This window comes from Paraeggerthella sp. (assembly GCF_048427265.1).
GTDB classification, from domain to species: domain Bacteria; phylum Actinomycetota; class Coriobacteriia; order Coriobacteriales; family Eggerthellaceae; genus Paraeggerthella; species Paraeggerthella hominis.
Genome location: NZ_DBFOSR010000057.1, coordinates 1 through 57,054 on the forward strand (window position 1 = coordinate 1; position 57,054 = coordinate 57,054).

The following is a 57,054-nucleotide window of genomic DNA, read 5'->3' on the forward strand; positions in this document are numbered from 1 at the left end:
CCCGTCGAGGACATGGACGCGTTCGCGGCGGCTTCGCGCGTGGGCTACGTTGCCCAAAGCCCCGAGAACCAGATCGTGTGCGACGCCGTGTGGCACGAGCTTGCCTTCGGGCTGGAAAACTTGGGCGTTTCGCAGGACCAGATGCGCCGTCGCGTGGCCGAGGTCGCGCATTTCTTCGGCATCGAGCCGTGGTTCCGGCGTCAGGTGTCCGAGCTTTCGGGAGGCCAGAAGCAGATGCTCACGCTGGCCAGCGTCCTTGCCATGCAGCCCCGGCTGCTGCTGCTCGACGAGCCGACGGCCCAGCTTGACCCGGTGGCGGAGAAGAACTTCCTGCACGCGCTTTTCCGCGTGAACCGCGAGTTGGGAATCACGGTGGTGGTTGCCACGCATGCGCCTGAATCCATGGCCTCGTACGCCACCGATGCCGTGGAGCTACGCGACGGCCGGATAGAGGAGGTTTCGCTCGATCGTTTCGCGGCGCGGCCGCTTCGCCTTCCGGGTGCTGGACGCGCCGTCGAAGCGGGGCGCCCAGCGCGCGCGGCCGATTCTGCCGTGGCGCTGAACGACGTGCGCTGCCGCTACGGGCGCGACGCCGATTGGGTGCTGCGCGGCATGGACTTGAACGTGCGCCCGGGGCGCGTGCATGCGCTGGTGGGGGGGAACGGCAGCGGGAAGTCGACGCTGCTGCGCCTGGTCGCCGGCGTGCTGAAGCCCGAACGGGGCAGCGTGATCAACCGCCTGTCGTCCCGTCAGGCGCTTCTTCCGCAGGATCCGAAATCCCTGTTCGCGTGCGACAGCGTGGACGAAGAGCTGCGGGAGTGGCAAGGTTCGTGCGGATTCTCCGACGGCGACGTGTCCGCCGCGCTCGAGCGGTTCGGGCTGACGTCCTGCGCGGCAAGCCATCCGTACGACCTGTCGGGCGGGCAGCAGCAAAAGCTTGCGCTGGCCAAGCTTTTGCTGACCGATCCCGACTTGCTGCTGCTCGACGAGCCCACGAAGGGCCTTGACGCGCCGTCGAAGGCCGCGGTGGCTGAGGCGCTGCTCGATCGGGTTCGAGTGGGCGCGACGGTGCTTATGGCCACGCACGATCTGACCTTTGCGGCCCTTGTTGCCGACGAGGTCACCATGCTGTTCGACGGCGAGGATGCCTGCACGGAGCCTGCCGGTTCGTTTTTCGAGGGGAACCTATTCTACCGACCTTCCGAGGACGCGTTCGCGCGCCTGTACGAAGGAGGGTCGCGATGAGCGCTTCGAAAGGGAAGGCGCATCGGGTGTTGGCGGCGCTCGAGGTTCCGGCCCTGGTCGCCGTTCCCTGCGCGCTCGCCGCGTGCGCATATTTCGGCATCGAGCAGGGGGCGCTTTTGACGGTTGCGGTCGCCTGCGTTGCGGTCGCGGTGTTCTTCGCGGGGTTCGAGACGTCTCGTCCGCCGCTTCGCCAGGTCATGCCCACGGTAGTGCTGGCTGCGCTGGCGGCTGCGGGCCGCATCCTGTTCGCGCCCGTCCCCGACTTCAAGCCGGTTTCGGCCATTTGCATCCTTGCAGGGGCCGTGTTCGGTCGGCGCAGCGGCTTTCTGGTAGGCGCGCTGGCTGCGCTCGTGTCCAACTTCTTCTTCGGGCAAGGACCGTGGACGCCGTGGCAGATGTACGCGTGGGGCCTGGTCGGGTACGTGGCCGGCGTGCTGGCCGATCGGGGCTGGCTCGATCGGACGGCCGTGCTGTGCGCCTACGGGTTCGTTTCCTCTTTGGCGTACGGGCTCATCCTCAACAGCTGGTACGTTGTGGGCTTCGTCCATCCCGTGACGCTTCCCGCCGTGGCGGTCGCTTTCGCCGCTGCGCTTCCCTTTGACGTCACGCACGGCGTTGCCACGGTTGTGTTTCTGCTGGCGCTCTATGCGCCCTGGCGCAAGAAGCTTGAGCGCATCAAGCGCAAATACGCCCTGGTGGACGCTGGTTTCAGCACATCTCGTCCATCGTGATACAATGCAAGCTTCCCTAAGCGGCGGCTTCACCCTGAACAGCAAGGAAGTGTTTCCATGGCTCGAGGAACTGGCTCTTTCGACGATGCGGTTGCAGCGTTGCGGCGCGCAGACGCGATCGTCTTTCCCACGGACACGGTGTACGGGCTGGGCGTTGCCGTTGATGCGGCGCGCACGCCGGAGGTGCTCTACCGTTTGAAGGAGCGCGATCGCGGCAAGCCCATCGCATGGCTGGTCGGCGGTGCGGACGACCTCGACCGGTACGGCGAAGGCGTTCCCGATCTAGCCCGTACGCTCGCGCGAATGTATTGGCCGGGCCCGCTTACCCTGATCGTGAAGGCGGCCGAGTGCGTCCCCGAAGCGTTCCAATCCGCCGAGGGGACCATCGGCTTGCGCATGCCCGACAACTCGGTTGCGCTCGAACTCATCGCTCAGGTCGGATGCCCTCTTGCCACTACGTCCGCGAATCTGTCGGGTTGCGCGTCGCCGTGCTCGTACGAAGCTATCGACCCTGCCTTGGCCGCGCGCGTGCGCGTGATCGTGGCGGACGAGAGCGACGCCGACAAAAGCGGCCTTGCCTCGACCGTCCTCGACTGCACGCGCGATCTGCCCGTCGTGGTGCGCGAAGGAGCCGTCACCGCCAAGGACGTTCGGAGCCTTCTTTAATCCGGGCATGTCTGCAACCTTGCGCCTCGTGCGCTTCGGTCCTCGTTTCCGCCCGCGCGAAACCCGGTCTTCACCCTTCTTGTTGCAGGATGGGTATAATGGAGGAAACTCCTGGGGAGGGGATACAGCATGGGAATCGAAACGACCGTCACGCCCGTGGGCTTTCTTTCGAACGACGAAACGTCCACCATCAAGGGCCTGGTCTGGAAAGCTTCCGAAACAAGGGGAAGCGCGCGCGTCGTCTCCTCTCCGCGCGGCATCGTGCAGATCGTGCACGGCATGGCCGAGCACGTGGAGCGCTACGACGAGTTCGCGCGCTACCTGGTAAGCCGCGGCTACGTGGTGTGCGCCGCCGACCACATCGGGCACGGCAAAAGCGCTCCCGATGCGGAAAGCCTGGGGCACATGCCCGTCGACGGCAAGGAAATCCTGATCGAGGACGTGCACGAGCTGCGCAAAACCGTCACCGCGCGCTACTCCCGTCAAACGCCCTACATCCTGTTCGGGCATTCCATGGGCAGCTTCATCGCCCGCGCCTACCTGGCGCGCCATGGCGAAGGCGTGGCGGCCGCCGTGCTGTGCGGCACCGGCCAGCAGCCGTACCTTCTCTCGAAAGCCGGCAACGCTTTGGCCCGGCTGATCGCGCGGTCGAAGGGGCCGCAGTATCGCAGCGCGTTTCTCGACGGCATGGGGGCGGGCGGCTTCGCCAAGAAGATCCGCAACCCCCGCACGCCTTACGACTGGCTGTCCACCGATCCCGCCGTCGTCGACGCCTTCCTGGCGGACGAGCTGTGCGGCGCCATGTTCTCGGTCGGCGCCTACGCCACGCTCACCGACCTCACGGGCGAGGTGGTCACCATGGCCTGTGCGTCGAAGGTTCCGAAAGATCTGCCCGTGCTGTTCGTCGCTGGCGCGCAAGACCCGGTGGGCGCGTGCGGCAAGGGCGTGCAGGCGGCCGCCGACCTGCTGCGCCGCGCGGGCGTCGAGGACGTGACGGCGACGTTGTACGAGGGCATGCGCCACGAGATACTGAACGAGCCCGGTCGGGCGCAGGTTTATGCCGAAGTAGCCGATTGGATGGAGGAGCACGCATGCGATCAACCTACGTCGTAGCGCTCGATCAGGGAACCACCTCGTCGCGCGCTATGCTCATCGACGGGCAGGGCGCCGTCGTCGATGCGGTGCAGAACTCGTTTCCCCAGTTGTACCCGCAGCCTGGTTGGGTGGAGCACGATCCGCGGGATATTCTGTCGTCGCAGCTGGGGGCGTTCACCGAACTGCTCGTGTCGAACAACTTGGGTCCAGGCGACATCGCCTGCATCGGGATCACGAACCAGCGAGAAACCACGGTGGTGTGGAATCGCGAAACGGGAGAGCCGGTGTTCAACGCCATCGTGTGGCAATGCCGCCGCACAGCCCCCATCATCGACGAGCTGTGCGCCGACGCCGAGGTTGCGCGCGAGATCACGCGCAAGACCGGCCTGGTTCCCGATGCGTACTTCTCTGCAAGCAAGGTGAAATGGATCTTGGACAACGTGCCCGGCGCCCGCGAGGACGCCCGGGCCGGCAAGCTTGCTTTCGGCACGGTGGACAGCTGGCTTATCTGGGTGCTGACGCAGGGGCGGGTTCACGCCACCGACGTGACGAACGCCAGCCGCACCATGCTCTTCGACATCCACGAGATGCGCTGGGATCCCTGGCTGCTCGACCTGTTCGACGTGCCGGCCTCGATGCTTCCCGAGGTTCGTCCCTCTTCGGGCGACTTCGGCCGCACGGCCAACGCCGGCATTGCTCCGGGCATCCCCATCTGCGGCGTAGCGGGCGACCAGCAGGCGGCGCTCTTCGGCCAGTGCTGCTTCGAGCCCGGCCAGGCGAAGAACACGTACGGCACCGGGTGCTTTCTGCTCATGCACACGGGCGGCGAAGCGTGCGCGTCCTCGCACAACCTGATCACCACGGTTGCAGCGTCCGCGCCCGGAGCGCCGGGCCCCGAGTACGCGCTCGAAGGCAGCGTGTTCATGGCGGGCGCGCTCATGCAGTGGCTGCGCGACGAGCTGGGGCTGATCGAGAGCGTGGGGGAGACCGCGGCTTTGGCGCGCAGCGTCGACAGCACGGGCGGCGTCTACATCGTGCCCGCCTTCACCGGGCTGGGCGCTCCGTACTGGGACGCCGATGCGCGCGGGGCCGTGTACGGGCTTACGCGCGGAACCACGCGGGCCCATTTCGTGCGTGCCGCGCTCGAATCCCTGGCCTATCAGGTGCACGATCTTGCGGTGGCCATGGAGGCCGACGCGGGCGTGCCCCTTTCCGTGCTCAACGTGGACGGCGGGGCCTCTGCGAACGATTTTCTCATGCAATTCCAGTCCGATGTGTTGCGCACGCCGCTGCGTCGACCGCAGAATGCGGAGACGACGGCGTTGGGCGCGGCTTACCTGGCCGGCTTGGCCGTCGGATTCTGGAGCGGAACTGAAGAGCTGCGCGGCTTGCGCGCGTCCGACAAGCGCTACGAGCCGTGCATCGAGGATGCGCGCCATGCGGTTTTGCTGGAGGGCTGGGCCAAGGCCGTCCGCCGCACGATGATGGATTAACGAAAGGGCTTACTACATGAAGATCAGCATCGCAAGCGATCACGCGGGATTCGAGCAGAAGCAGCAGCTCGTGGACTACCTGGCCTCGCAGGGCCATGACGTCGTCGACCGCGGCCCCGACACCGACGACCGCGTCGACTATCCCGATTACGCGGCGCTCGTCGCGCATGACGTCGTCGGCGGCTTGGCCGAGCGCGGCGTGCTCGTATGCGGAACCGGCATCGGCATGGCCGTCGCCGCGAACAAGGTGGCGGGCGTCCGAGCCGCCAACATCGTGTCCCCCGAGTTCGCCGCGCTGTGCCGCGAGCACAACGATGCGAACGTCATCACGCTGTCCGGCCGCTTCGTCGAGCCGGGCGTCAACCAGGCGATCCTCGACGCGTTCCTGTCCACCGCGTTCGGCGGCGGGCGCCATGCGGGTCGCGTGGAAAAGATCGCCGCTCTCGAGATCGGCTAGCTTGGCTGGATCTTACGCACGCCCGTTGTGCTAGCATAGCCCCGAAACAGCCCAGCGAAAGGAATACCATGGCTCTTTCCTACGTATCCCAAACCGATCCCGTCGTTGCGGACGCGCTCCGTCAAGAGCTTGCCCGCGAACGCGATTCCGTGGAGCTCATTGCGTCGGAGAACTTCACGTCTCCTGCCGTTATGGAGGCCGTGGGCAGCGTGCTCACGAACAAGTACGCCGAAGGCTACCCGCGCAAGCGCTACTACGGCGGCTGCGAGAAGGTCGACATCGTCGAGGACCTGGCGCGCGACCGCGCCTGCGAGTTGTTCGGCTGTCGGTTCGCCAACGTCCAGCCCCATTCCGGCGCCAACGCGAACCTTGCCGCGTACTTCTCCATCATCAAGCCGGGCGACACCATCCTGGGCATGAGCTTGGACCAGGGCGGCCACCTTACGCACGGCAGCCCGGTGAACTTCTCGGGTCGCCTGTACCACGTGGAGGCGTACGGCGTCGATTCCGAAACCGAGACCATCGACTATGACGCCCTTGAGGCCAGGGCCAAGGAGTGCCGTCCCCAGGTGATCGTCGGCGGCGCGAGCGCCTACCCGCGCGTCATCGATTTCGAGCGCATGGCCGCCATCGCCCACGAGGTGGGGGCGTATTTCATGGTGGACATGGCCCACATCGCCGGCCTGGTTGCCACGGGCGCGCATCCCAGCCCCGTGCCTCATGCCGACATCGTGACCTCCACCAGCCACAAGACGCTGCGCGGCCCGCGCGGCGGCTTCATCCTGACCAACGACGAAGAGCTGTACAAAAAGATCAACAGCGCCGTGTTCCCCGGTGCGCAGGGCGGTCCGCTCATGCACGTGATCGCCGGCAAGGCCGTGGCCTTCGGCGAGGCGCTGGCCCCTTCGTTCGCCGCGTACATCGACCAGGTGGTGGAGAACGCGCGCGTGCTCGGCCAGGGCATGATGGACGGCGGCTTGCGCCTGGTGTCCGGCGGCACCGACAACCATCTGTGCCTGGTCGATCTGACCGCGGCCGACGTCACGGGCAAGGACGCCGAGAAGCTGCTCGAAGGCGTGGGCTTGACGGTGAACAAGAACTCCATCCCCAACGAGCCGCGCAGCCCCTTCGTCACGAGCGGCATCCGCGTGGGCAGCGCTGCGGCCACCACGCGCGGCTTCACCGCCGACGATTTCTATCAGGTGGGCCAGCTTATCGCCGCAACCGTGTTCAACGCGGGCGACGGGGGCAAGCTCGCCGACATTCGCACGAAGGTGGAGGCCATGCTGGCCGCCCACCCGCTGTACCCGGAACTTACCTACTAGGAGCACGTACCCATGGCGAAAGAATACGAACGCGTCACCATCGTGGACCATCCGATGGTGCAGCATAAGCTGTCCATCCTGCGCGACAAGGAAACGTCGTCCAAGCAGTTCCGCGAACTGGTCAAGGAGCTGGCCCTGTTCGAGGGGTACGAAGCTACGCGCGACCTCCCGCTTTCGGAGGTGGAGGTGGAGACGCCCATCTGCACGGCCACCTGCCATGCTATCAGCGGCAAGAAGCTTGCGATCGTTCCCATCCTGCGCGCCGGCCTTGGCATGGTCGACGGCGTGCTCGACCTGGTTCCCGCTGCCCGCGTGGGGCATTTGGGCATGTACCGCAACGAGGAGACCCACAAGCCGGTGGCGTATTACGCGAAGCTGCCGGAGGATATCGCCGAGCGCAACGTCATCGTGGTCGATCCCATGCTGGCCACGGGCGGGTCGGCCGCGGCGGCGGTGGAGTACCTGCGCTCCATCGGCGTGACCGGCACCATCAAGGTCATGGTCATCGTGGCCGCGCCGGTCGGCATCGAGTGCCTGCTTGCAGCCGACGACGACGTGCATGTGTTCACGTGCGCCGTCGACGCCGAGCTCAACGAGGCGGCGTACATCGTTCCGGGTCTTGGAGACGCGGGCGACCGCATCTTCGGCACCAAGTAACGTTCCGCCGTCCTGCCGGACGGCGGAACTGCTCGACGCTGCGAAGCGCCGATGCGCCCGACCTCGCCCCTTTTTCGCTTACCCTCACGTGCAAAAGCACGCTCGGCCGCAAAACGGGGCGATCTCGGACACCTCGACGCTTCTCGCTGACTTTGCTGGACCAGGAAGGATGAAAACCATGACCGAGCCGCTCGATCATCGTCCCAGCTGGGACGAGTACTTCATGAAGCTTGCCAACGAGGTGGCAACCCGCACCACGTGCCTGCGTCGCGGGGTGGGGGCCGTCATCGTGAAGGATCGCCGCATCCTGGCCACGGGATACAACGGGGTCCCCACCGGCATGCGCCATTGCGCGGAAACCGGATGCCTGCGCCAGCAGCTCGGCGTTCCCAGCGGGCAGCGCCACGAGATCTGCCGTGGCCTGCATGCCGAGCAGAACGCCATCATCCAGGCTGCTCGCTACGGCATCAACATCACGGGCGCATCCATCTACATCACCACGCAGCCGTGCGTGGTGTGCGCGAAAATGCTCATCAACGCGGGCATCGAAGAGATCGTGTACCAGAATCCGTATCCCGACGAGCTGGCCATGTCCATGCTCGAAGAGGCGGGCATGCAGCTTCGCATTTTCGAAGGCTAAAAGATCCCCGGCGGCTTGAGCTGTCGGGGATCCTCCTCATCTGCGTCTGAAGAATATTCAGTTTCGCCTACCGCTGACGCTTGATTTATGCATTTTTTTAGCCGGTTTATGCTTCCGCTCACCAAAAAATTGTAGGTTTCTGTTACCTTATCGTAAGAGGAGCAGGAAATTCCGTTATCATGCATAGCGGTTTTAATTGGTAGGATGCGCAAGCGTGCGCGTGAGTGGGAAAGCGGGTTATGGTAGGAGCGATTGTTCTGGGGGCGTTGTCGGGAATCGCGGGCTTTTTGCCTTTGATCTTCGGACTTCGTATGACAAAGCGGGTCACCAAAACCAGTAATTTGGGGCACATGGGCATTCTGCTGCTCAGTGTATTCGCTTCGTTCCTCATCTTGTTCGCCACCGTCATGGCCTGCATCGTATTCGCTCGCGAGCTTGTGCTTTCGTTTGCTTTGGCCGAGGTGCTGGCGCTGAGCGTCGCAGCTATCGGCTTCGGTGTGGTGAAGTTGGTCCGGAAGTAGAACGGAAAGGTTAGTTACGTGAATCCACTTGAAATCCTTGCGCAGGATGCTGTCCACCTTCAGCACTCGTTCGACTCGACGTTCGTGTTCGGGGGAGTGACGCAGTACACCCTGTACATGATCCTGTGCTTCATCATCACCCTGGTGGTGGTGCTGACGGTGGGAAGGCGTCTCACGCTGGTTCCCAAGAGCAAGTTCGCCAACATGGTCGAGTACGGCTACGAGTTCGTGAAGAAGGATATGGGCGAGGGCGCTATCGGTCATGGCTACAAGAAGCACCTGCCGTTCCTGGCTACGATGTTCTTCTTCATCTTGATCTGCAACTTCGTGGGCCTTATCCCGGGATCGAAGGCCGCTACCGGATCGATCAGCATCACGTGGGCGCTGGCCGCCATTTCGTTCGTGTACTTCAACTACTGGGGCATCAAGGCTCATGGCGGCTGGGGCTACATCAAGTCCATCGCGCCGTCCGGTCTGCCGAAGGTCATGGTCCCGGTCATCTGGTTCTTCGAGTTCATCTCCCTCGTGCTGCGCGTGCTCACGCTGGCTGTGCGACTCTACGGCAACATGTTCGCCGGTCACATGGTTCTGGGCATCTTCGCGCTGGCTACGAGCGTGTTCATCAGCGCCGGCTTGCAGGGCGACTTCCTGTTCTTCTTGCCGCCGGTCGGCTGGATGGCGCTGCTCATCGCTATGTACGCGCTCGAGGTTCTGGTTGCGTTTCTGCAGGCGTACGTGTTCACCACGCTGTCGGCCGTGTACATCAGCCTGGCAACGAGCGAGCACTAGGCCCGCAAGCCGCCCGTTCGCGCGGCGTTCTCATTCGGTTACTTGGTCGGCCCGGATGGCCGGCTAGGGAATAAAGCAGGAGGTTTCGGGGAGGTCTCGAAACCGTGTAAAAGGAGGAACCAAGTGGAAATCGCTCTCGTACTCTCGGCTCTTAAAGTCGTCGGCTACGGCCTTGGCGCCATCGGCCCTGGCATCGGTATCGGCATCGCCTGCTACGGCTGCTGCGTTGCGACCGCTCGCCAGCCCGAACTGCAGGGTCGTATGTTTACGAACTTCATCATCGGTGCAGCTCTCGCCGAGGCTCTTGCCCTCATCGGCCTTGTTGTCGCCTTCATCATGTAACCAGGCCTTATTCGGAACCAATAGCCGGATACGGGCTCAAAGGAGGTTACGTAGTGAAAGTTAGAGCGAAAAAAGCAACGGCCCTTTCGGGTTCTGCCGTGCTCGCCGCGGGCAGCATGACGTTTGCTTTCCCTGCGCTCGCGTTCGCCAGCGAAGGGGAGAGCGCTGCGGGTATCAGCGCGATTCTGCCGAACATGGTGGAATTCGTCCCGATGCTCATCGCCTTCCTGGTGCTGTGGTTCGTGCTTGCCAAGTTCGGCTGGCCGAAGTTCAACGACATGCTCGAGAAGCGCGAGCAGACCATCAAGGAGTCCCTTGAGAAGTCTGAGCAGGCGCGCATCGAGAGCGAACGCGTGCTGGAAGAGTACAAGTCCCAGCTGGAAGATGCGAAGAGCCAGGCTGCTCAGATCGTTGCCGACGCGAAGAAGACCGGCGAGGCTGTGAAGGCGGACATCACCGCCAAGGCGCAGTCCGAGGCCACCGTCATGATCGAGAAGGCGCATGCCGCCATCGAGGCTGACAAGAAGGCCGCTATCTCCGAGCTTCAGGGTTCGGTCGCCGATCTGTCCGTTGCCGTTGCGTCCCGCCTGATCGGCGAGGATCTGGGCGACGACGAGCATCGTAAGATCATCGAGCGCTACGTGAACGAGGCGGGCAGTTTCAATGCCAACTAACCGCCATGTTCAAAGGGAAAAGGTCGCGACGTATGCGTCGGTCCTCTTGGAGGGCGCGTACGTTGCAGGCGGCCAAGACGCCGTCCTGGAAGTTCGCGACCAAGCTGAGCGCATTGTTCGTATCGTGCGTTCGAACATGGATCTCTCCGATGCCTTGGAGGACAGCTCCTATACGCCCGAGCAGAGGAATGAGCTTGCGCGCAGGGTGTTTGCGCAGGCGAATCCCGTCCTCGTCGATGTTCTGGCCGTTATGGCAGAGCGCGGGGACTTCGCGTTGCTGTCGCGCGTATGGGTTAGCTATGGAGAGGCGCTCGAACGCAAGTTGAACGTCTCCGTCGTCGACGTCACGACCGTCGTCGAACTGGACGATCATCTGCGCGAGGTCATTGTAAAGAAAACGCAAGCCGACCTGGGGACGAACGTGGTGCTGCGAGAGCACATCGACCCGTCTCTGCTCGGCGGCATATTGATGAGTGCAAACGGCAAGCGAATCGACGCCAGCGTCAAGTCGCAGTTGGAAAGCGCTCGCAACGTGCTCAAACTATCAACAGATGGAGGTGAATGCTAGTGACTGAAATCACCGCACAGTCTATTGACGATGCACTGCGCAAGCAGCTTGATGCGTTGAACACGAGCGTCGAATCTCGCGAGGTGGGTACCGTCATCCAGGTGGGCGACGGCATCGCGCGCGTCGACGGCCTGAAAGACGCCATGGCGGGCGAGCTCCTCGAATTCGTGGGTTCCAACGGCCAGACCGTGTACGGTATGGCTCAGAACCTCGAAGAGGACGAAGTCGGCGCCGTGCTGCTTGGTGACGTCACCGCAATCAAGGAAAACGACCAGGTCAAGACCACCGGTCGTATCGTGGAGATCCCGTCGGGCAAGGGTATGCTCGGCCGCGTGGTGAACCCGCTCGGCATGCCTATCGACGGCAAGGGCCCCATCAAGGCCGACGGCATGCGCCCGGTCGAGTTCAAGGCCCCCGGCGTTATTCAGCGCCAGCCCGTTGAGGAGCCGATGCAGACCGGTATCCTGGCTATCGACTCGATGATCCCCGTTGGCCGCGGCCAGCGCGAGCTGATCATCGGCGACCGCCAGACCGGCAAGACGGCCATTGCGGTTGATGCCATCATCAACCAAAAGGGCAAGGACATGATCTGCATCTACGTCGCTATCGGCCAGAAGGCGTCCACGGTCGCCGGCCTGGTGGAGACGCTGGAGCGCCACGGCGCCATGGAGTACACGATCATCGTGAACGCCTCGGCTTCCGACTCCGCTCCGCTGCAGTACATCGCCCCCATGGCGGGTGCCGCCATCGGCGAGTACTTCATGTACAACGGCGAGGACGGCAAGCCGGCTTCCGCCGACAACCCGGGCCGTCACGTGCTGTGCATCTACGACGACCTGTCCAAGCAGGCTGTGGCTTATCGTCAGATGTCGCTGACGCTGCGCCGCCCGCCGGGACGCGAGGCGTACCCGGGCGACATCTTCTACCTGCACTCTCGCTTGCTCGAGCGCGCGGTCAAGATGTCCGACGAGTACGGCGCGGGCTCCCTCACGGCTCTGCCCGTGATCGAGACGCAGGCTGGCGACGTGTCCGCCTACATCCCGACCAACGTCATCTCCATCACCGACGGTCAGATCTTCCTGTCCACCGACCTGTTCTTCCAGGGCCAGCGCCCCGCTGTCAACGTCGGCATTTCCGTGTCGCGCGTTGGTGGCTCCGCGCAGGTCAAGGCTATGAAGCAGGTTGCCGGTACGCTGCGTCTCGACCTGGCCGCCTATCGCGAGCTTCAGGCGTTCACGCAGTTCGGCAGCGACCTGGACAAGGCCACGCTGGACCAGCTGAACCGCGGTGCTCACATGACCGAGCTCTTGAAGCAGGGTCGTTACGTGCCGATGCCCGTCATGGACCAGGCCATCGCCATCTACTCGGGTGCGCGCGGCTACCTTGACGACATCCCGGTGTGCGACGTCGTCCGCTTCCGCGGCGAGCTGCTCGACTACATCCACGCCTCCAAGGCGGAGATCGTCACGGCTCTCGAGAAGGAGCAGAAGTTCACCGATGCCATCGAAACCGACCTGAACGCTGCGATCGAGGCTTTCAAGCTGCAGTTCGCACCCACGGCTTCCTAAGGCAGGTAGACTATGCCCAACCTTCACGACATAGAACGGCGTATCAGCTCCGTCTCCTCGACGAAGCAGATCACGCGCACCATGGAGATGGTGGCGGCTGCGAAGATCCGTCGCGCCGGAGAGCGCGTCGCGGCTTCCACGCCTTACGCTGACTCCATGGTCGAAATGTTGGCCAACGTTGCCAAGCGTGTAGGTGGCTCTGAAAACGCGCTGCTGCGCAAGCACGACGAGGTCAAGAACGTGCTCGTAGTGGTCGTCGTGTCCGACCGCGGTCTGGCCGGCGGCTTCAACAGCAATGTGCTGCGGCACGTCGATCGCCTCATGAAGGACAAGCAGGCGGCGGGCGCGACCGTCGAGGTCGTCGCCTGCGGCAAGAAGGCCGTCGGGTACTACACCTACCGCAAGGTGCAGCCGGTGCTTTCGTTCGCGGATCTGTCCGCCGATCCTACGGTGGAAGAGGCTGCTTCGGTTGCCACTTTCGCCATCGACGGCTACGTGAACGGTGACATCGACGAGGTTATCGTCGTGTACAACCACGCGAAGAACGCTGCCGAGCAGCAGCTTCGCCAGGAGCTCGTGCTGCCCGTCGACACGGAGAAGCTCAAGGCCGAACTGGCTGACGACGGCGTAGCGGCCGACAGTGAAGCGAAGCCCGAGGGCGACGTGATCTTCGAGCCGAGCGCCGAGGCCGTTCTCGACCAGCTTCTGCCGGCTTACGTGCGCACGACGCTCTACCATGCGCTTATCGACTCGGCTGCTGCCGAGCAGGGCGCGCGTCGCAACGCCATGATGTCGGCGACGGAAAACGCTACCGAAATGGTCGAAACGTTGACCAGACTGTATAACCGCGTACGCCAGGGCGCTATCACGACCGAGATTTCGGAAATCGTCGGTGGCGCAGCGGCTTTGGAGGATTAAATGGCTGAACACATGTTTACTAAGGAGGAGATCGAAGCCAGCAAAGGCGCTACCGGACGCATCGTGCGTATCGTCGGCCCTGTTGTTGACGTCGAATTTCCTCCCGATCAGCTGCCGGCGATTTACAACGCGCTGACGGTTGATGCGAAGACCCCGGCGGGCGAGATCCATCTCGTCCTCGAGGTCGAAACCCACCTGCCGGGCAACCTTGTCCGTTCGGTGGCTATGAGCTCGACGGACGGTCTCGTCCGCGGCGTCGAGGTGACCGATACGGGCCATCCGATCATGATGCCCGTCGGCCCCGAAACGCTTGGTCGCATTTGGAACGTCATGGGCGAGCCCGTCGACGAGAAGCCGATGCCCGAGGTGTCCGGCTACATGCCGATTCACCGTCCGGCTCCGGACTACGACGAGCTTTCCACGACGACCGAGATCTTCGAGACCGGCATCAAGGCCATCGACCTGGTCGAGCCCTTCGTCAAGGGCGGCAAGACGGGTCTGTTCGGCGGCGCTGGCGTCGGCAAGACCGTTATCATCCAGGAGCTCATCAACAACCTGGCCCAGGAGCACGGCGGCACGTCGGTCTTCACGGGCGTAGGCGAGCGTACTCGCGAGGGTACCGACCTGTACCTCGAGATGAGCGACTCGGGCGTTATCAACAAGACCTGCCTGGTGTACGGTCAGATGAACGAGCCCCCGGGAGCGCGTCTGCGCGTCGGTCTGGCCGGCCTGACCGAGGCCGAGTACTTCCGCGACCAGGGCCAGGACGTTCTGCTGTTCGTGGACAACATCTTCCGCTTTACGCAGGCCGGTTCCGAAGTGTCCGCACTTCTGGGCCGCATGCCGTCCGCCGTTGGTTACCAGCCCACGCTGGCTACCGAGATGGGCGACCTGCAGGAGCGCATCACGTCCACGTCCACCGGCTCCATCACGTCGGTGCAGGCCGTGTACGTGCCCGCTGACGACTTGACCGACCCCGCGCCGGCCACGACGTTCACGCACCTCGATGCCAAGACGGTTCTGTCCCGTTCGATCTCCGAGCTGGGCATCTACCCGGCTGTCGACCCGCTGGAGTCCACCTCCCGCGCGCTCGACCCGCAGATCGTCGGCGACGAGCACTACCGCGTAGCCGTCGGCATCCAGGAGCTGCTGCAGAACTACAAGGACCTGCAGGACATCATCGCCATCCTTGGTATGGACGAGCTGTCCGAGGACCAGAAGAAGATCGTGAACCGCGCTCGTAAGGCGCAGCAGTTCTTCGGTCAGTGCTTCCACGTGGCCGAGCAGTTCACGGGCCTGCCGGGCAAGTACGTCAAGCTTGAGGACACCATCCGCTCCTTCGCCGCCATTCTCGACGGCGAGTGCGACGAGATCCCCGAGCAGTGCTTCCGCATGAAGGGCTCCATCGAGGACGTGTACGCTGCGTACGAAGCGATGAAGAAGGACGCGTAAATGGCTGGATTCATGTGCGACATCGTGACGCCGGTGGCGAAGCTGGTCTCTGAAGAGGCCGAGTTCGTCGTCGTGCCCGGCGTCGAAGGCGAGATGGGCTTTCTGCGCGGACATGCGCCGCTCGTGTCGGTGCTCGCCGACGGCGTGGCGCGCGTGACGGGAGCCTCTGACAAAGAGGTTAGGCACTACGCGCTGCAGGGCGGCTACGTGGAGGTTACGGACGATAAGGTTATCGTCTTGGCTGACCGTGCGCTTCCTGTTGCCGAGATCGATGCCGCGCAGGTGCGCGAGCAGCTGGCAGCCATCGAGGCCGAGCTTGCGGGCTTGGCCGAGGGGGATGCCGCCAAAACGACGCTTCATGCCGACAAGGCGTGGTGCGACGTGCAGCTGAAAGCTGTCAGCTAGGTCGCTCAAGGCGAACCTGCGACGTGCGGCTTGAGGTCGCTTGGCAACGCAACGGCTGAAAGCCGCCATCGAAGCAAGACGCAAGCCCCCGATCCGTTAGGGTCGGGGGCTTTTGCATGCGGGGCGGGCCGTGCCCGTGCGATGCGAGGGCGCTCTTCGGCTTGCCCCTTGCGAAAATCCATGGTTTGTTCGAACATCTTTTCGCGCAATGCTGGTATCATGGCTACCAATAAATCCAGCGCATCCCTATCTGATTTGAGGCATAAGCTATGGCATTCGTCCACTTGCACAACCACACCGAATACTCGCTGCTTGACGGCGCGACGCATGTGAAGGACATGGTCAAACGCGCAGCTGAGCTGGGCATGCCTGCCGTGGCGATCTCCGACCACGGCGTGATGTCCGGCGTGCCCGAGCTGTGCGACGCGTGCGACGCGGTCGAGAAGGAAACGGGCATCCGCGTCAAGCCCATCTATGGCTGCGAGGTGTACTTCACAACCGACGAAGAGCTGCGCAAAGACGTCAAGCCGAAGCTCTACCACCTGCTGCTGCTGTCCAAGACCAACGAGGGCTACCATAACCTGCTTCGTCTGGTCAGCGAGTCGCACGTCGACAACTTCTACTACAAGCCGCGCACGACCTTCAGCATGTTGCAGAAGTACGGCAAGGGTATCATCGGCTCGTCCGCCTGTATCGCGGGCATCATCCCCAAGCTGCTCGACAACAACCAGTTCGACGAGGCGCTGGAGTGGGCGCACAAGCTGGCCAGCTGCTTCGATCCGGGCGACTTCTACATCGAGCTGCAGAACCAGGGCATCATGACCGACGCCGGCCTTACGCAGACGCAGCTCAACCATCAGCTGACGAAGCTGGCTCAGGCCGCGGGCCTCAAGACCATCGCCACGAACGACTTCCACTACTTGACGCGCGAGGACGCCCGCGCGCAGGACATCATGCTGTGCATCGGTACGGGCAGCGCCATGAACGATGCGAACCGCATGCGCTTCGAGAACGATCAGTTCTACATGAAGACCGAAGAGGAAATGCGCGAAGCGCTCAAGGACTTCCCCGAGGCGTGCGACAACACGGTGGAGCTGGCGGCCAAGTGCGACGTGGTGCTCGAGCGCGATTCGGTTCTGCCGCGCTTCCCGCTGCCCGAAGGGGAAACCGAGGACAGCTGGTTTCGCACGCGCGTCCAGGAAGGCCTGATCAAGCGCTACGGGGATCCGGTGCCGCAGGAGGCGCAAGAGCGCGCCGACTACGAGATGGGCATCATCATCCAGCAGGGATTCCCGGCGTACTTCCTGATCGTGCAGGAGTACATCGAGTGGGCTCGTAGCCAGGGCATCGGCGTTGGCCCGGGCCGTGGATCGGCCGCAGGCGCCATCGTGGCGTATGCCATGGGCATCACCGACTTGGACCCGCTTTCCAACGGCCTGCTGTTCGAGCGATTCCTTTCGCCCGAACGCGTGGAGATGCCCGATATCGACGTCGACTTCGAGGATGAACGTCGCCAAGAGGTCATCGAGCACATCAAGGAAGTGTACGGCGAGGATCACGTAGCCGGCGTTATCACCTTCGGCAAGCTGCAGGCGAAAAACGCCGTGCGCGACGCCGCGCGCGTGCTGGACTACCCGTACAGCACGGGCGACAAGATCACGAAGATGATCGGCGACGAGCTGGGCATCACCATCGACAAGGCGCTCGAGACGAACCCCGACCTCAAGAAGGCGTACGAGACTGAAGAGGACGTGAAGGCCGTTATCGACGCGGCCAAGTCCATCGAAGGCCACGTGCGCGGCGAGGGCGTGCACGCGTGCGCCACCATCATCTGCCGCGACCCCATGAGCGAGCACGTGCCCATGAAGCGCGATACCAAGGGCGGCGGCATCATCACGCAGTACGACGGTCATTACACGCCTGACCTGGGCTTGCTGAAGATGGACTTCTTGGGCTTGCGCACCCTGGGCGTGCTGTCGCGCGCGTGCCGCAACATCGAGGCGCGCTTCGGCACCAAGGTGATCCCCGAGGAGATCCCCATCGACGACGAGCGCGCGTTCGTGCTCATGCAGTCGGGCAACATGGACGGCTTGTTCCAGGTGGAGGGCGCGCTGTACGTGGGCTTGTTCGCGCGGCTCCCACCGAAGCGCTTCTCGGACATCGTCGCCTCGATCGCGCTCAACCGTCCGGGCCCGTTGGAATCCGGCATGGTGGACGACTACGTGAAGGTGGCAAGCGGCAAGACGCAGATTCACTACTACGACGAGCGTTTGCGCCCCATCTTGGAGGAAACGTACGGCACCATGGTCTACCAAGAGCAGATCATGCAGATCTCCATGGCCATGAGCGGCTTTTCCGCCGGTAAAGCCGACAAGCTGCGCAAGGCAATGGGCAAGAAGAAGCTCGACGTCATGCGCGGGTTGCAGGAAGACTGGAACAACGGCGCGGTGGAGAACGGCTACTCGCTTGAGATCGCCAAGCAGATCTGGGAAGACGCCGAGAAGTTCGCTAAGTACGCGTTCAACAAATCGCACTCGGCCGCATACGCTATCTTGGTTATGCGCACCGCGTATTTGAAGGCGCACTATCCGAACGACTTCATGGCGGCCGTTCTGTCCAGCTACATGGGCAACACCGATCGCTTGATTCGCTATATCTCCAGCTGCAACCACAACGGCACGCCGGTGCTGCCTCCCGACATCAACTCGTCGAACGCCGAGTTCACGCCGGTTGAAGAGGGCATTCGCTTCGGCCTGGTCGGCGTGCGCGGCGTGGGGCGCAACGTTGCCGACGAGATCATCGCCGAGCGCGAGGCGAACGGCCCGTACACGTCGCTGCACGACTTCGTGAACCGTTTGGACGCGAAGTGCTACAACCGAAAGACGCTCGAAGCGCTCATCAAGGGCGGGGCGTTCGATTCGACGGGCTACACGCGCAAGCAGCTCATGTACTTCGTGGACGAGACGCCGCTTCTGGAAAGCGCGTCGAAGCGTCAGAAGGACCGCGAGCGCGGGCAGGTGTCGATGTTCGACCTGTTCGGCGACGACCCCGATTCGGGCTTCGAGGAAGAGGTTCCCGCTCCGGACGGAGTGGAGTGGCCGAAGCGCCAGCTGTTGACGTTCGAGAAGGAGATCATGAAGATCTACGTCTCGGACCATCCGCTGCGTCCGTACGAGAACTACATCGCCCGCATGACGAAGTTCCAACTGGGCGATCTGGCCGAGCGCACGAAGGAGATCAAATCGGCCGTGTTCATCGGCATGATCTCGTCCGTGGTGACGAAGCTGACGAAGCGCGGAACGAAGATGGCCACGTTCTCGTTGGAGGATACGACGGGCCATGTGGAGTGCATCTGCTTCAAGTACGACGAGAATGCCGAGGCGATTCAGGAAGACGCTATCGTCAAGGTGAAGGGCAAGTTCGAGCACAGCGACCGCGGCAACCAGATCATGGCGTTCGAGGTGGAGGCGCTGGAGCTGAGCGAGGACGACGCGCGTCCCTCGCACCTGGAACTGCGCGTGCCGATGGCCGACTTCGACCAGTCGAAGTCCTTGCGGTTAAACCGCATTTTGAAGTCGTATCCCGGTCGCGACGGCGTGGTGCTGTTCGTTCAGCAAAACGACGGGCACAAGTTCCGCGCCGAACTGCCCATAACCGTGGACTCGAACAGCCCCATCATGAAATCGGAGCTGCAAGAGCTGTTCGGCGCGCAGGTGTGGAGGGCGTCGTAAGGCCGCAGAGCGCGTTGCCCAGTCGCTCGGCGGCCTTGGGTTCGCACGGACAGCCCGCTGGCCGTCCGGCTCGTGCGGAACTCGCTTGACGTGCAGCGTGCCCTGTGGGCCGACTGCGCGGCGGTGATTGACGATTTGGCAAGGGAGGGCGGTTGCGCTTGGTCGCGCGGCCGCCTTCGTTTATGATGGGTGCTATGAATACGACTACTTCTTTCCAACAATCTTGTTCTTCAGAGACCTGCGGTGTGCCCGGTGCGTTCGTGAAGCCCCAGCTCGACCATACGCTGGCGCTGACGCTGTCGTACAACGGCGCTCCGTTTTGCGGGTTTGCCCGCCAGCCGGGCAAGCTGACGGTGCAGGGCAATCTGGAGGAGGCGTTGTGTCTGCTGTTCAGGCGCGACGTGGAAACCACCTGCGCGGGGCGCACCGACTCGGGCGTGCATGCGCTGGGCCAGGTGGTGAGCTTCGACGTGAGCGACGAGGATTTGAACGGGCGGTCGCTCTTCTCGCTGCGCCGGTCGCTGAACGCGCTTACGCACGACGGCATCACCGTGCGCGAGGTAGAGCCCAAAAAGCCTGGGTTCTCGGCTCGATTCGACGCGCGAGCGCGCGAGTACCATTACCATCTGTGCGTGGACAGCACGGCCCCTATCTTCATGAAGGATTTCTCGTGGTTCGTGCCCGGCGGGTTGGACATGTCCGCCATGGAGGCGGGCGCTCGTCATTTGCTGGGGGAGCACGACTTCAAGAGCTTCTGCATGACGGCTTCCGCGGTGGACAAGCCGACGCATCGCAATGTTCGCGAAATCTCGTTTCATCCCGAAACGTTCATGGGCGAGAACATCATCACCATCAAGGTGGTGGGAAACGCGTTTCTCCATTCCATGGTGCGCACGATCGTGGGCACGCTGGTAACCGTGGGGCGCGGCCAGCGCGATGCCGATTGGGTGGGCGAGGTTCTAGCGGCGTGCGATCGACGTGCGGCGGGGGAGAATGCCCCTGCTCAGGGCCTCGTGTTCTGGCGCGTTATCTACTAAGGAAGTACGGGAACCTTTCAGTCGCAAGGCGGTGCAGCATGTTCGAGAACAAGAAGCCTTCGCCCGCATCGCGCGCTGCCGACGAGGGAAAGGCGCACCGGGCGGTCGATCCCGCTGCGCGGCACGATGCGTTCGCGCGGTTTCGCCGTCTGTACGAAAGCCGCGATGGCGGCCTGTGCGTGTTCGAGGACGAGCACGGCCATCTGGTGGCCGTCGATGCGTCCAAGCTGGTGTAAAACGTAAGGCCCGCCGGTTGTGCTCGGCGGGCCTTACGTTTTTTCGATTCGCTAGGCGGCGGGCTTGTCCGGGATGCTCCGATCCACGAAGTAGATCTTGTACCACATGAGGAACATGTAGACGATCCAGATCTTGCGGGAGCGGTCGGCTCCGGCCTTGTGCTCGTCGAGCAGCTTCACCAGTTCGTCGGTGTTGAAGAACGTGCTTGCAAGCTCGCCGGTGAACCATTCCTTGATCTGGTTGTAGTAGCGCTCCTGGCGCAGCCAGTTCACCACGGGCACGGGGAAGCCCAGCTTCTCCTTCTGCGCCCAGTCCTTCGGGATAGCGCGCTCGGACGCTTCGCGCAGCGTGAGCTTCGTTTGCTCGCCGTTTGCTTTCAGGCGCGTGGGAATGGTGCGCGATACGTCGAACACCTGCGTGTCCAGGAAGGGCACGCGGCTTTCCAGCGAATGCGCCATCGACATCTTGTCCGTTTTCAGCAAGATGTCGCCTACCAGCCAAAAGTGCAGGTCAACGTATTGCATACGCGTAGTCTCGTCAAGGTTTTCGACCTCGGCGTACACCGGGGCGGTCAACTTCTGCGGCGAGCACGCTTGCACGGGCCGGCGCAGAAGGCGCTCGCGCTCCTCGGGGCTGAAGGCCACACCGTTCGCGTTGGTGTAGTACCAGTCCTCGACGGTCTCGCTTGCGCGCTCCAGGTAGTTCGCGCCGCGGACGCCCAGCGCCCGTGCAGCTTTCGACGCGCCGCGCAGCAGGCCCTTCGGCGCCCAGGACAGCTTCGCGTTGGCGAACGGGGTCTGGTAGATGCGGTACCCGCCGAAGAACTCGTCGGCTCCTTCGCCCGACAGCACGGCCTTCACCTTTTTAGCGGCCTCTTGATCGACGAAGTAGAGCGCCACGGCGCTCGGATCGGCCGAAGGCTCGTCCATGTGCCATTGCACGCGCGGAAGGCTTGCCCAGTACTCCTCCTCGGAGATGTGCTTCGAGTTGTTCTCGATCTTGAGCTCGTCGGCCAGCTCGCGAGCCCAGGTGATCTCGTCGCGCTCGCCCTCGTATTCGGCGAAGCCCACGGTGAACGTTTTGATGTCCGGGTTTTCCTTGGCCAGGCACGCGGCCATGTAGCTGGAATCGATGCCGGAGGACAGGAACGATCCCACCTCCACGTCCGCCACGTTGTGGTAGCGCACCGACTCGCGCATGGCGGCGTCGATGGCGTCCACGGTGTCCTGTCGGCTGCGGCTTTCGTCGAATTCGTAGGTGGGCCGCCAGTAGCGACGCATGGCGATGGAGCCGTCCGCGCGCACGGTCATGCAGTGCGCGGGCGGAAGCTTGAAGATTCCCTTGAAGAACGTCTCGTCCAGAGCCGAGAACTGGAAGCACAGGTACTGCTCAAGCGCCTCCTCGTTGAGCTCGCGCTGGTAAGCGGGATGCTCGAGGATACATTTGATCTCGGACGCGAAGACGAACCGGCCTTCTTGTACGGTGTAGTAAAGCGGCTTGATGCCGAAGAAATCGCGCGCGCAGAACAGCTCGCGCGTCGTGCGGTTCCAAATGGCGAACGCGAACATGCCGCGCAGGCGGTCGAGCACGCTTTCGCCCCAGGCGAGGTAGCCGGTGAGCAGCACCTCGGTGTCGGAGTTCGTCTTGAACGTCCAGCCTTCGGATTCCAGCTCGGCTCGCAGGTCGCGGTAGTTGTAGATTTCGCCGTTGAACACGATGGCGAAGTCGCCCTTCGCCGCGGCGGCTTCGGGCCCGGCGATGGGGGATCCGTCGCTTGCAAGGGCGGGGGACGTGACGGCGGCGTCATGCTCGGCGGTGGCGCGCACCATGGGCTGGTTGCCCCCCGCAAGGTCGATGAGGGACAAGCGCCGATGCCCGAGCGCGATGCCCTGGTCGAGGTACTGGCCCTCGCCGTCGGGACCGCGATGCGCCATGACGTTGCACATGGCTTTCAGGATGGGCGCGTCAGCCTCGTTCGCCCCGGTGAACCCGCAGATTCCGCACATAGTGAATGCTCCTTCGTTTCGGTACCCGACCATGATAGAGGAAAGCCGGCGTTGTCCCAAGCGCCAGGCGTCCATCACGCCAAAACCGCAGATTTGCCGCGGTGTTCGGGCGCGCCCGGCAAGCAGGCGCTGGCTTGGGAGCGCCGTGGACGGCAGCCGGCTCCGGTCGGGTGCGTTCGGTTCGGATGCGCTATCATGGTGGCCACGTGAAAAGATGGGACGGGCTGCCGATGGTGACGATGGATGGACGGGCAACGGCGAAGGCGACGGAGCATGCCGCACCGCCTGCTCGCGCGCGTATTCTGAACTGCGCGGTGAGGGAGTTTTTGGACAAAGGGTTCGCCGAGGCGTCGCTTCGCTCGATCGCTGCTGCGGCGAGCGTGACCACGGGCGCCATCTACGGGCACTTTTCCAGCAAAGAGGCGTTGTTCGACGCGTTGGTTGGACCTGCGGGAAACGAGCTGTATCGGCGCTACGCAACCATGCAGGAGCAGTTTTACACCTTGCCCGAAGACCGCCAGACCCTTCAAGGCATGCAGGGGTTCGAGCAGGTCCTGATCCATGACATGCTGGACTACGTGTACGATCATCAAGATGAGTTCGTGCTGATTCTGACAAAAGCGGCGGGTACGGCATGGGAGGGATATCTTGACAGGTTCGTCGAGCTTGAGCGGGAGAGCACCCATCGCTACGTTCGCATGATGCGCGCACGCGGGAAGACCATCGCGGACATCGAGCCTGCTACGGCGCGCATTCTGGCAAGCATGTTCTTCCGGGGCTATTTCGAACCGCTTGTCGGCGGCATGAAGCGCGACGAAGCGCATGCCTTCATCGCGTCGCTCGAGCGGTTCTTCCACGCGGGCTACGTCGAGCTCATTGCGACGCGCGAACTTGGGTAGAGGGTTGGTTCCAGATCCGGAAAAGACGAAAGCCCGCAAGAGGGGGGACCTTGCGGGCTTCGCTGCGATGGCTGGCCAGACGAGAGAAAACCACCATCGCTCGGTAAAGCAAAGAGGAGAAGTCGTCAAAGGGAGCGTCGATGCTTTTTCGGGAATCAGGAAAGGCATCACCTTCATTTGACATTTGTTAGTTTAGGCTAACTTTTAGGAAAAGTCGAGCGGCGGCTTTCAATAGGCGAGGGATTCACCGTTTCTTCACAAGTGCGCTGCGCGCGAAAGGAAGCGGGGATGGACGGCGGGCTTTCTGCTGCGGCGTGCATGCTGGCTGGGGCGCCCGCAAAACGAGCGAGGGTCGAAGATCGGACGGAACGAAGAGGCTCAAATTCTAGTAGCGTTGCCATATAACAGTGTTATACTCCTGAAAGTAAACCATAGATAACTTTCAGGAAAGGGGCTGTGTATGGACGTTGGGAACGAGGCCGCAGCGGGCGGTGCGGTTTCGACCGAGCATCATGCCTCGAAGGCGTCGAGCGAGCGCAAGGGCGGCCTGCAGGGGTCGAACCCGATTTCCCTGCTGCTTGACTGGGCTGGCGGCGTGAATCGAGCGCGCTTTGCGCTATCGGTGGTGTTGGCGGTAGTGGGCGTGGCCGGTAGCATCGTGCCGTACTACGCTGCCGGCCAGATGATCGTGGGCGTGCTGGGCGGCGTGCGCGAGTTCGGCTTCTACCTTGGCTGGTGCGGCGTGGCCGCCGCGGGCTATGCGCTGCATATCGTGTTCCACTACGCCTCGACCACGGTGTCGCACGTTTCGGCGTTCTCTACCATCTCGATGATTCGTCGTCGGATAGCCGATAAGCTGACGCGCGTGCCGTTGGGCTACGTGTTGGACACTCCTTCGGGCAAGCTCAAGAACATCATGGTGGAGAAAACCGACAGCATAGAGCCCACGCTTGCCCATCTTGTCCCGGAGATGACGTCGAACCTGCTTGTTCCGTTGGCGGTGGTCGTGTTCATGTTCGTGCTCGATTGGCGCATGGCGCTTGTGGCGCTGATTACGCTGCCGGTCGGGCTTGTGGGATACCTGGGCATGATGAAGGATTATGCCGTGTGGTACAACAAAACGGTCAAGGCGGGGGAGGATATGAACTCGGCATCGGTCGAGTACGTTAACGGCATCGAGGTGATCAAGGCTTTCGGGCAATCGGCCAGCTCGTACGAGAAGTTCTCCCAGGCGGTGGACCGCTACTCTCGCTCGTTCATCGATTGGATGAGCCACGTGCAGGTATTCCAAGACCTGGGCCTTTCCATTTGGCCGGCCACGCTGGTGACGGTTCTGCCGGTGGGTTGCCTGTTCGTTATGCAGGGCACGCTCGATCCGGCGACGTTCGTCGTGCTGGCGGTGCTGTCGCTGTCCATTTTCCCGCCTTTGTACGCGGCCATGAACTTCATCGATACGCTTGCGCAAATCGGCACCGTGGTCGAACAGATTTCCTCGGTTGTCTACCAGCCCGAACAGCGTCGTCGCGACACGCCCGCACGTGTGGAGGGCTCCCGTATCGAGCTTGACGACGTGCGGTTCTCCTACGGTCGCGAAGAGGTGATACGCGGAGCGAGCCTGGTTATCGAACCGGCGCAGGTGACGGCGCTCGTTGGGCCGTCGGGTTCGGGGAAGTCGACGCTCGCGCGCCTGATTGCGGGCTTTTGGGATGCGGGCGAAGGACGGGTTGCAATAGGCGGCGCGCGGATCAACGACATGACGGCTTCCCAGTTGAGCGGGTGCGTTTCGTTTGTCGAGCAGGACAGCTACCTGTTCGACGATACGGTCATGAACAACATTCGCAGGGGACGGCCGGGCGCGACCGATGCGGACGTGGTGGCCGTGGCGAAAGCGAGCGGATGCCACGAGTTCATCGAGGGCCTTGAGAACGGCTACGAAACCGTGGTCGGCGGTGCGGGCGGTCACTTGTCGGGCGGCGAACGCCAGCGCATCGCCATTGCGCGTGCGATGCTCAAGGATGCGCCGGTGGTCATTCTCGATGAAGCGACGGCGTATACAGATCCCGAAAACGAAGCCGTCATCGAGCAAGCGGTAGGCCAGCTTGTGGCGGGCAAGACTCTCGTTGTTGTGGCGCACCGGCTTTCGACTATCGTCGACGCCGACAAAATCGTGGTGGTAAACGATGGGCGCATCGAGGCCGAGGGAACGCATGCCCAGCTCATGGAATCATGTGCGCTGTACGCCGGCATGTACAACGCGCATATCGACGCCAAGGACGCAACGCTTGCCGAGTCGGACAAGGGAGATCAGCATGTTGTCAACTTTTAAGAAGTACTTCGCCTTCGGGGGCAGCTACGTTGCCTACCTGAAGCGCGGAATGGTGTGGTCGGTGCTCAACTCGTTCTTCGAAGCATGGCAGATGATGGCGCTTGCCGTGGTGCTGCTCGCGTTAGCGGACGGAGCCGTGACGGAGTCCACGCTGTGGACGTCGCTGCTCATCATGCTGGGGAGCATCGTCGGATGCTTCGTCACGATGCATTTCAAGAGCAGGAATTTCTGCAAGGGGAACTTCTCCATGACGGGCGAGAAGCGTACGCAGATCGGCGATCGCATGCGCTACCTTCCCATGGGCTACTTCAACGAGAACAGCCTGGGCGACATCGCGTCGACCATGACCAACACGCTCGACGACGTGCAGAACGCGGGCGGCCAGGTGTACATGAACGTCATTTCGGGATTTGTGTTCTCGGCGATCGTCGCGGTGATGCTGGTGTTCTTCGATTGGCGCCTTGGGCTGGTGGTCGTGGCCACGATTGCTGTTTTTCTGCTGGTCAACGCCTGGATGCAGCGCGCGGCGCGCAACGTGTCCGGCCGACGCGTGGCGGCTCAGAGCGCTATCGTGGGCGCTGTTTTGGAATACGTTCAGGGAATGAGCGTGGTGCGCGCGTTTTCGCTGACGGGGGACGCGGAGCGGCGCCTTGACGCGGCTATCTCCGAATGCGAGCGCATGAACGTGGCGATAGAGCTGCGCTTCATGGGGTTCGCCATTTTGCAGGCGCTGGTAACGAAGACGTCAAGCGTGGCGATGTGCCTGGCATCCGCGTGGTTCTGGATTCAGGGGACCATGGATGCAGGCGTGTGCCTAGTGGCCATCGTCGCGTCGTTCATGGTGTACGGGAAGCTGGAAGCCTCGGGCTTGTTCGCCAGCCTGCTGCGCCAGATCGACATTTGCATGGACAAGGTGAACAACATGATAGCCACGCCAGCCATGAGCGAAGGCGCGGGCGTCTCGTGCGCGCGCAACCTTGACATCGAGGTGCAGGACGTTTCGTTCGGGTACGGCGATCGTACGGTGATCGACCGGGTCTCCCTGGCCATTCCTCAGAACACCACGTGCGCCATCGTGGGGCCGTCGGGGTCGGGCAAGACCACGCTCACCCAGTTGATCGCACGATTCTGGGATGTTGACCAGGGGCGCATCACGCTTGGCGGCACCGATGTGCGCGATTGGAAGGTGGACGACCTGCTTGCCAATTTCTCGATGGTGTTTCAGGGCGTGTACCTGTTCGACGATACCGTCGAGAACAATATCAGGTTCGGTCGCCCGAACGCTTCGCGCGCGGAGGTCGAGGAGGCTGCTCGGAAAGCATGCTGCCACGAGTTCATCGAGAGGCTGCCCCAGGGGTACGAGACGCGTTTGGGGGAGGGCGGCGCTACCGTGTCGGGCGGCGAGCGGCAGCGCATCTCCATTGCGCGCGCCATCTTGAAGGACGCTCCCATTGTCATCTTGGACGAGGCTACGGCCAACGTGGACCCGGAGAACGAGCGCGACTTGCAACGGGCGGTGGAAGCGCTCACGCGCAACAGGACCGTTATCATGATCGCCCACCGGTTGAAGACCGTTCGCAATGCCGATCAAATCATCGTGCTTGACCGGGGACGTGTTGCGCAGCGCGGTACGCACGACGAGCTGATTCGCCAGCGGGGCATCTACGCCGACTTCGTGGGCATGCGCGAGAAGGCGATCGGCTGGAAGCTGGGCGGCGCGTCGAGCGGCGTGCCTGCGACTGCTTCGGGCTCGTAGCGCACGGCAGGAGGCGGTCGGCCGTGCTCGCTACCGAATACGGGCTTGTGCGCGAAGACGGCGCAGCGGACGCCCGCGCGAAGACGCTGTCTTCGCAATTTGCTCGAAGCGCGGTGGACGTTGTCGTGCCTTTAGCCCCCGACCTAGGGTCGGGTTACTATCGGCGTCTATCCCCGTGCTCGGGGATAAACGTGTACGTGGGCGATGTGACGTTTCGCGAAGACGTCGCCTTGGTTGAGCGCGCAGTGCGCGAGACGTTCTCGCTCACCTTCTGTCTTTCGGGCGAGCTCGAGTGGCGGAAGGTGGGCGAGCGCGGCGGGGTGCGACTCGAGCGCGGCGATTGCTGCGTGTACCGCAACGGCGCATTCGCGTTCGAGAACCGCTACGAGGCGAGCAGGCGTTCGTTCGGCATGGGGATAGACCTGCATCCCGGTCGATTCGGGTCGGTGATGCGCCGTCTTGCGGACAGAGGCTTCGTCGCCGATTGTCGAGAACCGTCTTCTTGCGTGAAGAAGGTTCGGCCTTCGCGTTCGATCGAGCCTCTCGTGCACGATCTTCTGAGCTGTTCGTACTCCCACGATCTGAAGGCGCTGTATCTTGAGGGGAAGGTGCTCGAGATCGTTTCGGCGCTTCTGAGCGAGGTTGTGCCCGAAGCAGGATCGGACGGCGGTGCGTGCAGGCCGGCGTTGGCCGAGGTCGACGCTTTGGAACGCGTGCGCCGCGCGTTGGACGAGCGGTGCTTCGAGCATGTTTCCGTTGCCGAGTTGGCCAAGCTGTCGCTCATGAGCGAATCACGGCTTCGCAGCGAGTTCAAGTTGCGTTACGGGACGTCCGTCCATCAGTACCTGCTGGACCGGCGCATGGTTCGAGCGTGCGAACTGCTTGAACGCGGTTACCGGGTCAAGGACTCCGCCGCGATGGCGGGATACAGCAACATCAGCCACTTCGGCGACCAGTTCAAGCGAAGGTGCGGCATGACGCCGGGCGAGTACGCTCGGCGCTTCCGGGAATAACCTGTCGTTTCAAGCGTTTCGGAGTACGGAAAAAGCGTTTTCGGGGAGAAACGAGGAGGCCCTTTCGTTATTGTTAGTTTTAGTTAACTAACAAGCGGCACGTCCGCGTATCGACGATAGGAGAATGCGATGGAGAGCGCGACGCAGGAAAAGAAAAAACTTGGAATCAAGGACTTCGCCCTCATGGGCATTTTCGGGGCGGTCATGTTCGCCCTGGCCATGGTTCTTATGATGGTGACCGGCGTGACCCCTGTCGTGTACCTGTTCTACCCGGCCGTGTTCGCGTTCGCAAGCGGCCCGCTTTTCATGCTTGTCGCGGTGAAGGTGCGCACGTTCGGGGCGTTTCTCGTTCCGTCGGCGGTCATGGGGGTTCTCCTGGGACTCATGGGGGCTCAGACGCTGCTGATTACCGTGATCGTATTCGGCCTGATTGCCGAGGCCATAGCCAATTCCGGCTCGTATCGCGACTTCAAGCGCATAGCGATTGCGTACGTCGTGCTCATGCTGGGATTCTACGCAGGGGACATCGCTCCTATCTACGTATTCACCGATTGGTACATCCAGCAGGCGACCGGCGGAGCTGCCGGCGTTGACATGACGTACCTCAACGAACTGATCGGTACCGCGAAAAGCTGGTTGGGAATCGCGTCGGTCATCGCTTGCGTCGTTGGCGCTGCGGCGGGAGTGGTTGTCGGGCGCAAGATACTGAGGAAGCGCTTCGTAAAGGCCGGCTTGGTGTAGCCGCTCGTCCAAAAGGGCGATTGCGGAATCCCGAAGATAGGAGCGTTTGGTGGATCAGTCTTTCGTCTTGGCGAGCCCCGCCTGCATCAGGTACATCGATCCGCGCGTGAAGCTCGTGCACGTTGCGATTGCCGGTGTTTTGCTGTTCGTGGTGCGGTCTACCGGGGGAATCTTGCTCAGCGATGCGTTCATGGTCGTCGCGCTGCTGTTCTTCGGATTGTACGGCTGCGCCGCGAGGCTGATTGCCGTTACGGGCGCGTTGCTGGCGGCTTCGCTTCTGCTTGCGAGCGTTCCCGGTGCGGTTGCGGCTGCGGCGGGCATGTCCGTTTTCATATTCTTCAAGTTCACGCCCCTTGCCGGCGTGTACTTCATGATGACGAAAAGCGTCAGCCCGAGCGAATTGGCGAACGCGCTCGAACGGCTCAGGCTGCCGCGCGCCCTTACCATCACGCTTGCCGTGACGCTTCGCTTCCTTCCCACGATCGGGCAGGAAGTGGGGGCCATGCGCGACTCCATGAGGATACGCAACATTCCCTTGACGGTTCTCAACGTGCTCAAAGCTCCCTTGACCATGATGGAGTTCGTTATGGTTCCTCTTATGATGCGGTTCGTCAAGGTGGCCGAGGAGCTTGCTGCCGCGGCTTGCGTACGCGGTATCGAACGTCCGGGCGTCAGGGGATCCCTGCTTGAGATGCGGCTGCGTTTCAGGGATTTCGCGTACCTTGGTGCGGTGGTGGGTTGCGCTGCGTTTCTAGCATGCTTCGAAAGCAGGATGATTTCATGAACATCGTTGAAATGGAGCACGTGAGCTTTTCCTATCAAGGTGCGCAGGGCGCAGCCTTGCACGATGTTGCCCTATCGGTTCGCGAAGGCGAGTTCGTGCTGGCCACCGGACGCAGCGGATGCGGAAAAACCACGCTTACGCGGCTGATGAACGGCTTGATCCCTCATTTCTTCCCGGGCAACCTGTCGGGCAAGGTGTTGGTGGGGGGAAGGGACGTACGCCAGCTTGCCACGTACGAATTGGCCGCCACGGTAGGGTCGGTGTTCCAGGATCCTCGATCGCAGTTCTTTACGACGAACACGGTGTCCGAGGTGGCGTTTGGCTGCGAGAACCTGGGCTTACCTTCCGACAGGATCGCATCGCAGGTCGAGGGTGCCTTCGCCGATTTCGCCATCGAGCATTTGAGGAACCGGAGCATCTTCGATCTTTCAAGCGGCGAGAAGCAGAAGGTGGCGCTTGCGTCTACGTACGCAATGGAGCCCAACCTGTTCGTCCTTGACGAGCCGTCCGCCAATCTTGACGTTCGGGCTACGCTCATGTTGGCCGACGTTTTGGCGGAACTGAAGAGGCGCGGGCGCACCGTCGTGGTGTCTGAGCATCGCCTGTACTACCTTATGGAGCTTGCCGATCGAGTGGTGTTCATGGAGGATGGGAGGATCGTGGACCAATGGACGCCCTCCCGGGCTCGTTCCCTTTCGCGGGACGAGCTGATGCGTCGTGGGCTTCGATTGTTCGATCTTGACGATGTGGCGCCTGCGCGCGCTGATTCGGCAGCGGCGGACGGCAGGGCGGGGCGTGCGGCGGGCGATGACGGCGCCGCGCCTGCATCTGCGGATCGGCGGGTGCAGGCGGATGTGCCCGTGTCGCCGCTTTTGCACGTGCGCGACGTGCGGCTGTCTTTTGGCGAGCGCGCTGTGTTGTGCGGCGTGGAATTCGATGCAGGAGGGCATGCGGGCGCCCGCTGCGCGCAGCGGGCGGAGGTTATCGGCATAACCGGGCCCAACGGGGCGGGAAAGACCACGCTCGCGCGTTGCCTTTGCGGTCTTTCGCGCCGCTGCCGCGGAACTGTAGAGCTTGACGGGCGCATGCTTCGTCGCCGGGCGCGCTCCCGCTCGATGTACTTCGTCATGCAAGATGCGGATTACCAACTGTTCACCGAAAGCGTCGAGGACGAGTTGCGCCTTGGCAACGAGGACGACGGGACCCTTGACGAACGGGTGCGCGACGTGCTTGAGCAGTTGGGGATGGCGTCGCTGCGAGGCGTTCATCCGATGGCGCTTTCGGGCGGGCAGAAGCAGCGCGTGACCATTGCATCCGCCGCTGTGAGCCCCGCGCGCGTTCTGCTTTTCGACGAACCGACAAGCGGGCTTGACGGCCACAGCATGCGCAGCGTGTGCGATATCGTGCGCGACCTTGCTTCTCGGGGGCGGCTCGTGTTCGTAATCTCCCATGATCTCGAGTTTTTGGCGGGAGCGTGCGATCGGATCATCCACGTGCGCGACGGGGAAGTGACCGACGACTTTCTTCTGGTTGGACAAAACGTCGCTCGGCTTCGGTCGTTGCTGTTTCGCGGCGCCTCTGCTTGATCGGGCGCGGAAGATTCGGCGCGTCGTGCGACGAGCACCGAGTTTTGCTGCGGCCGATAGTGATAGAGATGACTTGCGCGCAAAAACCTGCCCTCGCTGGCAGGTTTTTGCGTTTAGGGGTCGTTGAGTCGGGCGTTGTTTCGGGCGTCGCTTCGCTTGCTTTTCGTTTTGCCTGGTCACGAAGCTGGGCTGCTGCGCCGTGCGTTTGCGAGTGCTCGCTCGGTTGGATCAAACGACCCCAAACCGTCAAAACCTGCCAGCGAGGGCGGTTTTTCGCGCGCAAGTCCTGTTCGCGCGGGGAAGGGGCACCCGTTCGCGCTTCGAACCCCTTGTTGCTCGGCTGCGATTCGGCATGTTTCGAAAATAGTAACCTTTAGCTAACAATTGAGGTATGATGGAGCATGGACATGATGAACGGATGGGGGGGGCGAGGCAAGCTGAACGTGTGGTGAAGGAGGGCGAAAGATGGCGGATCCGATTGACGTGCGACCTTTGAGCGAGTCTCCCGTGTTTGCCGGCATACCGATGGAAGAGCGTGCGTCTTTGATTGCGGATGCGAAGGGCATGCTGCGCCGGTACCCTGGCGGCAGTTTGGTGCGCCGAGCGGGCGACGGGCTTGATTTCTACCCGGTGGTCGTGTCCGGCCGCGTGCAAGCTTCTTTGCCGCAGGGCGGGCTGGACCGCATCGTGTCCCTATTCGGCCCAGGCGATTCGTTCGCCGAGGCCGTCGCCTCGTCTTTGCGGCGCTGTCCCGTTGACATTCGCGCGCTTGAGGACACGGTGCTGCTGTGCATTCCCGCTGCCGGGCTTCGCGCCTGTTCCCATGCGTGGGCATCGACTTTGCATGGAAACCTCATGAGCGAGATGTCGAAGAAGGTGCTGGTCCTCAGTCGCAGCCTTGCGGTCTTGAGCGAGCCGCGCCTGTCCGATCGCGTTCTGGCGTATCTGGACACGCTGCCGCGCAATGCGGACGGGAGCGTGACCGTTCCGTTCGGGCGCAGGGAATGGGCGGCGTGCCTGCGCGTGGCGGACAAGTCGCTGATCCGCGAGCTCAAGGTCATGCAGGATGACGGCGTCATCGAGGTGGACGGTCGCACGGTTCGCGTGCTGCGGCAAGCTCGCTAGAGGGGGTGGCGGCCCCAGCTCGTCGGCTACAAATCGCCTTGTCCATTCTTGGCGGGCGTACCTTCTCAAAAAAAGTTATACAAAGGTAACATAGATCACTGACAAGGGGATTTCGCACTGCGTATACTGCGCTCATGCGGATTGCCGAACGCCTGCCAACAACAGGTGGGCGAGGGTTGACGCGCTGCGCCGAGGGATGGTTCCGGTCGGGCGGTGGTGCGATGGAGCTGCAGGGCGAGACCTTGCAGCTTTTAAAATACCCTGAAGTTAGCCTTGGCTAATTAAATACGGCAACCGCGCATGAAGGTCCCCCGTGGAGCGGGCGGAGCGCATGCCGCCCGCTTGCGAACGCGAAGCGATAGAGCCAGTTCAGTGAAAGGATAGGCAACATGACCGAGATACGCGAAGGCATGCAGGATGCGTCCTTGTCACGCCGCGACTTCCTCAAGGCGGCAGCAGGCGCCGCCGTTGTCGCAGCGGCGGCGGGCGTGGCGCTGCCGGACATCAACGCGAGCAAGGCGTTTGCGGCAAGCGCGGCGCCGCTGTCGGGCGCTTATGCGGCACCGGGCACTTACACGGTGACGGCGAACTTGTACGTGGACAAGCGCGATTCGCCTATCGGCAAGAACGCGTACGTCACGAATCCGGGAAACCCGCCCTTCAACAAGCCCACTTCGCCCGTTGCGAACAATGCGACGCTCGTGGTGGCCGAGGGCGGTGCGAAGCTCTTGACCGTTCCCATTGTGAACAGCTCGTTCGGCGTATTGGAGATCGCCTCGGCCTCGCAAGACGGCCTGGTGCGCATCACCGAGAAGAAGATGGGGAAGTGGGTCATGCCGAACTTCCTGTGGTCTTCTCCTTACGACGAGCGCGTTGTCTCGCTGACGTTCGACGTGACGAACTTCGCCGGCGGCTCGGCGGTCGCGACGTTCGGCCCTTCGGCCGAGTACGCATCGTTTCCCCTGTACAAGGGACGCAAGACTTGGGATCTGCATCTTGTTGCCGATTTGGGCGCTGCGTAACGTTCCCTATGCGCTGAAGCCGGCTGCTGCATCTGCGGCAGCCGGCTTTTCGAGGTTCCGTGACAGGTGCGCTTGGCGCTGGAGGCGCTGCGCGAACGGCCTGCATCGCGGTTGATCGCACGTTGCATGAAACAGAAACGAGGAATGAAACCATGAAGAACAAGGTGAACAGAGCAAGCGATTCGCTTGCGGGCGCCGTTCTTGCCGTGCTCTTGGTCGCTGCGTTGGTTCTGTCGCAGACGCCGGCCGGTTTTGCGTACGCATCTGCGCTCGGGCTGGCGGACGCGCCGGCGCATGCGCAAGGCGCAGAGGCTGCCGACGCTGCCGAAGGCGGCGCCCCTGGCGGCGAGGGCAAAGACGCGGCTGCGGCGCCGCTTGCGGAGCGCAGCGGGGAAGCGGACGATGCGGCGCGCAGGTCGCTCGACCGGGTTGACTCGCCGGACGGGAACGCATCTGCGAAGGATGCTACGTCTTCTTCTGAAGAGCGCGCACCGGACGCCGTCGAAAAGCCGGCATCGACAAACGCGGAAGGCGAATCCCGGGAAGGGGGTGCGGGCCTTGCCGTCGTCGAAGGCAGTGCTTCCGGCGAGCAGGCGGGGCCGCAAGGCGAAGGCTCCGAACCGTCGCGGGCCGCGCTCGGCAGCGCGCAAGGCGAAGGCTACGTTGCCCCTCAGGGCGCGAGCAGCGCCGAGCTTGCCGCAGGAACCTATACGGTTTCCGCCAACGTGTCCATGATGACGCCGATGGGCATTCGCGGGTATGCGACCAATCCCGCGAACCCTGAAGGAATCGGCGGCCAGATGGGCGTTCCTGCTGCGGCCGTGACGAACGGCAGCACGTTGGTCGTGGCGGCCGACGGAACCAGAACGCTCACGTTTACGCTGATCAACCCCGTGTTCACGGTGCAAGCCGCAGGGTCTTCCCCCAGTGCTTCCGTGGTGGAGGCCACGCGGGTTCCCATCGAGCTGAAAAGCGACGACAGCCAGTACAACGACGATCTGGCCAGCGCCGGCATCACGTCGCGCATTTCCACGGTTACGGTGGAGTTGAAGGACTGGAGCGGAACGTACACGCTCCAGGGCTGCACGGAGTACGCCACCACGTTGAGAAAGTCGTTCAACATCGACCTGGACTTGACGGTTGATCTTGCCAACGCCGTGCGCGTTGTCGAGGGAGATTTCTCGAAGACGTTCGTTGACGACGAGGCGCGCGTGTCGGTGACGGTAAACGTGGAGGAGGGTTCGTCGGCGTTCGAATCGATCCAATCCGCCGAGCTTTCGGCGCAGCTCGTCGAAGACGAAGGACGCCGCTCGGCGGTGAAGCCCGCGCTCGGTCGGCAGTATCAGAAGGCTCCCGACTTCAGCTTGCTGGACGTGCGCCTGATTTCGGGCGGCGCGGATATTGCGGTTGACGACAAGGTGAAGTTCTCCGTTTCGCTGCCGGGCGAAAGCGGTTCCGAGGTGTTCTTGCACAAGGGCGCATCCCTGACTGCTCTTCCGGCTGCGCAGGCGGACGGCTCCCTGACGTTCGACAGCGCGCGGCTGGGATCGTTCGTGGTGACTTCGGCTCCAGGAGAGGCGAACGTTCGGTGGCTTCGGTCGTACACGTACGCCGACGGTGCTTCGGGCACGTCGGCAACGTGGGTGACCAACGGCTACAACGAAGCCGTGAACAACGACGCGTTGGATATGGACAAAGAAGAAGTCTTGTCGAATTTGTACGAAAGGTTGTACTTGCCCTTCGTGGGCGCCGTGGGCGCTCGCGCGCATGACGGAGCCGCGGTCGATCAGGCGTTGGAGCTGGTGAAAGAGTCGTCCGGCTTCAGCGATCCCGCCATCGAGGGTCTGTACGCGATGGGACTCCATGTCGACATGACCTCTTCGGGAAGCAACCGAGTGCCCCTGGCGGCCGGGTTCGTGTCGACGGCCGGCAACGGCAACTGCGGCTTGAGCGGCACGCTTCCGGTAAGCGGCAAGAACGTGGCGATCTATCTGGTGGAAGGAACGGCGGACAAGCTGACCAGCGCGACCAAGGTCGACGCGGCTATCGGCGGCGGCACGGCGTTCTTCGACATCCTTCCCGTTGACGGCAACGCCGTTGCGAACCTTGACGGGCTGGACGGCAGGCTGCTCAACGGCGCGTACCTCCTGAACGGGCACAAGGACTGGATGAACTCGGAAAACGTGGCGTACTACGTGGCGGTGGCCGAGGCTCCTGCGAAGATCGAGAAGCCGATCCCTGCCCAGGGCCTGGTGTACAACGGGCAGGAGCAAACAGGCGTCGCTCCGGGCGAAGGCTATCGCGTTTCCCTGACAGGTTCGGCCGTTGATGCCGGCTCCTATACCGCGCTGGTCACGCTCGAGGACGGCTATACGTGGGCGGACGGGTCGAAGGGCGCTGCGACGCTTGCATGGACCATCGGGAAAGCGCAGCTGACTGCCGCGTACCGCAGTGAAACGGTCGCTGCGAACGAGGCTCCGCGACTGTCCGTGGACGTGTCCGGGTTCGTGAACGGGGAGACGGCGGCCTCGGCGAAGGGCTTCGCTGCCCCGACGGTTTCCGCCCCGGCGTCTTTGGAAGCGGGTGCAGCGTACAGCCTGACGCCTGTGGGCGGCGCGGCTGCGAACTACGCGTTTTCCTACCGCAGCGGCGTGCTGACGGTTGCCGAAGCGCAGGCTCCGGCGCTTGCGCCCGGCACGTACGCGGTGACGGCGAACCTGTTCGTTCCCTCGTCTGAAAACGACATTTTGCATCTGACGGCCTACATGACCAATCCCAAGAATCCAATGGAGCCCGAGGGAAGCCCGAACTTCGGGATTCCCACCGACCCGATGTCCGACAACACGAAGCTCGTGGTCAAGGAGGACGGTACGAAGCTACTCGAACTGGAGCTGCCGAATCCGGCGTTCACCCTGATCGATTTCGGAACGCCGGCGAGCGGCGCGCAGGTGCTCGGGATCGAGCGCGACGGCAAGCCGTACGGTGCCAACGCACAGGGCCGCATCGTCAAAGCCGTTGTCAAGCTGGACGGCAACGATCCCGTCTTGACGTTTCCCGGGAGCCACGTGTATGCAGCTCCCTTGCGTCTGGATAAAACGTGGGGCCTGTCGCTGGCCGTGGACTACGCCAGCGCCGTGAAGCTGTCCGACAGCACCGACCTGGCCGTTCCGGGCGACAACGGAGGCTCTGCAGGAGGCGGTTCCGGTGGGGCGGGCTCTGCTGGGGAATCCTCCGGCAATGGCGGCGGATCCGCAAGCGCGGGCGGCTCCGGCAGCGCGAGCAGCGGCTCGGGCAACGCTGCCAGCGGCGAGGACGTTCGGCGCGGCACGCTGGCCGCCGGCACCTACACGGTGTCCGCCAATATCTGGCTGAGCAGGCAAGACACGGGGCTTCCGTTGAATCCGCATCTGACCAGCGGGAATTTCCCGCCCATGAACCCGGTGGCGCGCAACGCCGTCCTGACCGTCGATGCTGCCGGGCGCGCTGCGGTGCAGGTTCCCATCGTCATTCAGTCGAGGATCATGACGGTGAACGCCATCAACGGCTTGCGTATCGTGGACTCCAGCTCGAACGGCGGCGGCCTGTCTTCGATCACGGTCGACCTGGGCGTGCTGGAAGACGCCGCTTCGGTGGTCTCGCGATCGTGCACGGTGGACGTTACCATCGGGGATATGGCCATGGCTATCGGCGGGTCCATCTTCGGCGGCGAGCGCAACCATACGTATCCGGCTACGTTCCAAATGAACCTCTCCGGCGTGCCCGCTTCGGGCGGCGGCTCGATTCCCGCTGCGGCCCTGGCCGTGATGAACGGCTCGGCGTCGGGCGATGCGGCGGCCAATGCTGAAAAGGCCACCGCCGAAGCTCTGGCTGCGGCCGAGGACAAGGCTGCGCGCGCCAAGGCCAAGGGCGTTGCGACGAAGTCGAACCCGGCGCAAGCCGAAGCCGACAGCGCTTCGACCGGCGATCCGGCTCTTGCGATCGGTTTGGGCGCGCTGGCCACGTTGGCCGTGGCCGGAGCGGCGGCGGGCACGTTCGCCTACCGCAGGAAGCGCGTGCCTTCGAAGGCTAAGGCCCGCTTCTAGCGTGCACGACTGAATGCGAGCCCGTCCGCCAGTCGCGTCGTGCGGACGGGCTCGCAGCTCTTTATTTGAAGGAACGACCCGGAAACGAGGTAGGCATGAATCTGACAAGGCGCGCGTTCTGCGCGTTTGCGAGCACGGCCGTAGCAACGGCGGCCGTGGGTTTGGCGGGCTGCTCGTCGAGCGGCCCCGATCAAGGCGATACGGCGCTCGGCACGGTCGACCTGGTTGCGCAGCCCGAAAGCCGCGAGCTCATGGGCAGCCCCGATGCGTGCACTGCGCGCGTCGGCTTGATCATGGGCCCGCCATCCATGGGCCTTTCGCAGTTCATCGTGGCGGCGCGAGCCGGCAAGACGTTCAACGACTTCCAGTTCGAGCTGAGCGGCGTGGACTACGTGGGCCTCTCCGCCGCGTTCAACCAGGGCAGCTACGATGTGTGCACGCTGCCGTCCAACATCGGCCCCATCCTGTACAACAACAAGGAGCTGAAGAACGACTACCAGGTGATAAGCGTCAACAACCTGGGCGTGCTCTACGGCATCACCACCGATCCGTCGGTGGCTGCCGTGGACGACCTTGCGGGTCGCACGGTGTACAGCTACGGCGAAGGCGGCACGCCCGAGTACACGATCGAGGCGTTGCTGGGCAAGATGGGCAAGGCGGGGTCGTTCAACCTTGAGTTCAAGTCGTCGCCGTTCGAAGTGCTGAACCTTTTGCAGGACGAACCGAACTGCGCGGCCATCCTTCCGCAGCCGTTCGTGTCGCTTTCGAAGCTCATGGTGGACCCCCTGTACGCGCCTATCGACATCACCAAGGAATGGGATGCGGCGTTTGCCGACACGGGGAGCCAGGCCGTTACCACGACCACGATCGTGAACCGGAAGTTTCTCGAAGAGCACGAGCAAGCCGTGATCGAGTACCTGCGGATGGCGGGACAATCGGTGGCGTGGTCGCTCGAGAACATGTCGGCCGCGGCCGCCCTGCAAGAGGAGCTGGGGACGTTTCTGAACAACGCCGTGGCGCTGGACGCTATGCCCCAGATCAGCATGGTGAGCTTGACGGGAACCGACATGCGCACGGCGCTTTCGGGCTTTCTCGAGGAGCTGTACCGCTCGAACCCCGACTCGATTGGCGGCAAGGTTCCGGACGACGGGTTCTACTACCTGCCTCCCGTGGGCCAGCTTGACGATGCGGGCAGCGCGGGCGCGTAGGCCATGGGCGAACGGCGAGCGAAAGAGCTGCTGAGGCGGCTGGGCGTGCGCATCGGGCGGGCGCGCGAAACGCGTGATACGGGCGAGGCCCCGCGCATGCAGGTGGCTCAGATAGCGCAGAAGCTGGGTATGCCCGAGGACAAGGTTGCGCAGGTTGTGCAGATGGTCAGGGAAAACGGCATGGACGACTCCCAGATGGGCTTCATGATGAGAACGGCCGTGTCCCGCGGCGTCGGCAGAGATCAGATCATGCAGATGATGACCTCCATGGGCGTTTCTTGCCAGCAGGTGGTGCGCGTCATGCAGGCGCAAAGCCTCATGGACGACGAGGAAGCGCAGCTTGTTTTGGAGGAGGAACGCGCCGGGCGGGAGCGCGTCGTTGCCGCCCGAGGCGCGTCGAAGCGCATCGCAGGGGCGAAAAAGGCGCTGATCGTGCTGTTTTGGCTGGTCGTATGGGAAGTGCTCGATCGGGCGGTGGACAACCGCTTGGTTCTGGCCGGTCCTGTTCGGGTGCTGGAGGCGTTGGCGGAGCAGGTGGCGAAGCCCGACTTCTGGCTGATCTGCGGCGCTTCCACGGCGCGTATCGCCGCGGGGTTTCTCCTGTCGTTTTCCGTAGGGTTGCTGTTGGCTTTATTGGCGTACCGTGTGGCCGTCGTGCGCGACTTCATCGATCCCGTGATGTCGCTTCTGCGCACCATTCCCGTTATCTCGTTCATCATCATGCTGCTTATCTGGGTGGGCAACCAGGCGTTGACCGTGTACCTGGCGTTCTTGATCGTGCTGCCGCTGGTCTACACGTCCACGCTTGCCGGGTTCGAGAGCGTGGACCGGCACCTGCTGGAGATGGCGCGGGTGTTCAAGCTGACCAGATGGCGCACGTTCATGTACGTGTACCGCCCTGCGTTCATGCCGTTTCTGGTGGCAAGTTCCCGCATATCGCTGGGAATGAGCTGGAAAAGCGGCATCATGGCCGAGGTTCTGGCCGTGCCCAAGCCCTCTATCGGCAAAGAGATGAGCCTGGCGCGCACGTACCTGGACACGCCCGATCTGTTCGCGTGGACGGTGATGGTCATGGTGCTGAGCTTGGCGTTCGAGAAGGCGTTCATGGCGCTGCTGAAGCGCGCCGGACGTCCGCTGGGCGGCTTTTTGGGCGTGCGCGACGACGAGCGCGAAAGGCGCGCCCGACGAGGGCGGCGCGACGAGGGCGGCGCGAGCGACGCGGGAAAGGGCGATGCCGCATGGACATCGTGATGGAGCGCGTGGACAAGTCGTTCGGAGACGCGCGCGTGCTGGCGGGCGTGACGTGCACGCTTTCCGAAGGCGGCGTGTACTGCCTGATGGGACCTTCGGGCGCGGGCAAGACCACCTTGCTGCGCGTGCTGCTGGGCCTTGAGCGCGCCGACGCGGGGCGCATCGAGGGCGCGCCTTCCGGCGCGGTTTCGGCGATGTTTCAGGAGGATCGCCTGTGCGAGACGCTGACGGCCGTGGAGAACGTGGCGTTGGTGCTGCCCGCGCGGGCCAGCCGACGCCAGATCCGCTGCATGCTGGAGAAGATCCTTCCCGCGGATTGCCTGAAGCGCCCGGTGATGCAGCTTTCGGGCGGCATGCGCCGACGCGTTTCGCTGGCAAGGGCGGTTGCCTATCCCGGCAGCGCGATCGTGCTGGACGAGCCGTTCACCGGGCTCGATGGGCAAACCAAGCGCGCGGTCATCGAGTTCTTGCTGGCCGAGCGACGCGGACGCACGCTTTTGGCGTCAACGCACAGCGACGAGGACGTGGCGCTTCTGGGCGCCCGAAAAATCATGTTAGCCGATATAACGAAGGGGGCTGCGCGATGATAGACGCGACGAAGACCATGAAGCAGACGGTGCTGGACGAGCCTTTGTTCGGGGAGTTCCTGGTGTCGAAGGGGTTTCCGTTTTCGCTGGACAACCCTATAGCCGACCTGGTGACGTTCGCCGACGTGGTGCAGGTGCGCCAGCTGGACGAGCGCGCGTTTCTGGCCGAGTACGAGCGGTATCGCGTGCGCGCGAAGGGGGAATAGGGGGCGGGCATGTACACCGTTGGCATCGACATCGGCGCATCGTCGGTGAAACTCGTGGCGCTTACGGACGCCGAGGAGCTTGCGTGGCGCGAAAGCCGCCTGCATCGCGGGGCCGCGCTCGCGTGCCTGCGCGATATGCTGGCCGTTTTGGCGTCCAAGCTGCCGGAGGGCGAGTGCGCGGGCTGGGCCGCCGCCGGATCGGGGGCGGCGGCGCTGCGGGGCGTCGATCCCGCTTGCCTTATGCTGGAAGAAGTGCCGGCGGTGTGCCAAGGCGCGCAGCTTCTGGCGCCCGAGGCGCGCTCGGTCATCGAGATAGGCGGGCAGTCGGCGCTGTTCGTTACGGGCGTCGGGTCGGGGCAGGTGCCTCAGTTCGCCATGAACGAAAGCTGCGCGGCGGGCACGGGGTCGTTTTTCGAGGACCAGATGGAGCGATTGGGGCTTGCCCTGGAGGAGTACTCGGATCTGGTGGAGGGCGCGGTTTCGGTGCCGCGCATCTCCGGGCGCTGCGCGGTGTTCGCAAAAACCGACATCATCCATCACCAGCAGGAGGGCGCGTCGGTTCAGGACATTCTGCTGGGTCTGTGCTTCGCCATGGTGAAAAGCTACAAGGCCACCATCGTGCGCGGGCTGCCCGTGGCGCGCCCGGTGGCGCTTTCCGGCGGCGTTCTGGCGAACCGCGGGGTGGTGCGGGCGGTGCGCGAGGTGTTCGAGCTTGGAGAAGGCGAGCTTTTGCACGCGCCCGACCACCTGTTTTTCCAAGCGGCGGGCGCGGCGCGCGAGGCCCGGGCGCAAGGCGGGCGCACGCTTTCCGGCAAAGACGGCTGCCGCCCCCTTGCGATAGGCGACCTTGCCGTGCGGTTGGCTGAGCATACGGTCGTCGACGACCTGCCCCGGCTGCGCGCGCTGCCGTCCGTGCCGGTCGAGGCGAGGCCCGGGTTTCGGCTGCGCCCGCGGCCCTGGTCGGCTTCGACGGGCGAGCCGGTGGACTGCGCGCTGGGAATCGACGTGGGGTCCACGTCGACGAACCTGGTGCTGCTGGACGCACGGGGCGCGTTGCTGGACGCGCAATACCTGCGCACGCGCGGCGACGCGCGACGGGCGGTGCGCGAGGGCTTGGGCTCGCTTGCGAAGCGCCTGGGCTCCGCCGTTCGCGTGACGGCCGTGGGCGTGACGGGTTCGGGGCGCAGCATGATCGGGAAGATGGTTGGCGCCGATGCCGTACGCGACGAGATCACTGCGCAAGCGCGCGCCGCCGTGGCTACCGACGCGCGGGTCGACACCGTGTTCGAGATAGGGGGCCAGGACTCCAAGTACGTCAGCTTGAAGGACGGGCGGGTGGCCGATTTCCAAATGAACAAGATATGCGCGGCGGGCACCGGGTCGTTCGTCGAGGAGCAGGCTGCGCGCCTGGGCATCGAGCTTGCCGACTACGGGCCGCTGGCGCTGTCCTCGAAGGCACCTATTGACCTGGGGGAACGCTGTACGGTGTTCGTGGAAACAGCCATCAACGCGGCTTTGGCGAAAGGTGCGTCGACGGCCGATGTGGCGGCGGGCCTGTGCTTGTCGGTGGTGCGCAACTACCTGCATCGCGTAGTGGGAACCAAGCCGGTGGGCGCCCATGTGGTGCTGCAGGGCGGCGTGGCCTACAACCCCGGCATCGTGGCCGCGTTCAAGGCGCACCTGGGCGACGCCCTTTCGGTGTCGCCGTGGTTCGCCGTGTCGGGCGCGGTGGGCGCGGCCTTGCTCGCGCAGGAGGCCGGGGCGGAGGCCACGGCGTTTCGCGGGTTCGACCTGACGCGCGCGTCGCAGGCTTCGAGGGCCGTCGACCGCGCGTCCGTCGAGGAGAATCGTCGGTTCTTTCGCAAGGTCGACGAGTTGTTCTTGGAGGGGTACGACGCCCGCATCGATCCGTCCAAGCAAACGGTGGGCATTCCGCGCTGCCTTATGCTGCACAAGCTGTTTCCCCTGGCAAACGCGTTCTTCAAGCAGTTGGGCTACAACGTGCTGCTGTCCGATGCGACCGACGAGGAAACGGTGCGCCTCTCCCAGCAGACGGCTCAAGGTGAGACATGCTATCCCGTGAAGCTCGTCCACGGTCATCTGGAGCAGTTGGCGCGGCGCGGCGTGGACTACGTGTTCATGCCGGCGGTGCGCACGATTCGCCACGTCTCTTCCAAGGTCGCGCACAACTACGCGTGCCCCTACATGCAGTCGGCGCCGATGCTGGCGGCCAAGGAGCTTGACTTCGAGGGCCGCGGCATTCGCCTTTTGAGCCCGGTACTGGACATGGATTTCGGGCAGCAGGCCGTTGCCGAAGCGCTGCTGGGCGTGGGCGCGCAGCTGGGAAAGGAGCCGCGTGAAACCGCCCGCGCCATGCTGGCGGGCGGTTTCGCGGTGCAGGAGTTCACGCGTAAGACCGAAGAGCTGGGAGAGCAGCTGCTGGGTTCGCTCGGCCCCGACGAGCGCGTGCTCGTGCTGATCACCCGCAACTACGGCATTGTCGATCCGGCGCTCAACATGGGCATTCCCGATGCGCTCCTGGACCGTGGCCGGAAGGTGATCACGGTAAGCCACCTGCATGCGCATGACGTGGACGTGTCGCAGGATCATCCGGGGCTGTACTGGCCGTTCGGGCAGCATATCGTGTCGGGCGCGAAGCTGGTGCGTCGCGATCCGCGCCTGTTCGCGGTGTACCTGACCAATCACGGGTGCGGCCCGGACACCATGGTGAGCCACCTGTTTCGCGAGGAGATGGGCGACAAGCCCTACCTGCATATCGAGACCGACGAGCATTCTTCGCAGGTGGGGGTCGTGACGCGCATCGAGGCGTTTTTGAACGCGATCGACCACTACGAGCCGCGCGACGAGCGCGCGCTGCCCCTGGCGGGCCGTCCGTACGAGGCGCCGCACGCGACGCTCGATGCGCGGCGGGTTGTGGCGCTGCCGTCGTTCGGGGCGTGGGGGCCCTTGGTGGGCGGATGGCTGGAGGGGCGCGGCCTGCGCGTGGAATTGCTGGAACCCGACGACGCGGCTGTGGCCGCCGGACGTGCGCGCAGCGCTTCGAAGGAGTACCTGTCGTTCACGGCGCTGCTGGGAATGTCGTTGCGGGCGGCTGCGAAAGCCTCGGCGGAACGTGCCGGTGCGAGCGGCTTGCAGCTGCTGCTGCCTTCGACGGAAGGCGCCGAGGCCGACGGGCAGTACGACCGCGTGATCCGCGCCGTCTTGGACGAGGAAGGGGCGGCCGACGCGAAGCTGGTTGCGCCGATCCTCGATCAGCTGCCTTGGTCGATGCCCGATCCCGAGGGCTTCTTCCTGCATCTTTTGGCCGGCGACGTAGCCTACGCGGCCGACCAGGACGATCGTCAAGAGGTGCTGGACGGGTTCCTGCGCGATGGCGTGACGTTCGAGCGCGTATGCGCCGCGGCCCGTCGAGCGGGGGATGCGGCCGAAGGGGGTTCGCGCCGCGCCCGCAAAACGCTTGCGCTGGTGGGCGAGTGGCCCTTGGTGTACGCCGACCAGCTGACGGGCGGACGCTGGGAGGGCCTTGAACGCGCGGGGTATCGCCTGGTGCGCATGCCGCTGTCCGAGTACCTGTGGTTTCTGTGGCGCGATGCGCGTCAGCCCGACGAGCTGCTGGCGGCCTTCGCCGCGCAGATGGCCGAAGTGCACCGTTCGTTGGGCTGCGCCTCGCCGTTTTGCGCCAGCTTGGACGACCTGCGGATTGCGGCTGACGAGGCGCTGGGGGGCTATCGAGGCGCGAACGGAAGGTACCGAGCGGCTAAGGCGCGCTTGGCGGCGCGTGCGGCGGACGGCGTGATAGCGGTGTCGTCGATGTACGAGAACACCGGCATCGTGCTCAAGCTGCTCGACGATGCCGACGACCTTGCGGCTCCCGTGCTGCACGTGTCGTTCGACGGCGCGCTCGACCAGGGCATCGACGAGCGCTTGCGGTCGTTTCTCTACTACGTGTGAGGAGCGGCTGCGAAACGCGCGGCTTCCCGGGCTGACCGCAGTCCTGCGACCGGCGGCGGGATCCAGGCCCCGCCGCCGGTCGGGGCTTACTCCTGCGCTTTGAGCGCCAGGGCAAGCGGGACGCGCTTGATGCGCCTGGTGTGCAGAAACGCCACGACGGCGTACGTGGCAACGCCGATTGCCGCGATAAGCGCCAGGCGGTCGGCGGGCGCGTACGCCTCCATGTTGCCCCCGTATCCCGCGAGGGCAGCTCTGATCAGCGTCGATATACCCAGGACAACCAAGGGCAGGGATGCAAGGAGCGAGGCGATCACCACGGTTGTGATGGAATGCAGGTACAGCTTGTTGATCTCGCGGTTTCGGTAGCCGAACACCTTCATGTACGAAATGCTGCGCGCGCTTCGATCCAGCACCGTTTTCGTGAGCAGGTACATGAGCACCAGGTAGACAAGCGTGGCCGCCGCCGTCATCATGTCCATCACATGGCCCATCGAGTCTTGCATCTGGGCGCTGATCTTGTCCATGTCGGCAGGGGCAAGATCGCTTGCCAGATAGCGTTCGTCCAGGTTGAGGCTTTCGTTCGACATGTATCCGTTGAAATAGCCGGCATCGTTGCCGAACAGCTCGTTGAAGTCCTCGATGCTCAAGAACACCGCCATGCACGAGGAGCTGCCCCAAAGCGAGCTGGGGGTCAGCTCGTAGGCTGCGCCGTCGAACTTGTTCGAGAACGTTTGCGGCTCTCCGGGTTTCAGCCCGCATTTCTGCGCCAATCCGCGTCCTACGGCCACCTTTCCCTCGCCGACGTCGACGTCGTTCCAGTAGCGGGATCCTTCCGCGATGCCGTACACGACGACCTCTTCGTTCCCCTGTGCCAAGCGGGCGGTTTCCAGGCGCCCTGCGGCGAACTTCTCGGCCTGCTCGATGACGCTGCGGTTGTTCGGCTTCACGTTGACGGGGTGGGCTCCTTCCTGCACCGTCGAGGCTTTTTGCGCAAGCGCGGCAAGCTCGATCGGGTCCATGGCTTCAAGTTGGGACTGCTCGGTTGCGGCCAGCGCGGTCGCGGCTGCGAACGCCTCGCGCTCGTCGTCGGTCGCGTCGATTTCGAGCGGCGCCTTGAGCAGGTACTGGTGCTCGGCCACCAGATCGTTGCGCAGGGAATCGGCGTAGTGCTCGATGGTGGGCATCATGCACAGCCCGAACAACAGCAGCATGCTGGCGAACGCGATCCCCACGAACAGCGTGGCGAAGTGCGAAAGGTTGCGCAGGAACACGCGCAGCCTGAACCGCGCCGAAAAGCCAAGGCGCTCGGGAAGCTTCAGGGTTGCGCGCATGCCGGCCTTCGCCGTTTCGCGCCGTAGGAACATGAGCGGCGTGCAGCGCATCTTGCGCGCCAGCCCGACGGACGTGATTGCCATGAGCAGGAAAAACGGGATGACGGTGGTCAATCCGAAGGCGCGCCAGCTCCAGGCGGCAACGTAGGGCGGCAGGCTGTAGCTGTTGTAGTACAGGCCTTTCATAGGGTCGACCATGACGGTGTATCCCAGTACGTTGCCCGCCACGGCCGCCGCCAGGCCTACCAAGCAAGGCAGCGCCAGGTAATGCGCGATCAGCTCGCGTTTGCGGTATCCCGAAGCCAGAAGCGTGCCGATGACGGCGCTCTCTTCGTCGATGGCGGCCGAGGTCAGCACCACGAACACGAACGCCATGATGACGATGAGCAGAAACAGCATGGTCTCCCAGGTGACCTGATCGCCCGCCACGTCTTCGGCGGCGTAGGTGATCCCTTGGTTCGACGCGGCGTCCACCAGATCGGTCAGCAGGGCTCCGTGGCTGGCCAGCGCATCGGCGATGTCCTGCTCGGCGTCGATGCGCTCGGGCAGGGGCAAGGCGCGGTCGTCGAACAGGAAGGAGTAGACGTGGGAAACGCTCGCGCCTTCGAAGGACGCGAACGCGGCTCGGTCCACAACGGCGGTGCCGAACGTGAGCGTGTTCATGACGAAATCGGAGTTCTTTTCGAAAAGAGCCGCGTAGTCGGGAAGCGTCATGATGCCCGACACGGTCAGATCCCGCCCGCCCACGCGCACCGTATCGCCCGTTTCGATGCGGGCATGCTCCGCGAAGGTCCGATCGAGCGCGATCTCGTCGGCTCCCTGCGGGGCTTCGCCCTGCGCGTAGGCGGCCTCGTTGAAGCCGTTGCGGTTGAGGTGCACGCGCACCGTGGCGCCCGGTGCGTCGTCGCGCTCGAGCGGCAGGTCGTAGTTGAAGTTCTCGTGCACGGACGCGCCCAGGTCCTCGACGGCCGCAAGCGCTTCGGCGGGCGCTTTCCGGCTTGTCGTGAAGCGCCCGTCCTCGACGGCGTAGGCGTCGCGCATGCCGTCGGTGATGCGCTCGATGCTGCTGGCTGCTGCAAGGAAGCCGGACACGAGCGTGATGGAGATGGTCATGAGCAGGAAGATGCCCAGGTACCTGCCGAAGTTGTGCCTGAGTTCGCGCGGAAGGCGGCGGACAAGAGGGGTTGCCATGGCGCGCCTACCATTCCAGATCGCGCGCAGCGAGCACCTGCTGGTTGCGCGCGTCTTCGGCCAGGACCCCGTCGCGCAGCCGCAGGACGCGATGGGCCATGTGCCTGATGGCGTCGTTGTGCGTGACGATGACGATGGTGCAGCCGTAGTCGCGGTTGACCCGTTCCATCAACTCAAGTATCTCTTTCGAGGTTTGATAGTCCAACGCGCCCGTCGGCTCGTCGCACAGCAGCAGGCGAGGGTTTTTCACGAGCGCGCGCCCGATCGCGCAACGCTGCTGCTGCCCGCCCGATATCTGGCGCGGGAACTTTCCGCGATGGTCCCATAGCCCCAGCGAATGCAGCAGGTCGTCAAGGGGAAGCGGGTTTGCGCTGAGATGGCGGCACACCTCGATGTTCTCGCGCACGGTCAGGTCGGGGATCAGATTGTAGAACTGGAACACGAATCCCAGCTCGCGTCGGCGGTACTCGCCAAGCTCCTTGTCGGAAAGGCCGGTCAGCTCAACGCCTCCCACGCGGATGGAGCCCGAGTCGGCCGGCTCCAGCCCGCCTACCAGGTTGAGGAACGTGGACTTTCCCGAGCCCGAAGGCCCGAGCAGCGCGCATACGGCGCCCTGTTCGATGGTCGTGGCAATGTTCGAGAGCACGGTGGCGCGCGCTTCGCCTTCTCCGTAGTGCTTGCAAAGGCCGTCGACCGACAGGAAGGCGGGGTCGATCGCCGGGCGTTCGCGGCGTTCGTCGAAGTCGGCGTCTTGCGCCTTGCGGTTTTCGTGGGGGTCGTGCTTCTTCGGGGGGAAGAAGGCTGCTTGGTTGGACATGGGTTCTCGTTTCCCCGCGTGAGCGGCTTATAAGTTTACTAAGGCTAACATTTACCACAACAGAGAGGGAAACACAACGACAAGGGGGAATACGGGCGCGCGCAGCGCCTTGCTCGGCCGAGGAGGGCTCTGCGGCGCGGTGGAGGGCTGCGCGGGTCGGGCGGGTTGCGGGCTGCGCGCTCGGAAGGCGGTGAGGATCGAGCGGGCTTCGTCGCGTGCCGGGGAGGCGGCGCGGGTCGGGCGGGGACCGCGTGCGGCGCGCAGCGGTGAAACCGTGTTTTTGCCTCAACGGAAACGCGAAGGCTGCGTTGTCGCGCAAGCGACGTGGTAGGATTTCCCCTGAACCATGATCGAATTGCCGCATGCGAGGAGCAACCAGTGCCGGAAAACCAGAACAACGTGCCGAACCCGACCAAAACCGTGATCGACGACGAGCAGTTGAAGCGGATGCTCAATCAAAGCGAGCCGTCCTTTTTCGAGCGAAACCGGTTTCGCATGGTCACGCTTATCCTGATCGCCCTCAACGTGATCGTGTTCGCGGTGGAGGCGGTGCTTTCGGGGTTCCGCGTGAACGTGTCGACGTCGGTGCTCGTGCAGATGGGCGCCATGTACGCGCCGTGGATGCAGTCGGCGGCCGACCTGTACCGGTTCGTGACGCCGATGTTCTTGCACATGGACCTCATGCACCTGGGGTTCAACATGGTTGCGCTCTACAGCGTGGGCGAAGTGCTCGAACGCGTGCTGGGCAAGGGGAACTTCCTGGCGCTGTACTTCATCGGCGGCATCACGGGCAACGCGGTGTCCTACGCCGCCGACGTGTTCCTAGGCGGTGGCTCGACGGTGAGCGCCGGCGCTTCTACCAGCGTGTTCGGCCTGTTCGTGGCCGTAGCCCTGCTGGGTTTGCTGCACAAGGGGAATCGCTCGATGTTCGCGCAGTACAGCAAGGGCATGCTGGGCATCATCGCGGTGAACGTCGCGTACACGTTCTTGGTGCCGGGAATCTCCGTGAGCGGACACTTGGGCGGCGCGCTGGGCGGCCTGGTGGCCATGTTCATGGTGCCGGCGAAAAGCCTGCGCGTGCCCACCGTCGCGCGGGTGGCCGTGGGGGTTCTGTGGGTGGCTTCGCTGGTTTGGCTGCTGGCATCGCAGGGGCTGCTTTCCCTGTAGGGCGCGCACTGGCTTTCGGGAGGGTTTGCCCGACGTTCGCCGGCATGCGCCGACGTTCGCCGACGCCCGGAGGCGCGGCTTGCCGCCGCGCTATGCCAGGAACAGCTTGCGAACCTCGTCCATCAGCTGCTTTCGCATGAACACGAGCAGTCCCAGCAAGAACACGCTTGCTGCGAGTGCGCTCGAAAGCGCGGGGATCTCCCAGGTGGTAAGCCCCAGCGCGATGAGCGCAAGGGGAACCAGCCCCAGCACCACGTCGAAGAGCAGGTACTTCGCGTACCCGGCCACGAACGTGTCTTTGAACACGGCCACGAGCACCGTGTCGAACACCAGCGCCACCAGGCATATTCCCGGTATGACGAACGTGGTGACCAGCGTGTTTCCCGTGACCAGAAACCATGCTGCTGCAATGCCCAGCAAAATGAGGAAGTAGCGCACCACCACGCGCAAAAAGTCCGGCGAATGCGCAAGGATGTTGCGTACGAACAGGTAGTTCACCACCAACGCCACGCACACCGAAACCACGATGTCGCCCGGAAGCGACAGCATTCGTCCCAGAAAGGCCATCACCAAAAGGCACGCTCCGCTCACGAAGGCCAAGACGCCAAGGGCCATGGCTCCCGACTTGCGCACTTCGTTTCGCGGAAACGCCGACGGCGTTGCCGTTCCGGCAAGCTCGGCTTGGCACAAGGGACAGCGATCGAGGTCGCCGGTGAATTCGACGCGGCACTTCTCGCAACGTCTCACGGTCGTTCCCTTTCTCCTTCGGGTGCGCCGTCGTCGGCGCCTTCTTCATGTGCGGGAACCTGGCCGCCCCATCGTTTGACCGAAGTCTCCAGTTTGGTTTCCAGGCGGTCCTCGGCTACTTCTTCGCTTGTTTTGTTGATGTTGACGTACCCTTCGATGCCCTGGTCCGAGAAGTACCGGCAGAAGTTCTTGATCACGTCGGGGTTCGAGTACGTGGTGGATATGCCGATGCTCAGATCGTCTCCGAACGAGCACACCATGAAGTTGAGCCCGACGGTGGAGGTCAGCACGTTGACGTTGCGGATGAACGGGGCCAGGCGCTCGTCGACGCCGATAGCTCCCAGGCTTGATACGGTCGTCGTGGTTTCGCGCTCAACCATGCGGTCTGCCAGTTCGAGCGCGATGTCCTTCACGAACAGCGGGGCGAAGCGCAGGGCCGGGTGCTTTTCGAGCGCGATCATGCGGTTCATCCGCGGTTTGAGGTTTTCTGCCTCGGTCGCCACCTTCAGCTGGTCCTGCACGCGGGCGGCTACGACTTCCACGGGTTCGTCCTGATCGCCGGGCGTGTAGGACACGAAAGCCAAGCCGAAGAAGTTCTTGGTGGTGGCCGATTCGAAGATTCTCCGAAGGTCCACGGGCACGTCGATGCGAATGGCGCGATGGCGGTCGCGACGCGGCATCTCCGCACGAATGGCGCACATCACCGCTGCGATCGCAAGCGACGTCAGGCTCACTCCGTGCGAGCGCGCCAGGTCGAGCACGCGCTGCATGGGCAGGTGGTATTCCATGAACGTGGGGTCGGCCTTGTCGCGCCAGCCGGACAGCCGGTAGATCTTCGGCGCGCGCGTGCCCGCGGCCTTGTCCCGCTCAAAGTACTTGTCGAAGCTGTCCTCGTGCTTTTGGTGGTCAGATCCGTCGTATTCGAACGGCACCCCCTCCACGCCGTAGCGCTTTTGAATGTAGACGTGCAGCAGCATCTTGAAGAAGCTCAAGGAGCCGCGCCCGTCGGAGACGATGTGGGAAACCTCCAAGTTGATGCGGTTTCGATAATAGCTGACGCGGAACAGGACGCTTTTCGCGTCGACGTGCAGGCCGAAGCAAATCGGAAGGTTCTCGCGGCTGATTTCGGGCGGCTTCGGCGCTTGCTCCAGGTAGTGCCAGAACATGCCGCTGCGTAGGCACACGTTGAACCCGGGGAACGTGTCGACCGTCTTGTCGAGCGCGCGCTGCAGCGCCTGCGGGTCGACGTCGTCGACCAGCTCGGCTGCGTAGCGGAACACCGTTTGCGCGGAGCTGCCGGCTTGGGATGAGTAGAACTTGCCTACGTTGTCTAGTCGGTACCAAGTATTCCGAGCCACGCCGGTTTGTCCTCTCGCTTCAGGTCGGTGCCGTCAAGGAAGTGCCCGATGATCCGGTAGGTGTCTCTGACCGCGCCGACCACCGAGGGATACAGCAGGTACCCGTGCACGGCGTCGAGCACGCGGTAGCACTGCACGCTGCCGCCCTCCAGCTCCAAGCGCGCCGCGTACGCCTCGCCCTCGTCGCGCAGCGGGCAGTACTCGGCTGTGACCATCAGGGTGCGCGGCTGGTCCGAAAGGTCGGGATCGAGCAGCGGCGCGAAGTAGGGGTTGGCGTAATCGGTCGGCGACGAACGGTACAGCTCCATGTACCCGCGTATGTCGCGCCAGGTGAGCAGGTAGTCCTCGCCGTTTTCGCGCACCGAGTCGAACCATGAGGTTCGCGGGTCGTGATCGTCGTAGGTGACGGGGTAGAGCAGCACCTGCGTAGGCGGGCGAAACGCGCCGCGGTCGCGCGCCATGAGCGATACGACGGCGGCTAGATTTCCCCCTGCGCTGTCGCCGAGCAGCACGATGCGACGGGGATCGACGTCGGGCAGCAGCTTTCCCGCGAACAGCTGGCGCGTCACTTCGTAGCAGTCCTCGGGGGCCTGTGGGAATCGGTGCTCGGGCGCGCGCCGGTAGTCCACCGACACCACGCGCCGCTCGAGTTTGAGCGCCATGGTGGAGCAAGCGTCGGCGTAGAAGTCCACGTCGCCGTTGACCCAGCCGCCTCCGTGGAAGAACAGGATGGTGCCGCGCCAGTCTTCGGACACCTTGAAGCCCGAAGCAAGCGAGAAGTCGATGTCGAGCGGCGTGAAGATGCGCAGGGGCACGCGGTAGCCGTCCGGCATGACGGCGAAGGCGTCGTCGACGCGGCAGCGGGGATTGGGTATGGCCAGCTTGGCGCTGAGGTCCTCGGCGGCGCGCTGCGCCTTGTAGAACTCTTTGATGTCGGGCCTGATCCGCGTGGCGGCTCGATAGGCTGCCAGGATGGCCTTGTTCATGGGCATGGTTCGTCGTCCTTTCGCGGAGACGGTGCCGCCCGGCGCGGTTGGCGCGGATCGGGCGGCGCGGCGGCGCGCCGCGTCGGTTCGTCTGAGCATCGTAGCACAAGCTTCGCGCGCGGGGCCTTTCGGAGCGAAGCCGACACATCGCTGCGGCGCATCGTCGCCCGGAATGCACCCGCCAGCCTTCGCCTTCGCCCGCGCTTGCCCGGCCGAATCCGCACGGGCGGCCGGGTGCGGGCGCGGGCGACGGCGGGCGAGGGGGCGGTTGCGCGGACCGCTCGAAACCTGTACGTTTCGAGCGGCGATGACGTACTTGCGCGCCGCGGGGGCCGATTCGCCGCGCGCTTTGCTATGATGGCGAAAAACGATGATTCGCCGCGCCCGATCGAAGGGCGACGGCTGCATGAGACGAGGAGCGTGCTATGTACGGACTCAAAACGGAGGCGAGTTTCGATTCCGCCCATTTCCTGACCGATTACTATGGCAAGTGCGAGAACCTGCACGGCCATCGGTGGCGCACGGTGGTCTACCTGGAAACCGACGAGCTCCAAACCGAAGGGACCATGCGCGACATGGTGCTGGACTTCGGCGTGTTCAAACGCGCGGTGCGCGATCTGGCGGAAGAGCTCGACCACACCTTCCTCGTGGAGGAGGGCTCGCTTGGCGAGGCCACGTTGGCCGCGCTCGCCGCAGAGGGCTTCAGCTTGACTGTGCTGCCGTTTCGCACTACGGCCGAGAACCTGGCGCGCTACGTTTGCGAACGCTTGACTGAGCAGGGCCTGCCCGTTTCGCAGGTGGACATGTACGAGACTCCGAACAACTGCGCCGTGTACCGCGCGCGCTGATGCGACCGCGAACGGCAACGCGCGAACCTTCCCGAAGAGCCCCCGAATCCAGATGTGAAGAAATTGTATACCTAGGTTAACTCCCCTTGTCGGCACGTATAAGTTCACCTAAGATAACTCACATCGAACGAGGAGCTGCCTTATCGATTGTGAATCCGCTGACCCGGCGGCAGAGGCTCCTCTCGTCTGGCCGACTGCCGCATCATGCAAGCGGAGGGAAGATCCCCCCTTCTTCCCTCCGCTTTTCTTGTTTCGACTGGATTCGGGCATAGGGGGAGGGGAAGGAGGCGGGTCGTGGAGCGAATGTCCATGTCCGGCGAAGACTACCTGGAGGCTATCGTCGAGCTGAGCGGTCCCGAGCGGGCCGTCGTGCGCTCGGTTGACCTAGCCGACGCGCTATCGGTTTCCAAAGCGTCGGTGAGCAAGGCGGTGATCGTGCTCAAACGTGAAGGCTATGTCGACCAGCAGCCTTACGGCGGCATCACCCTGACCGAGAAGGGGATGGCGTACGGCACCTCCGTGCTCGACCGCCATAAGCTTCTTCTGGCGTTCTTGACAAAGGTCATCGGCATCGATGAGGACGTCGCAGACGAGGAAGCCTGCAAGATGGAGCATGCCATTAGCGACGAGTCCTTCGAGCGTTGGGTCGCCTACGCTGACAGCATTGGCCTGAAGTGCTCCGAAAGGCCGCATTCGTAGCAGCACGGGTCCGCTTCTCTACCGTCCGCAGATTGAGAGTGTTACGAAATTGAATTCCGTGTTACGATGCGCGACGAAACGGTTGCACATCGTACGGAAGGAATATGCCATGCTGGACGAAACGTGGTGGACGCGGGCGGCGTCGTTTCATGGGCACACGTGCCCGGGGCTCGCTATAGGATTCAAAGCGTGCGAAGGGGCCATTGCGGAGCTGGGACTCGATGCGGCGAGGCTTCCCGCCGTTGACGAGGAGATCGTGTGCGTGACCGAGAACGATGCGTGCGGCGTGGATGCCGTGCAGGTTGTTCTGGGCTGCACGTACGGCAAGTCGAACCTGATTCCCCGATTGCGCGGCAAGATGGCGTTCTCGTTCTTCGTGCGCGGCACCGACCGCGCCGTGCGCCTTGTGTTCACGGCCCGATCCGGCGAGAGAAGCCGCGACGAATTTCAATCGTACATCCTGAGCACGCCGTACGACCAGCTGTTCGACGTGGGGCTGCCCTCGTACGGTCTTCCGGAACCTGCGCGGCTGTTCGCGTCGCAGGAGTGCGCGGTGTGCGGCGAATCGACGGCCGAGTACGGCTTGCGCGTGCAGCAGGGCGCTTTGGTGTGCCGCGATTGCTACGACGCGTACGCGCGGGAGGGAATCTGGTGATTCGGTCCCTGATGGCTGCCGAAGGCGATGCGGGCGTTTCGGCTTCGCCTTCGGCAGCTTCGGCTTCGGCGGCCTCGGCGCGCGGTTCGGGAAGGGCGGCGCATGCTCAGGCGCGCATCGAGCGACGGAACTGGCTGGTTGTCGCCGTGCTTGTTGCCGTGTGCGTCGCGGTTTCTCTGTGCGCGCTCGCAAGCGGCGCTTCCGACATGAACCCGCTTGCCAGCGCGCAGGCGCTGTTGGGGGTCGGGTCTGCGCAGGACGTCATGACCGTGCGATCCATTCGTCTGCCGCGCGTGCTGTGCGCTATCGTTTCCGGCGCCGGCCTGGCGCTGGCGGGAGCCGTGCTGCAAAGCGTTCTGGAGAATCCGCTCGCATCCGCATCGACCGTGGGGATTTCCCAGGGAGCTGCCTTCGGCGCCACGTTGGCCCTTCTTGTGGTGGCTCCTGTTGTGGCGGGCGCTTCCACGGGGATCGGCATGGGCGCCGTTGCCTTGTTCGCGTTCGCTGGCGCCTTGGCGTCGAGCGCGGTGGTGCTGCTGTTCTCGCGGCTGGGGTCTTCCAGCCCGGAGAGCATCGTGCTGGTGGGCGTTGCGCTTTCGGCTTTGTGGGCGGGCGCGTCGACCATCATCCAGTATTTTTCGGACGACCTTGCCCTGACGAAAGTGATCTTTTGGCAGTTCGGCGACCTGGGCCGCGCAACGTGGTCTCAAATCGGCTTCATGGCCCTGGTGGGTGCTGCGTGCGCGCTGTACTTTTTCGCGAATCGCTGGAACTACAACGCGTTGCAAAACGGCGGCCAGGTTGCGGGCGGCTTGGGCGTGAACGTGGTGCGTTGCCGCGTGCTGGGCGTTGTGGCGTCTACGGTCATGGCGGCGGCGATGGTGTCGTTCGTGGGGCTTGTCAACTTCATCGGGCTCATTGCCCCTCATATCGCTCGCCGCCTTGTGGGCAACGACTACCGCTTCTTGCTGCCGGCATCGCTTGTCCTGGGATCGATCATCATGCTGGCCAGCGACCTTGCGGCGCGCATGGTCATATCGCCCGTGGTGCTCCCCATTGGCGCCATCACGTCGTTTCTGGGCGCGCCGCTGTTTCTGTACCTGCTGTACAAGGGGTGCAAACGATGAGGTGCGAGCAGTTGGGGAAGGGCGATCCTGCCGTGAGCGTCGAGGAGGCGCGGGCGCTGCTCCAGGAGGTGTTCGACGCTCCTGCGGCTGATCTGCGGATCCCCGAGCGCCCCGTGCTGTCCGCCGAGGCGGTGGCGTATGCGTACCCCGCTGCCGAAAAGCCGGTGTTTCGCGGCATCGACGTGCAGGCGACCGCGGGGTCGATGCTGGCCATCCTGGGAAACAACGGAGCAGGGAAGTCTACGCTGCTCAACGTTTTGGCGGGCATCGTTCGCCCGAGCGAGGGGTCGGTGAAGGTCGATGGTCGCGACGTCGCGTCGCTCGGCCGCCGCGACGTCGCCCGCCGCATTGCCTTGGTTGCGCAGCAGCAGCGTATCCCTCACTTGAGCGTGTACGACCAGGTGCTGTTGGGGCGAAAGCCGCATGTTTCGTGGTCGTTGTCCGATCGCGATCGCCGGGTGGTGTCCGCTATGATCGAGCGTCTGGGACTTGAGCGATTCGCCGCGCGCTATCTTGACGAACTGTCCGGAGGCGAGCGTCAGAAGGTGTTCATCGCCCGTGCGCTTGCGCAGGAGCCGAAGGTTTTGCTGCTCGACGAGCCTACGAGCGCGCTCGATCCGAAGAACCAGCTGGAGGTTTTGGGCATCGTGCGCGACGTGACCGCTTCGGAGTCCATCGCTTCGGTGCTGGTGATCCACGACATCAACCTGGCATTGCGATTCTGCGATCGTTTTTTACTGGTGCGCGATGGCTGCGTGGTGGCGTACGGCGACCGCGAGGCGGTGACCGACGAGGCTCTGTCGGCCACGTATGACGTGGGCTTCAAGGTGGACGCGGTGGGCGACGTTCCGGTAGCCGTGCCGCTTGGCTGACGGCGCGGCGCAACGGGTGCTCGCTATCGTTCGCGGTCGCAAGGCGCGCCCGCTTTCATTGTCGATCCAAAAACACGTTTTAGGGGCCGAAAACGTGTTTTTGGATCGACAAATACCGGAGCCGACCGCGAACGAGCGAGG

At 63.7% G+C, this 57,054-nt stretch carries 48 protein-coding genes; 42 read left to right on the forward strand and 6 right to left on the reverse strand.

The genetic code is table 11. The annotated features are described in order from the left end of the window. The 21 genes from ACMNI9_RS05530 to ACMNI9_RS05630 form a co-directional block, all read left to right on the forward strand. Positions 1-1,245: ATP-binding cassette domain-containing protein (locus ACMNI9_RS05530; RefSeq protein WP_418831183.1), on the forward strand; the 1,245-nt coding region annotated here is incomplete at its 5' end. Beyond that, positions 1,242-1,976 carry an ECF transporter S component gene (locus ACMNI9_RS05535; RefSeq protein ID WP_114566787.1) on the forward strand — a complete coding sequence of 245 codons (735 nt, stop codon included), beginning with the start codon at positions 1,242-1,244 and terminating at the stop codon, positions 1,974-1,976. The genes ACMNI9_RS05530 and ACMNI9_RS05535, both read left to right, overlap by 4 nt. A 57-nt stretch (positions 1,977-2,033) precedes the next feature. Further along, positions 2,034-2,642: an L-threonylcarbamoyladenylate synthase gene (locus tag ACMNI9_RS05540; RefSeq protein ID WP_418831184.1), complete on the forward strand. Its 609-nt coding sequence runs from the start codon at positions 2,034-2,036 to the stop codon at positions 2,640-2,642. A gap of 129 nt (positions 2,643-2,771) precedes the next feature. Further along, positions 2,772-3,755 (forward strand): alpha/beta hydrolase, encoded by a 984-nt coding sequence (locus ACMNI9_RS05545; RefSeq protein WP_114566789.1) that lies wholly within the window; start codon positions 2,772-2,774, stop codon positions 3,753-3,755. Then, entirely contained in the window at positions 3,734-5,230 is a 1,497-nt protein-coding gene (gene glpK, locus ACMNI9_RS05550; protein ID WP_418831185.1) for a glycerol kinase GlpK, read from the forward strand. Before ACMNI9_RS05545 ends, glpK begins: the two co-directional genes overlap by 22 nt. A gap of 16 nt (positions 5,231-5,246) precedes the next feature. Beyond that, on the forward strand, positions 5,247-5,687 hold the full coding sequence (gene rpiB, locus ACMNI9_RS05555; RefSeq protein ID WP_418831186.1) for a ribose 5-phosphate isomerase B: 441 nt from the start codon (positions 5,247-5,249) through the stop codon (positions 5,685-5,687). Between the two features lie 68 nt (positions 5,688-5,755). Continuing rightward, a complete protein-coding gene (gene glyA / locus ACMNI9_RS05560) occupies positions 5,756-7,012 on the forward strand; it encodes a serine hydroxymethyltransferase (protein ID WP_418831187.1) in 1,257 nt (418 codons plus the stop codon). 12 nt (positions 7,013-7,024) lie between these two features. Beyond that, positions 7,025-7,669: a uracil phosphoribosyltransferase gene (gene upp, locus ACMNI9_RS05565; protein WP_114566793.1), complete on the forward strand. Its 645-nt coding sequence runs from the start codon at positions 7,025-7,027 to the stop codon at positions 7,667-7,669. 178 nt (positions 7,670-7,847) lie between these two features. Next, the gene (locus ACMNI9_RS05570) at positions 7,848-8,309 is read left to right on the forward strand and encodes a deoxycytidylate deaminase (protein ID WP_114566794.1); all 462 of its coding nucleotides are present in this window, start codon (positions 7,848-7,850) and stop codon (positions 8,307-8,309) included. Between the two features lie 239 nt (positions 8,310-8,548). Beyond that, positions 8,549-8,830 (forward strand): hypothetical protein, encoded by a 282-nt coding sequence (locus ACMNI9_RS05575; RefSeq protein WP_114566795.1) that lies wholly within the window; start codon positions 8,549-8,551, stop codon positions 8,828-8,830. Positions 8,831-8,848: 18 nt separating this feature from the next. After that, complete coding sequence (gene atpB / locus ACMNI9_RS05580; RefSeq protein WP_114566796.1) at positions 8,849-9,619, forward strand: F0F1 ATP synthase subunit A; 771 nt, start codon at positions 8,849-8,851, stop codon at positions 9,617-9,619. A gap of 123 nt (positions 9,620-9,742) precedes the next feature. Continuing rightward, positions 9,743-9,961 carry an ATP synthase F0 subunit C gene (gene atpE / locus ACMNI9_RS05585; RefSeq protein WP_114566797.1) on the forward strand — a complete coding sequence of 73 codons (219 nt, stop codon included), beginning with the start codon at positions 9,743-9,745 and terminating at the stop codon, positions 9,959-9,961. Between the two features lie 116 nt (positions 9,962-10,077). Next, positions 10,078-10,635: a F0F1 ATP synthase subunit B gene (atpF, locus tag ACMNI9_RS05590; protein ID WP_253288144.1), complete on the forward strand. Its 558-nt coding sequence runs from the start codon at positions 10,078-10,080 to the stop codon at positions 10,633-10,635. Further along, positions 10,625-11,203, forward strand: a complete 579-nt coding sequence (gene atpH, locus ACMNI9_RS05595; protein WP_114566799.1) for an ATP synthase F1 subunit delta — start codon at positions 10,625-10,627, stop codon at positions 11,201-11,203. The genes atpF and atpH overlap by 11 nt, the downstream gene beginning before the upstream one ends. Continuing rightward, positions 11,197-12,771, forward strand: coding sequence for a F0F1 ATP synthase subunit alpha (gene atpA / locus ACMNI9_RS05600; RefSeq protein WP_418831190.1), 1,575 nt, complete (start codon positions 11,197-11,199; stop codon positions 12,769-12,771). Before atpH ends, atpA begins: the two co-directional genes overlap by 7 nt. A gap of 12 nt (positions 12,772-12,783) precedes the next feature. After that, positions 12,784-13,689: an ATP synthase F1 subunit gamma gene (gene atpG, locus ACMNI9_RS05605; RefSeq protein WP_114566801.1), complete on the forward strand. Its 906-nt coding sequence runs from the start codon at positions 12,784-12,786 to the stop codon at positions 13,687-13,689. Between the two features lie 12 nt (positions 13,690-13,701). Beyond that, the gene (gene atpD, locus ACMNI9_RS05610; RefSeq protein ID WP_369412403.1) at positions 13,702-15,141 is read left to right on the forward strand and encodes a F0F1 ATP synthase subunit beta; all 1,440 of its coding nucleotides are present in this window, start codon (positions 13,702-13,704) and stop codon (positions 15,139-15,141) included. Next, positions 15,142-15,546, forward strand: coding sequence for an ATP synthase F1 subunit epsilon (gene atpC / locus ACMNI9_RS05615; RefSeq protein WP_114566803.1), 405 nt, complete (start codon positions 15,142-15,144; stop codon positions 15,544-15,546). 269 nt (positions 15,547-15,815) lie between these two features. Then, entirely contained in the window at positions 15,816-19,277 is a 3,462-nt protein-coding gene (dnaE, locus tag ACMNI9_RS05620) for a DNA polymerase III subunit alpha (protein ID WP_114566804.1), read from the forward strand. Positions 19,278-19,522: 245 nt separating this feature from the next. Beyond that, positions 19,523-20,314, forward strand: a complete 792-nt coding sequence (truA, locus tag ACMNI9_RS05625) for a tRNA pseudouridine(38-40) synthase TruA (RefSeq protein WP_231088205.1) — start codon at positions 19,523-19,525, stop codon at positions 20,312-20,314. Between the two features lie 38 nt (positions 20,315-20,352). After that, complete coding sequence (locus ACMNI9_RS05630) at positions 20,353-20,550, forward strand: hypothetical protein (protein WP_225748810.1); 198 nt, start codon at positions 20,353-20,355, stop codon at positions 20,548-20,550. Positions 20,551-20,601: 51 nt separating this feature from the next. On the opposite strand, the gene asnB is transcribed toward ACMNI9_RS05630, so the two are convergent. After that, positions 20,602-22,557 carry an asparagine synthase (glutamine-hydrolyzing) gene (asnB, locus tag ACMNI9_RS05635; RefSeq protein ID WP_418831193.1) on the reverse strand — a complete coding sequence of 652 codons (1,956 nt, stop codon included), beginning with the start codon at positions 22,555-22,557 and terminating at the stop codon, positions 20,602-20,604. A gap of 206 nt (positions 22,558-22,763) precedes the next feature. On the opposite strand from asnB, the gene ACMNI9_RS05640 reads away from it, so the two are divergent. The 15 genes from ACMNI9_RS05640 to ACMNI9_RS05710 all read left to right on the forward strand — a co-directional run bounded on the left by ACMNI9_RS05640 (position 22,764) and on the right by ACMNI9_RS05710 (position 45,115). Further along, positions 22,764-23,456 carry a TetR/AcrR family transcriptional regulator gene (locus tag ACMNI9_RS05640; RefSeq protein ID WP_305072021.1) on the forward strand — a complete coding sequence of 231 codons (693 nt, stop codon included), beginning with the start codon at positions 22,764-22,766 and terminating at the stop codon, positions 23,454-23,456. A 460-nt stretch (positions 23,457-23,916) separates the two neighbouring features. Continuing rightward, positions 23,917-25,782 carry an ABC transporter ATP-binding protein gene (locus ACMNI9_RS05645; RefSeq protein WP_418831194.1) on the forward strand — a complete coding sequence of 622 codons (1,866 nt, stop codon included), beginning with the start codon at positions 23,917-23,919 and terminating at the stop codon, positions 25,780-25,782. Beyond that, positions 25,766-27,538: an ABC transporter ATP-binding protein gene (locus ACMNI9_RS05650; RefSeq protein ID WP_418831195.1), complete on the forward strand. Its 1,773-nt coding sequence runs from the start codon at positions 25,766-25,768 to the stop codon at positions 27,536-27,538. Before ACMNI9_RS05645 ends, ACMNI9_RS05650 begins: the two co-directional genes overlap by 17 nt. Positions 27,539-27,561: 23 nt before the next feature. Continuing rightward, positions 27,562-28,551 (forward strand): helix-turn-helix domain-containing protein, encoded by a 990-nt coding sequence (locus tag ACMNI9_RS05655; RefSeq protein ID WP_418831196.1) that lies wholly within the window; start codon positions 27,562-27,564, stop codon positions 28,549-28,551. Positions 28,552-28,680: 129 nt separating this feature from the next. Continuing rightward, positions 28,681-29,292, forward strand: a complete 612-nt coding sequence (locus ACMNI9_RS05660) for an MptD family putative ECF transporter S component (RefSeq protein ID WP_418831197.1) — start codon at positions 28,681-28,683, stop codon at positions 29,290-29,292. A gap of 49 nt (positions 29,293-29,341) precedes the next feature. Next, positions 29,342-30,076 carry an energy-coupling factor transporter transmembrane component T gene (locus ACMNI9_RS05665; protein WP_181792553.1) on the forward strand — a complete coding sequence of 245 codons (735 nt, stop codon included), beginning with the start codon at positions 29,342-29,344 and terminating at the stop codon, positions 30,074-30,076. Continuing rightward, on the forward strand, positions 30,073-31,662 hold the full coding sequence (locus ACMNI9_RS05670) for an ABC transporter ATP-binding protein (protein ID WP_418831198.1): 1,590 nt from the start codon (positions 30,073-30,075) through the stop codon (positions 31,660-31,662). Before ACMNI9_RS05665 ends, ACMNI9_RS05670 begins: the two co-directional genes overlap by 4 nt. 465 nt (positions 31,663-32,127) lie before the next feature. Then, complete coding sequence (locus tag ACMNI9_RS05675) at positions 32,128-32,787, forward strand: Crp/Fnr family transcriptional regulator (RefSeq protein ID WP_114566814.1); 660 nt, start codon at positions 32,128-32,130, stop codon at positions 32,785-32,787. 389 nt (positions 32,788-33,176) lie between these two features. Next, the gene (locus ACMNI9_RS05680; RefSeq protein ID WP_418831200.1) at positions 33,177-33,809 is read left to right on the forward strand and encodes a twin-arginine translocation signal domain-containing protein; all 633 of its coding nucleotides are present in this window, start codon (positions 33,177-33,179) and stop codon (positions 33,807-33,809) included. A 152-nt stretch (positions 33,810-33,961) separates the two neighbouring features. Then, the gene (locus ACMNI9_RS05685) at positions 33,962-37,891 is read left to right on the forward strand and encodes an MBG domain-containing protein (protein ID WP_418831201.1); all 3,930 of its coding nucleotides are present in this window, start codon (positions 33,962-33,964) and stop codon (positions 37,889-37,891) included. A 95-nt stretch (positions 37,892-37,986) separates the two neighbouring features. After that, positions 37,987-39,099, forward strand: a complete 1,113-nt coding sequence (locus tag ACMNI9_RS05690) for a Tat pathway signal sequence (RefSeq protein WP_418831202.1) — start codon at positions 37,987-37,989, stop codon at positions 39,097-39,099. 3 nt (positions 39,100-39,102) lie between these two features. Then, complete coding sequence (locus ACMNI9_RS05695) at positions 39,103-40,350, forward strand: ABC transporter permease subunit (protein WP_418831203.1); 1,248 nt, start codon at positions 39,103-39,105, stop codon at positions 40,348-40,350. Further along, positions 40,338-40,937, forward strand: coding sequence for an ATP-binding cassette domain-containing protein (locus ACMNI9_RS05700; protein ID WP_216528868.1), 600 nt, complete (start codon positions 40,338-40,340; stop codon positions 40,935-40,937). Before ACMNI9_RS05695 ends, ACMNI9_RS05700 begins: the two co-directional genes overlap by 13 nt. Beyond that, entirely contained in the window at positions 40,934-41,143 is a 210-nt protein-coding gene (locus tag ACMNI9_RS05705) for a nitrate ABC transporter ATPase (protein WP_114566820.1), read from the forward strand. Before ACMNI9_RS05700 ends, ACMNI9_RS05705 begins: the two co-directional genes overlap by 4 nt. Before the next feature lie 9 nt (positions 41,144-41,152). After that, on the forward strand, positions 41,153-45,115 hold the full coding sequence (locus ACMNI9_RS05710; RefSeq protein WP_418831205.1) for an acyl-CoA dehydratase activase: 3,963 nt from the start codon (positions 41,153-41,155) through the stop codon (positions 45,113-45,115). 86 nt (positions 45,116-45,201) lie between these two features. On the opposite strand, the gene ACMNI9_RS05715 is transcribed toward ACMNI9_RS05710, so the two are convergent. Then, entirely contained in the window at positions 45,202-47,637 is a 2,436-nt protein-coding gene (locus ACMNI9_RS05715; RefSeq protein WP_418831206.1) for an FtsX-like permease family protein, read from the reverse strand. A 7-nt stretch (positions 47,638-47,644) separates the two neighbouring features. Beyond that, on the reverse strand, positions 47,645-48,454 hold the full coding sequence (locus ACMNI9_RS05720) for an ABC transporter ATP-binding protein (protein WP_418831207.1): 810 nt from the start codon (positions 48,452-48,454) through the stop codon (positions 47,645-47,647). A 378-nt stretch (positions 48,455-48,832) separates the two neighbouring features. On the opposite strand from ACMNI9_RS05720, the gene ACMNI9_RS05725 reads away from it, so the two are divergent. Further along, positions 48,833-49,621: a rhomboid family intramembrane serine protease gene (locus ACMNI9_RS05725; RefSeq protein WP_225748823.1), complete on the forward strand. Its 789-nt coding sequence runs from the start codon at positions 48,833-48,835 to the stop codon at positions 49,619-49,621. A gap of 90 nt (positions 49,622-49,711) precedes the next feature. Here the strand turns inward: ACMNI9_RS05725 and ACMNI9_RS05730 are convergent, their stop codons facing one another. Genes ACMNI9_RS05730 through ACMNI9_RS05740 form a run of 3 tightly spaced genes read right to left on the reverse strand, consistent with a single transcriptional unit; the run spans position 49,712 to position 52,718 of the window. Further along, positions 49,712-50,368, reverse strand: a complete 657-nt coding sequence (locus ACMNI9_RS05730) for a DUF6320 domain-containing protein (RefSeq protein WP_114566824.1) — start codon at positions 50,366-50,368, stop codon at positions 49,712-49,714. Next, entirely contained in the window at positions 50,365-51,726 is a 1,362-nt protein-coding gene (locus ACMNI9_RS05735; RefSeq protein ID WP_418831208.1) for a phthiocerol/phthiodiolone dimycocerosyl transferase family protein, read from the reverse strand. The genes ACMNI9_RS05730 and ACMNI9_RS05735 overlap by 4 nt, the downstream gene beginning before the upstream one ends. Further along, complete coding sequence (locus ACMNI9_RS05740) at positions 51,699-52,718, reverse strand: alpha/beta hydrolase (protein ID WP_418831209.1); 1,020 nt, start codon at positions 52,716-52,718, stop codon at positions 51,699-51,701. The genes ACMNI9_RS05735 and ACMNI9_RS05740 overlap by 28 nt, the downstream gene beginning before the upstream one ends. Before the next feature lie 419 nt (positions 52,719-53,137). Between ACMNI9_RS05740 and ACMNI9_RS05745 the strand changes: the two genes are divergently transcribed. The 5 genes from ACMNI9_RS05745 to ACMNI9_RS05765 all read left to right on the forward strand — a co-directional run bounded on the left by ACMNI9_RS05745 (position 53,138) and on the right by ACMNI9_RS05765 (position 56,913). Continuing rightward, complete coding sequence (locus ACMNI9_RS05745; protein ID WP_418831211.1) at positions 53,138-53,560, forward strand: 6-pyruvoyl trahydropterin synthase family protein; 423 nt, start codon at positions 53,138-53,140, stop codon at positions 53,558-53,560. A gap of 303 nt (positions 53,561-53,863) precedes the next feature. Continuing rightward, a complete protein-coding gene (locus ACMNI9_RS05750; RefSeq protein WP_181792559.1) occupies positions 53,864-54,259 on the forward strand; it encodes a metal-dependent transcriptional regulator in 396 nt (131 codons plus the stop codon). 109 nt (positions 54,260-54,368) lie between these two features. After that, positions 54,369-54,914: an FmdE family protein gene (locus ACMNI9_RS05755; protein WP_216528865.1), complete on the forward strand. Its 546-nt coding sequence runs from the start codon at positions 54,369-54,371 to the stop codon at positions 54,912-54,914. Continuing rightward, positions 54,911-56,041, forward strand: coding sequence for a FecCD family ABC transporter permease (locus tag ACMNI9_RS05760; RefSeq protein WP_418831212.1), 1,131 nt, complete (start codon positions 54,911-54,913; stop codon positions 56,039-56,041). Before ACMNI9_RS05755 ends, ACMNI9_RS05760 begins: the two co-directional genes overlap by 4 nt. Next, positions 56,038-56,913 carry an ABC transporter ATP-binding protein gene (locus ACMNI9_RS05765; protein WP_418831213.1) on the forward strand — a complete coding sequence of 292 codons (876 nt, stop codon included), beginning with the start codon at positions 56,038-56,040 and terminating at the stop codon, positions 56,911-56,913. Before ACMNI9_RS05760 ends, ACMNI9_RS05765 begins: the two co-directional genes overlap by 4 nt. The last annotated feature ends 141 nt before the right edge of the window (positions 56,914-57,054 follow it).

Bases quoted from the DNA above. Each gene is read 5' to 3' on its own strand.
- ACMNI9_RS05535 (WP_114566787.1), top strand. From the start codon at position 1,242: ATGAGCGCTTCGAAAGGGAAGGCGCATCGGGTGTTGGCGGCGCTCGAG.
- ACMNI9_RS05540 (WP_418831184.1), top strand. From the start codon at position 2,034: ATGGCTCGAGGAACTGGCTCTTTCGACGATGCGGTTGCAGCGTTGCGG.
- ACMNI9_RS05545 (WP_114566789.1), top strand. From the start codon at position 2,772: ATGGGAATCGAAACGACCGTCACGCCCGTGGGCTTTCTTTCGAACGAC.
- glpK (WP_418831185.1), top strand. From the start codon at position 3,734: ATGCGATCAACCTACGTCGTAGCGCTCGATCAGGGAACCACCTCGTCG.
- rpiB (WP_418831186.1), top strand. From the start codon at position 5,247: ATGAAGATCAGCATCGCAAGCGATCACGCGGGATTCGAGCAGAAGCAG.
- glyA (WP_418831187.1), top strand. From the start codon at position 5,756: ATGGCTCTTTCCTACGTATCCCAAACCGATCCCGTCGTTGCGGACGCG.
- upp (WP_114566793.1), top strand. From the start codon at position 7,025: ATGGCGAAAGAATACGAACGCGTCACCATCGTGGACCATCCGATGGTG.
- ACMNI9_RS05570 (WP_114566794.1), top strand. From the start codon at position 7,848: ATGACCGAGCCGCTCGATCATCGTCCCAGCTGGGACGAGTACTTCATG.
- ACMNI9_RS05575 (WP_114566795.1), top strand. From the start codon at position 8,549: ATGGTAGGAGCGATTGTTCTGGGGGCGTTGTCGGGAATCGCGGGCTTT.
- atpF (WP_253288144.1), top strand. From the start codon at position 10,078: ATGACGTTTGCTTTCCCTGCGCTCGCGTTCGCCAGCGAAGGGGAGAGC.
- atpH (WP_114566799.1), top strand. From the start codon at position 10,625: ATGCCAACTAACCGCCATGTTCAAAGGGAAAAGGTCGCGACGTATGCG.
- atpA (WP_418831190.1), top strand. From the start codon at position 11,197: ATGCTAGTGACTGAAATCACCGCACAGTCTATTGACGATGCACTGCGC.
- atpG (WP_114566801.1), top strand. From the start codon at position 12,784: ATGCCCAACCTTCACGACATAGAACGGCGTATCAGCTCCGTCTCCTCG.
- atpD (WP_369412403.1), top strand. From the start codon at position 13,702: ATGTTTACTAAGGAGGAGATCGAAGCCAGCAAAGGCGCTACCGGACGC.
- atpC (WP_114566803.1), top strand. From the start codon at position 15,142: ATGGCTGGATTCATGTGCGACATCGTGACGCCGGTGGCGAAGCTGGTC.
- dnaE (WP_114566804.1), top strand. From the start codon at position 15,816: ATGGCATTCGTCCACTTGCACAACCACACCGAATACTCGCTGCTTGAC.
- ACMNI9_RS05630 (WP_225748810.1), top strand. From the start codon at position 20,353: ATGTTCGAGAACAAGAAGCCTTCGCCCGCATCGCGCGCTGCCGACGAG.
- asnB (WP_418831193.1), bottom strand. From the start codon at position 22,557: ATGTGCGGAATCTGCGGGTTCACCGGGGCGAACGAGGCTGACGCGCCC.
- ACMNI9_RS05645 (WP_418831194.1), top strand. From the start codon at position 23,917: ATGGACGTTGGGAACGAGGCCGCAGCGGGCGGTGCGGTTTCGACCGAG.
- ACMNI9_RS05650 (WP_418831195.1), top strand. From the start codon at position 25,766: ATGTTGTCAACTTTTAAGAAGTACTTCGCCTTCGGGGGCAGCTACGTT.
- ACMNI9_RS05660 (WP_418831197.1), top strand. From the start codon at position 28,681: ATGGAGAGCGCGACGCAGGAAAAGAAAAAACTTGGAATCAAGGACTTC.
- ACMNI9_RS05670 (WP_418831198.1), top strand. From the start codon at position 30,073: ATGAACATCGTTGAAATGGAGCACGTGAGCTTTTCCTATCAAGGTGCG.
- ACMNI9_RS05675 (WP_114566814.1), top strand. From the start codon at position 32,128: ATGGCGGATCCGATTGACGTGCGACCTTTGAGCGAGTCTCCCGTGTTT.
- ACMNI9_RS05680 (WP_418831200.1), top strand. From the start codon at position 33,177: ATGACCGAGATACGCGAAGGCATGCAGGATGCGTCCTTGTCACGCCGC.
- ACMNI9_RS05685 (WP_418831201.1), top strand. From the start codon at position 33,962: ATGAAGAACAAGGTGAACAGAGCAAGCGATTCGCTTGCGGGCGCCGTT.
- ACMNI9_RS05690 (WP_418831202.1), top strand. From the start codon at position 37,987: ATGAATCTGACAAGGCGCGCGTTCTGCGCGTTTGCGAGCACGGCCGTA.
- ACMNI9_RS05695 (WP_418831203.1), top strand. From the start codon at position 39,103: ATGGGCGAACGGCGAGCGAAAGAGCTGCTGAGGCGGCTGGGCGTGCGC.
- ACMNI9_RS05700 (WP_216528868.1), top strand. From the start codon at position 40,338: ATGGACATCGTGATGGAGCGCGTGGACAAGTCGTTCGGAGACGCGCGC.
- ACMNI9_RS05705 (WP_114566820.1), top strand. From the start codon at position 40,934: ATGATAGACGCGACGAAGACCATGAAGCAGACGGTGCTGGACGAGCCT.
- ACMNI9_RS05710 (WP_418831205.1), top strand. From the start codon at position 41,153: ATGTACACCGTTGGCATCGACATCGGCGCATCGTCGGTGAAACTCGTG.
- ACMNI9_RS05715 (WP_418831206.1), bottom strand. From the start codon at position 47,637: ATGGCAACCCCTCTTGTCCGCCGCCTTCCGCGCGAACTCAGGCACAAC.
- ACMNI9_RS05720 (WP_418831207.1), bottom strand. From the start codon at position 48,454: ATGTCCAACCAAGCAGCCTTCTTCCCCCCGAAGAAGCACGACCCCCAC.
- ACMNI9_RS05740 (WP_418831209.1), bottom strand. From the start codon at position 52,718: ATGCCCATGAACAAGGCCATCCTGGCAGCCTATCGAGCCGCCACGCGG.
- ACMNI9_RS05745 (WP_418831211.1), top strand. From the start codon at position 53,138: ATGTACGGACTCAAAACGGAGGCGAGTTTCGATTCCGCCCATTTCCTG.
- ACMNI9_RS05750 (WP_181792559.1), top strand. From the start codon at position 53,864: ATGTCCATGTCCGGCGAAGACTACCTGGAGGCTATCGTCGAGCTGAGC.
- ACMNI9_RS05755 (WP_216528865.1), top strand. From the start codon at position 54,369: ATGCTGGACGAAACGTGGTGGACGCGGGCGGCGTCGTTTCATGGGCAC.
- ACMNI9_RS05765 (WP_418831213.1), top strand. From the start codon at position 56,038: ATGAGGTGCGAGCAGTTGGGGAAGGGCGATCCTGCCGTGAGCGTCGAG.